This is a genomic window from Pseudomonas sp. GW821-FHT07B01 (assembly GCF_059419065.1).
This window is the reverse complement of record NZ_JBWKRA010000004.1, coordinates 268,381-326,051: the sequence shown is the minus strand read 5'-3', so window position 1 is coordinate 326,051 and position 57,671 is coordinate 268,381. Positions and strand designations below refer to the sequence as shown.

At 61.7% G+C, this 57,671-nt stretch carries 49 protein-coding genes and 1 pseudogene (1 of these 50 running past the window's edge); 20 read left to right on the top strand and 30 right to left on the bottom strand.

The annotated features are described in order from the left end of the window. Positions 1-2: 2 nt before the first annotated feature. From AC07S6_RS07310 to AC07S6_RS07300, 3 genes are all read left to right on the top strand, one after another. On the top strand, positions 3-170 hold the full coding sequence (locus tag AC07S6_RS07310) for a rubredoxin (protein ID WP_014720509.1): 168 nt from the start codon (positions 3-5) through the stop codon (positions 168-170). Positions 171-206: 36 nt separating this feature from the next. Then, positions 207-1,355 (top strand): NAD(P)/FAD-dependent oxidoreductase, encoded by a 1,149-nt coding sequence (locus AC07S6_RS07305; RefSeq protein WP_054896057.1) that lies wholly within the window; start codon positions 207-209, stop codon positions 1,353-1,355. Positions 1,356-1,545: 190 nt separating this feature from the next. Then, the gene (locus AC07S6_RS07300) at positions 1,546-1,821 is read left to right on the top strand and encodes an HU family DNA-binding protein (RefSeq protein ID WP_003195589.1); all 276 of its coding nucleotides are present in this window, start codon (positions 1,546-1,548) and stop codon (positions 1,819-1,821) included. A gap of 129 nt (positions 1,822-1,950) precedes the next feature. On the opposite strand, the gene AC07S6_RS07295 is transcribed toward AC07S6_RS07300, so the two are convergent. The 13 genes from AC07S6_RS07295 to tssA form a co-directional block, all read right to left on the bottom strand. Next, complete coding sequence (locus tag AC07S6_RS07295) at positions 1,951-2,613, bottom strand: hypothetical protein (RefSeq protein WP_495111982.1); 663 nt, start codon at positions 2,611-2,613, stop codon at positions 1,951-1,953. Between the two features lie 136 nt (positions 2,614-2,749). Further along, complete coding sequence (locus AC07S6_RS07290) at positions 2,750-3,409, bottom strand: hypothetical protein (protein ID WP_057975240.1); 660 nt, start codon at positions 3,407-3,409, stop codon at positions 2,750-2,752. Beyond that, entirely contained in the window at positions 3,409-7,755 is a 4,347-nt protein-coding gene (locus tag AC07S6_RS07285) for an RHS repeat-associated core domain-containing protein (RefSeq protein ID WP_495111981.1), read from the bottom strand. Before AC07S6_RS07285 ends, AC07S6_RS07290 begins: the two co-directional genes overlap by 1 nt. 12 nt (positions 7,756-7,767) lie before the next feature. Next, positions 7,768-8,202: a DcrB-related protein gene (locus AC07S6_RS07280; protein WP_060763892.1), complete on the bottom strand. Its 435-nt coding sequence runs from the start codon at positions 8,200-8,202 to the stop codon at positions 7,768-7,770. Between the two features lie 15 nt (positions 8,203-8,217). Further along, positions 8,218-10,161, bottom strand: coding sequence for a type VI secretion system Vgr family protein (locus AC07S6_RS07275; RefSeq protein WP_198790707.1), 1,944 nt, complete (start codon positions 10,159-10,161; stop codon positions 8,218-8,220). A 156-nt stretch (positions 10,162-10,317) separates the two neighbouring features. Continuing rightward, entirely contained in the window at positions 10,318-12,978 is a 2,661-nt protein-coding gene (tssH, locus tag AC07S6_RS07270; RefSeq protein ID WP_495111980.1) for a type VI secretion system ATPase TssH, read from the bottom strand. Then, positions 12,971-14,014, bottom strand: coding sequence for a type VI secretion system baseplate subunit TssG (gene tssG / locus AC07S6_RS07265; RefSeq protein ID WP_495111979.1), 1,044 nt, complete (start codon positions 14,012-14,014; stop codon positions 12,971-12,973). Before tssG ends, tssH begins: the two co-directional genes overlap by 8 nt. Continuing rightward, a complete protein-coding gene (tssF, locus tag AC07S6_RS07260) occupies positions 13,978-15,837 on the bottom strand; it encodes a type VI secretion system baseplate subunit TssF (RefSeq protein WP_020302842.1) in 1,860 nt (619 codons plus the stop codon). The genes tssG and tssF overlap by 37 nt, the downstream gene beginning before the upstream one ends. Beyond that, positions 15,834-16,349: a type VI secretion system baseplate subunit TssE gene (tssE, locus tag AC07S6_RS07255; RefSeq protein WP_003195563.1), complete on the bottom strand. Its 516-nt coding sequence runs from the start codon at positions 16,347-16,349 to the stop codon at positions 15,834-15,836. Before tssE ends, tssF begins: the two co-directional genes overlap by 4 nt. Before the next feature lie 72 nt (positions 16,350-16,421). Then, positions 16,422-16,910: an Hcp family type VI secretion system effector gene (locus AC07S6_RS07250; protein WP_003195562.1), complete on the bottom strand. Its 489-nt coding sequence runs from the start codon at positions 16,908-16,910 to the stop codon at positions 16,422-16,424. Positions 16,911-17,065: 155 nt separating this feature from the next. Then, positions 17,066-18,562 (bottom strand): type VI secretion system contractile sheath large subunit, encoded by a 1,497-nt coding sequence (tssC, locus tag AC07S6_RS07245; protein WP_003195559.1) that lies wholly within the window; start codon positions 18,560-18,562, stop codon positions 17,066-17,068. Positions 18,563-18,564: 2 nt separating this feature from the next. Continuing rightward, positions 18,565-19,071 (bottom strand): type VI secretion system contractile sheath small subunit, encoded by a 507-nt coding sequence (gene tssB, locus AC07S6_RS07240; protein ID WP_003195557.1) that lies wholly within the window; start codon positions 19,069-19,071, stop codon positions 18,565-18,567. A 54-nt stretch (positions 19,072-19,125) separates the two neighbouring features. Continuing rightward, positions 19,126-20,142, bottom strand: a complete 1,017-nt coding sequence (gene tssA / locus AC07S6_RS07235; RefSeq protein ID WP_495111978.1) for a type VI secretion system protein TssA — start codon at positions 20,140-20,142, stop codon at positions 19,126-19,128. Positions 20,143-20,535: 393 nt separating this feature from the next. Between tssA and tagH the strand changes: the two genes are divergently transcribed. From tagH to AC07S6_RS07170, 13 genes are all read left to right on the top strand, one after another. Continuing rightward, positions 20,536-21,864 (top strand): type VI secretion system-associated FHA domain protein TagH, encoded by a 1,329-nt coding sequence (gene tagH / locus AC07S6_RS07230; protein WP_495111977.1) that lies wholly within the window; start codon positions 20,536-20,538, stop codon positions 21,862-21,864. A 57-nt stretch (positions 21,865-21,921) separates the two neighbouring features. Continuing rightward, the gene (tssJ, locus tag AC07S6_RS07225) at positions 21,922-22,431 is read left to right on the top strand and encodes a type VI secretion system lipoprotein TssJ (protein ID WP_034129109.1); all 510 of its coding nucleotides are present in this window, start codon (positions 21,922-21,924) and stop codon (positions 22,429-22,431) included. A gap of 18 nt (positions 22,432-22,449) precedes the next feature. Then, complete coding sequence (tssK, locus tag AC07S6_RS07220) at positions 22,450-23,784, top strand: type VI secretion system baseplate subunit TssK (RefSeq protein ID WP_019818126.1); 1,335 nt, start codon at positions 22,450-22,452, stop codon at positions 23,782-23,784. Positions 23,785-23,790: 6 nt separating this feature from the next. Then, a complete protein-coding gene (locus AC07S6_RS07215; protein WP_056790884.1) occupies positions 23,791-25,080 on the top strand; it encodes a DotU family type VI secretion system protein in 1,290 nt (429 codons plus the stop codon). Continuing rightward, entirely contained in the window at positions 25,077-28,577 is a 3,501-nt protein-coding gene (gene tssM, locus AC07S6_RS07210) for a type VI secretion system membrane subunit TssM (protein ID WP_096144018.1), read from the top strand. Before AC07S6_RS07215 ends, tssM begins: the two co-directional genes overlap by 4 nt. Beyond that, positions 28,574-29,227 carry a type VI secretion system-associated protein TagF gene (gene tagF, locus AC07S6_RS07205; protein WP_014720494.1) on the top strand — a complete coding sequence of 218 codons (654 nt, stop codon included), beginning with the start codon at positions 28,574-28,576 and terminating at the stop codon, positions 29,225-29,227. The genes tssM and tagF overlap by 4 nt, the downstream gene beginning before the upstream one ends. Further along, complete coding sequence (locus tag AC07S6_RS07200; RefSeq protein ID WP_034129104.1) at positions 29,228-29,947, top strand: PP2C family protein-serine/threonine phosphatase; 720 nt, start codon at positions 29,228-29,230, stop codon at positions 29,945-29,947. Next, positions 29,944-32,928, top strand: coding sequence for a serine/threonine-protein kinase (locus AC07S6_RS07195; RefSeq protein ID WP_495111976.1), 2,985 nt, complete (start codon positions 29,944-29,946; stop codon positions 32,926-32,928). Before AC07S6_RS07200 ends, AC07S6_RS07195 begins: the two co-directional genes overlap by 4 nt. Further along, a complete protein-coding gene (locus AC07S6_RS07190; protein ID WP_060763895.1) occupies positions 32,928-33,632 on the top strand; it encodes an ABC transporter ATP-binding protein in 705 nt (234 codons plus the stop codon). The genes AC07S6_RS07195 and AC07S6_RS07190 overlap by 1 nt, the downstream gene beginning before the upstream one ends. Then, positions 33,632-34,816 carry an FtsX-like permease family protein gene (locus tag AC07S6_RS07185; RefSeq protein ID WP_495111975.1) on the top strand — a complete coding sequence of 395 codons (1,185 nt, stop codon included), beginning with the start codon at positions 33,632-33,634 and terminating at the stop codon, positions 34,814-34,816. Before AC07S6_RS07190 ends, AC07S6_RS07185 begins: the two co-directional genes overlap by 1 nt. Next, the gene (locus AC07S6_RS07180) at positions 34,809-36,521 is read left to right on the top strand and encodes a formylglycine-generating enzyme family protein (RefSeq protein WP_096144022.1); all 1,713 of its coding nucleotides are present in this window, start codon (positions 34,809-34,811) and stop codon (positions 36,519-36,521) included. The genes AC07S6_RS07185 and AC07S6_RS07180 overlap by 8 nt, the downstream gene beginning before the upstream one ends. Positions 36,522-36,605: 84 nt before the next feature. Beyond that, positions 36,606-37,529 (top strand): type VI secretion system-associated lipoprotein TagQ, encoded by a 924-nt coding sequence (gene tagQ / locus AC07S6_RS07175; RefSeq protein WP_003195532.1) that lies wholly within the window; start codon positions 36,606-36,608, stop codon positions 37,527-37,529. 124 nt (positions 37,530-37,653) lie between these two features. Then, positions 37,654-38,028 (top strand): hypothetical protein, encoded by a 375-nt coding sequence (locus tag AC07S6_RS07170; protein WP_003195530.1) that lies wholly within the window; start codon positions 37,654-37,656, stop codon positions 38,026-38,028. Positions 38,029-38,157: 129 nt separating this feature from the next. Here the strand turns inward: AC07S6_RS07170 and AC07S6_RS07165 are convergent, their stop codons facing one another. The 6 genes from AC07S6_RS07165 to exbB all read right to left on the bottom strand — a co-directional run bounded on the left by AC07S6_RS07165 (position 38,158) and on the right by exbB (position 44,955). Further along, positions 38,158-39,558, bottom strand: coding sequence for an aminoacyl-tRNA deacylase and HDOD domain-containing protein (locus tag AC07S6_RS07165; protein WP_032894530.1), 1,401 nt, complete (start codon positions 39,556-39,558; stop codon positions 38,158-38,160). A gap of 77 nt (positions 39,559-39,635) precedes the next feature. After that, entirely contained in the window at positions 39,636-41,711 is a 2,076-nt protein-coding gene (gene recG, locus AC07S6_RS07160) for an ATP-dependent DNA helicase RecG (RefSeq protein WP_054896111.1), read from the bottom strand. A gap of 8 nt (positions 41,712-41,719) precedes the next feature. Further along, a complete protein-coding gene (locus AC07S6_RS07155) occupies positions 41,720-42,640 on the bottom strand; it encodes a hydrogen peroxide-inducible genes activator (protein ID WP_003195523.1) in 921 nt (306 codons plus the stop codon). A gap of 156 nt (positions 42,641-42,796) precedes the next feature. Beyond that, positions 42,797-43,543: an energy transducer TonB family protein gene (locus AC07S6_RS07150; RefSeq protein ID WP_161903619.1), complete on the bottom strand. Its 747-nt coding sequence runs from the start codon at positions 43,541-43,543 to the stop codon at positions 42,797-42,799. Beyond that, the gene (gene exbD, locus AC07S6_RS07145; protein ID WP_003195519.1) at positions 43,540-43,965 is read right to left on the bottom strand and encodes a TonB system transport protein ExbD; all 426 of its coding nucleotides are present in this window, start codon (positions 43,963-43,965) and stop codon (positions 43,540-43,542) included. Before exbD ends, AC07S6_RS07150 begins: the two co-directional genes overlap by 4 nt. A 6-nt stretch (positions 43,966-43,971) precedes the next feature. Then, positions 43,972-44,955, bottom strand: a complete 984-nt coding sequence (gene exbB / locus AC07S6_RS07140; RefSeq protein WP_034129097.1) for a tonB-system energizer ExbB — start codon at positions 44,953-44,955, stop codon at positions 43,972-43,974. Between the two features lie 188 nt (positions 44,956-45,143). On the opposite strand from exbB, the gene AC07S6_RS07135 reads away from it, so the two are divergent. After that, positions 45,144-45,995: an SDR family oxidoreductase gene (locus AC07S6_RS07135; RefSeq protein ID WP_495111974.1), complete on the top strand. Its 852-nt coding sequence runs from the start codon at positions 45,144-45,146 to the stop codon at positions 45,993-45,995. 126 nt (positions 45,996-46,121) lie between these two features. Here AC07S6_RS07135 and AC07S6_RS07130 read toward each other — a convergent pair whose 3' ends face one another. The 6 genes from AC07S6_RS07130 to AC07S6_RS07105 all read right to left on the bottom strand — a co-directional run bounded on the left by AC07S6_RS07130 (position 46,122) and on the right by AC07S6_RS07105 (position 51,414). After that, entirely contained in the window at positions 46,122-46,862 is a 741-nt protein-coding gene (locus tag AC07S6_RS07130; RefSeq protein WP_495111973.1) for a hypothetical protein, read from the bottom strand. 55 nt (positions 46,863-46,917) lie between these two features. Then, positions 46,918-47,298, bottom strand: coding sequence for a RidA family protein (locus AC07S6_RS07125; protein WP_003176922.1), 381 nt, complete (start codon positions 47,296-47,298; stop codon positions 46,918-46,920). A gap of 24 nt (positions 47,299-47,322) precedes the next feature. Continuing rightward, positions 47,323-49,428 (bottom strand): bifunctional GTP diphosphokinase/guanosine-3',5'-bis pyrophosphate 3'-pyrophosphohydrolase, encoded by a 2,106-nt coding sequence (gene spoT / locus AC07S6_RS07120; protein ID WP_003195510.1) that lies wholly within the window; start codon positions 49,426-49,428, stop codon positions 47,323-47,325. Positions 49,429-49,488: 60 nt separating this feature from the next. Continuing rightward, positions 49,489-49,752 carry a DNA-directed RNA polymerase subunit omega gene (gene rpoZ / locus AC07S6_RS07115; protein WP_003195508.1) on the bottom strand — a complete coding sequence of 88 codons (264 nt, stop codon included), beginning with the start codon at positions 49,750-49,752 and terminating at the stop codon, positions 49,489-49,491. A 167-nt stretch (positions 49,753-49,919) separates the two neighbouring features. Beyond that, a complete protein-coding gene (gene gmk / locus AC07S6_RS07110) occupies positions 49,920-50,540 on the bottom strand; it encodes a guanylate kinase (RefSeq protein WP_019818119.1) in 621 nt (206 codons plus the stop codon). 10 nt (positions 50,541-50,550) lie between these two features. Next, positions 50,551-51,414 (bottom strand): YicC/YloC family endoribonuclease, encoded by an 864-nt coding sequence (locus tag AC07S6_RS07105; RefSeq protein WP_073843432.1) that lies wholly within the window; start codon positions 51,412-51,414, stop codon positions 50,551-50,553. A 285-nt stretch (positions 51,415-51,699) separates the two neighbouring features. Here AC07S6_RS07105 and rph point away from each other — a divergent pair, with 285 nt between their 5' ends. After that, on the top strand, positions 51,700-52,422 hold the full coding sequence (gene rph / locus AC07S6_RS07100; protein ID WP_003195497.1) for a ribonuclease PH: 723 nt from the start codon (positions 51,700-51,702) through the stop codon (positions 52,420-52,422). 22 nt (positions 52,423-52,444) lie between these two features. After that, on the top strand, positions 52,445-52,813 hold the full coding sequence (locus AC07S6_RS07095; protein ID WP_003195495.1) for a DUF4870 domain-containing protein: 369 nt from the start codon (positions 52,445-52,447) through the stop codon (positions 52,811-52,813). Between the two features lie 62 nt (positions 52,814-52,875). Here AC07S6_RS07095 and crc read toward each other — a convergent pair whose 3' ends face one another. After that, the gene (gene crc, locus AC07S6_RS07090) at positions 52,876-53,655 is read right to left on the bottom strand and encodes a catabolite repression control protein Crc (RefSeq protein ID WP_003195493.1); all 780 of its coding nucleotides are present in this window, start codon (positions 53,653-53,655) and stop codon (positions 52,876-52,878) included. Between the two features lie 82 nt (positions 53,656-53,737). Between crc and pyrE the strand changes: the two genes are divergently transcribed. Then, entirely contained in the window at positions 53,738-54,382 is a 645-nt protein-coding gene (gene pyrE / locus AC07S6_RS07085; protein WP_057975296.1) for an orotate phosphoribosyltransferase, read from the top strand. Between the two features lie 165 nt (positions 54,383-54,547). Here pyrE and argB read toward each other — a convergent pair whose 3' ends face one another. The 4 genes and pseudogenes from argB to coaBC form a co-directional block, all read right to left on the bottom strand. Then, complete coding sequence (gene argB, locus AC07S6_RS07080; RefSeq protein WP_003213275.1) at positions 54,548-55,453, bottom strand: acetylglutamate kinase; 906 nt, start codon at positions 55,451-55,453, stop codon at positions 54,548-54,550. Between the two features lie 19 nt (positions 55,454-55,472). After that, positions 55,473-56,879: pseudogene (locus tag AC07S6_RS07075) on the bottom strand (phosphomannomutase/phosphoglucomutase); the annotation flags it as partial. 254 nt (positions 56,880-57,133) lie between these two features. Then, positions 57,134-57,589 carry a dUTP diphosphatase gene (gene dut, locus AC07S6_RS07070; RefSeq protein WP_495111972.1) on the bottom strand — a complete coding sequence of 152 codons (456 nt, stop codon included), beginning with the start codon at positions 57,587-57,589 and terminating at the stop codon, positions 57,134-57,136. 5 nt (positions 57,590-57,594) lie between these two features. Further along, positions 57,595-57,671 carry the final stretch of a bifunctional phosphopantothenoylcysteine decarboxylase/phosphopantothenate--cysteine ligase CoaBC gene (gene coaBC, locus AC07S6_RS07065; protein ID WP_054919730.1) on the bottom strand. It continues 1,132 nt past the right edge of the window, so the window shows 77 of its 1,209 coding nt (coding positions 1,133-1,209); its start codon lies off the right edge, out of view; its stop codon occupies positions 57,595-57,597.

The following is a 57,671-nucleotide window of genomic DNA, read 5'->3' as shown; positions in this document are numbered from 1 at the left end:
TAATGAAGAAGTGGCAATGTATCGTCTGTGGCCTTATCTATAACGAAGCGGACGGCTGGCCGGATGACGGTATTGCACCAGGTACTCTGTGGCAGGACGTCCCGGAAGACTGGCTGTGCCCGGACTGCGGCGTGGGTAAGTCGGACTTCGAAATGATCGAAATCGCGTAATCCCGAATTTAAGAAACGTACTACAAGGAGAAAGGAATGAACGCACCTGTCGTGATCATCGGCACAGGATTGGCCGGTTACAACGTCGCCCGGGAGTTTCGCAAGCTCGACAGCGAGACCCCGTTGCTGCTGATCACTGCCGATGACGGACGCTCCTACTCCAAGCCCATGCTCTCCACCGGCTTTGGCAAGAACAAGGAAGCCGATGGCCTGAGCATGGCCGAACCTGGTGCCATGGCCGAGCAACTCAAGGCTCAGGTGCGCACCCATACGCGCATCAGCGGCATCGACCCAGGCCACAAGCGCCTGTGGATCGGCGAGGAAGCGGTGAGCTACCGCGACCTGGTCCTGGCCTGGGGCGCAGAAACCGTGCGCGTACCGGTCGAAGGCGACGCGGCTGAGCTGATTTTCCCGATCAACGACCTGGAAGACTACGCGCGCTTTCGCGCTGCCGCTGCCGGCAAACGGCGCGTGCTGCTGCTTGGCGCTGGCCTGATCGGCTGTGAGTTTGCCAATGATCTGATCCTGGGCGGCTATGAAATCGACCTGGTCGCGCCGTGTGAGCAAGTCATGCCGACCCTGCTGCACCCGGCGGCAGCCGCAGCGGTGCAAGCCGGGCTGGAAGGCATCGGCGCGCGTTTCCACCTGGGCCCGGTGCTCAATCGCCTGCAACGCACGGCTGATGGCCTTGAAGCGCACCTGTCGGACGGTGAAGTGATCCACTGTGACCTGGTGGTGTCTGCCATTGGCCTGCGCCCGCGTGTAGACCTGGCCGCAGCGGCCGGCCTGCAAATCAACCGCGGGATCATGGTGGACCGCCACCTCAAGACCTCCCACGCCAATATCTATGCCTTGGGCGACTGCGCCGAGGTCGATGGCCTGAACCTGTTGTACGTGATGCCGCTGATGAGCTGCGCCCGTGCCCTGGCGCAAACTCTGGCCGGCAATGCCACGGCGGTGAGCTATGGGCCGATGCCAATCACCGTGAAAACCCCGGTGTGCCCGCTGGTGGTCTCACCTGCGCCACGAGGCACTGAAGGCGTCTGGAGTGTCGAAGGGCAGGGTGCCGACATCAAGGCCCTGTGCCGCGATGCCAGCGGCCGCCTGCTGGGTTACGCACTGACCGGCAGCGCTGTCATGGAAAAACTGGCGCTGAACAAAGAACTTCCGCCGTTACTGGCGTAAATACCACCCGTTCTGTCGCAAACATCACGTTCATACCCCGAGAAAGGCCGCCGCGAGACTGGCGCGGCGCCCGAGGGCATGCCATCCTCACTCCCGTCTGCCGCAGAGTAGAGCCTGCGGCGCCTTGGCGCTGCTCCACCAGAGAGCAGCACGGACATAACAACAAAAAACCGTCAAAGAGGCTTCACATATGCGTAAACCAGATCTCGCAGCCGCCATCGCTGAAAAAGCCGATCTCACCAAAGAACAGGCCAACCGCGTCCTCAATGCCGTCCTCGAAGAAATCACCGGCGCCCTGCACCGCAAGGACAGCGTCACCCTGGTCGGCTTCGGCACTTTCCTGCAACGCCACCGCGGCGCCCGCACCGGCAAAAACCCGCAAACCGGTGAGCCAGTGAAAATCAAGGCGAGCAACACCGTAGCGTTCAAGCCGGGCAAGTCGCTCAAAGACAGCGTCAACCCGTAAGTTAAGCGGTACCGTCTCGAAGGGAGGCGGGGCGGTAAAGAAGATGGGCACGCCGACTGGGTCGGGTGCCCATTTTTTGTTGGGTGCTGATGCGTATGCCAGATTAAGCCAGCTCGCCTAATCGCATTTTCAGGTGAATTGAACTAGGAAATAGCCGCCCACATCCCCTTCCTTCAGCTTTTTCGCTCGATTATCGGCGAACACATAGCCGATACCTCCACTGAATATTCCTTCGTGACTAGGGCTGATTTTTGCAATGTCGGCGTCGGTGAGTTGAGCCAAGAAATAGTAGCGAGGGCTTTCATACAAAGGGTCTTGCAACCAAGCGGGGCGCCCAAGGGCCTTGCTGATACCCGCGCCACTGTCCACGTCTTCCAATTCTTCCTCCATTTGTTCGGGAGTGAACGGTTGCTGGGCAATATACGTTCGCGGAATTGGATCAACCAACGCAGCGGGTGTGAGTTCGGAAGTCGCCAGCGCGTGAAGCAGAACCTGGCTATGGCCAAGTTGAAGTTTTTCCATCTCGCTTTGTTGATGGACAGTCAACTTTCGTACAGACGATCGTGTGTACGTTTCGTCAGTTCGCTCAACGGAGACGAACACCGTAAGCGCCATCCCGGAGGGTATGAATGGGACGTCCAAGAACGTTGAGGTCATCGTAATCACCGGCAGCATAAGCTGACCGGTTTGCGGATCTTTAGGCCACAGTGCAAGGTCTGCAAGCCACGCACCTCCGCCTATTTGTCCAAGGTTATGGTCTTGCTCTGAGAGGATAATTTGATTGATACCCATAGCCGGTGATCCTTTAGAAACAACCTTTTCGTTTGGCGAATGACGTGGCAGAGCGCCTCTCGCTGTGGATTTCGATCAAGCGATGCTCGGCATCGTAGATGAAGGTTCCCGTTGACCTTGGGTGTTGTTCTGGTTATCAAGACAGATGCAGGTAAAACAGTTCCACTTCATTTGGGTCTTCAGAGGACCTCAGCACAGCTTTGTATTTGTCTTCAAGTTTCTGATTTAGACCTTCGTTATATAGCAAATAAAGAGCAGGATAATCAGTGTTGGTGCGAATCCAGTCTTCCGAATCTGCTTCGTCAAACCAACATTGGGCTAATCCAATACTGGTCAGCAACTGCTCTTTCCAGTCAGGTTTTTCATCCAGGCTGTCAAATGAATACAACCATATTGAAAAACGCTCATTGAAGTTCTCAAGCGTTTCGCCGGGATTTTTTAGTGGCCGCCAGTCCGTCAGTTCGGCGACAACATGGTTGGAAGTCCGGGTTTTAATAGTCTTCTCGATAATAGACTGGGACCAGTTTTCCGGATATTCAAACCGTTCGTCTCGGAGTGCTTTATTAAGGACGTTGTTCACGCACGTCATCAGCGCTGGGTCCACTATCTGAAGCGTCAAGTGGAGAGAAAACCATCCCTTGCTCTTGGATAGATTTATCGTGTAGCGACGAACTCGACCACGCTCGCCATTCGTTTCAAAATTTCTGCCTTTTTTTAGCGCGTACCCATGTTTCGCGAAGGGTTCTGCTAAGAATGAGGTCAGTAACTTCAATATATCTTTTACAGTTTCAGTCATTACGGCAACCTCCATAGTGGGACCCTGGCTTCGCTAACGGTTACGCCTTTTGTGCTCTTTCCAGAATTACCAAATATGCCTTTCCCATCGGCGATGATTTTGTCTTTTGCAAGCTGGGCTTTAGACCGTACAGCACCACCTGACTTGACCTCAATTGCGACGACTTTCCCGGTTTTGTTATTTTTTATCAAAATGTCTACGTAGCGGCCTCTCCCTGCACCTGGAGTTTTGACATAAACCTGTGTACCGAGCACGGTCACTTTGGGATTATTTAATAGCTTCTGATGCACCAGGTTTTCAGCGGCTTTACCGTTGACTTTATTCTGCCTCCTTTGTGCTGAGGAACAGGCCCAGCCCCAGGGGTCTATCCAACCCGTCGGGTTAGGAGCGTATTGGTAAAGATTGCCGCCTCCCGCCAACCCAATCGGATCCGGCGTCGTAAACCGCCCCACATCCGGATCATAAAACCGAAACGTGTTGTAGTGCAGCCCAATCTCCCGATCCAGATACTGCCCCTGGAACCGCAAATTCTGCTCTTCGATAAAGTACGCCTCACGCACTTCTTCGTCCGCATTCCCCCACACCTGATAGCGCGCCTGCCATACCGTTTTCCCATCAGCTTCGGTCAGTTGCTCAGGCAAACCATTCAGGTCGTTGTGGTAGTAGCGCACGCTTTGGTGCTCGCCCGTGCCGTCCACGCGAGCTAGCGGTACATAGCCGTCTTCTTCATAGATATAGAGGCTGGTCTGGCTATGCCGATGCTCCTGCAGCAGGCGCAACCCCTCCCAATCAAAGCGGGTTTCACCCAACGGATAACCGTTGCTGTCATGTTCGGTTTTAGCGATGCGCCGGCCGAGGGGGTCATAGGTCATTTTTACGACCGTTTCGCGTCCATCCTTCTGGCTACGGACTTCGATCAGGCGATGCTCTGCGTCGTAGGCAAAGAGCTGTACGCCGCGTAGGGCACTGCGCTTTTCGATCATTCGGCCGAAACCGTCGTAACGATAGCGTTTGTCCTGATAGGTCAACAGCTTGTTATGCACCACCAGCCCCGCACTGGCTGACGGACCGTCCAGCAGGTTTGCTGCGGCATCGTAGGTAAACGTTTCTCGCTGGCCCTGAGCGTTGTCCTGGCTGGCGATAATGCGCCCGGTCGCGTCGTAGTGGAGCAGTTGGCGCTGATCCCGATGGTTATCGCGGTCACGCTCCAGGCGGCCGATCAGGTTATCGGCCGGGTCATAGTCGAAGTGTTTTTGCTGGGCGGCCGGCAGTTGCGTGGGCTGGCCATTGGGACGGCGTATCCGTGAGCGCAGGCGGCCGCTGCGGTCATATTCGCTGCGCGTGGTGATCTGGCCTTGGGTCCGCAGGACTTCACGGTGCAGGCGGTCGCGTTCGAAGTCGCAGATGACGCGCCCGTCGAGGTTGATCTGGTGCAGGTGGCCGCTGCCGTAGTACAGGCGGTTGAGCCAACGGCCGTCGGGCAACTGCGTCTGGATCAGGTTGCCGAGCTCATCGTAGTGGTAGTTCAGGCTGCCGGCGGCGCTTTGTTCGATGAGCAGTTGGCCGCGCGCGTCGTAGGCGAAGGCCAGTGCCTGGGTGGTTTCGTCATTGCCGATGAAGGTGACAGCGGTGAGTTGGTCCAACGGGTCGTAGGTGTATTCGGTGCGACCATCATCGGTTTGTTTCAACAGCAAGCGGCCCACTGCATCGCGTTCGAGTCGATGCACAATTGAAGGCTCAGGTGTCTGCCCTGTGGGCACGTACTCAACGGCGGCTACGTTATCCAGAAGGTCATAGGCATAACGTCGGGCGCTGCCGTCGAGGTCTTGCTGCTCTACCAGACGGTCGCACGGGTCCCAGGTAAAGCGGTAACTCTCACCATTTTCATTGGTCAGGGTTTGGAGGTGTCCGTAGGCGTCGTAGCGGAACTCAATCTGCCTGCCATGGGCATCTATTCGTTGGCGCACTTGCCCGCGGCGTCCGTATTGGTAGCGGGTGGTGTGACCTGCGGCATCGGTATAGCCGATCAACAACCCGCTGGTGTCACGCAGGTACTGCTCGATGCGGCCGTCCGGCATTTCGCTCTGTAGCAACCGGCCTTGGCTGTCGTGTTGATAGCGCTGGCGCTCGCCCAAGGCGTCAATGACCACCTGCAAATGACCCTGGCGGTCGTACTCGAATGCTGTGGGGTACCCCGAACAGTCGATATGCTGGATTAACTGTCCGGTTTCATTCCAACGCAGGGTTTTGCTTTTGCCCGTGGCATCGATGATCTCCACCACCTGTCCAAACGTATCGTAGCGATACCGTGTGACATGCCCCAACGGATCGATTTCACTGACGCAATTGCCTCGCTGGTCATACTGATATTGCCACGCGTGGCCTGCCGCATCGGTCTCCACCAACGGCAGCGACCAATGCTCCAGCCATAACGTCGACTCGATACGCCCCAATGGATCCCGAGTGCTGCACAGGTTGCCGGACTCGTCGTAGCCGAACTGCCATTTGCCGCCTTGCGGATCGGTGGCGCTGAGCAGCTGACGCTCGTCATTCCATTCAAACTGCCAGGTTTTTCCCAGGTTGTCGGTGTACTCGGTTATCTGGTACTGCGGGTTCCAGCGGCGTGTGCTGACCCGTTGCAAACCATCAGTAATGCGCGTCACACCGCCCGCCAGGTCATAGTCGAACCGGTACTCGTCACCTTCGTCGGTCCAGTGCCGCACCACGCGCCATTCGCTACCGTCCACACAGTCCCATTGGTAGTAACAACGCAGCCCGGTGGGCAGCTGATGCTCGACCATGCGCTGGCCGCTGTCGTAGGTGAAGCGGCGTTGCACATTTGCGTCGGTATCGCGAACTTCGGCCAGGTCGCCGCGAGCATCGTAGCCGTAACTGACAAGGGTTTCTTGGCTGTGATCGGGGTATAGCCGTTTGACTTGCTCCACTCGCGCAGGCCATTGCTGGCTGTAAACAAGTTCGACACGCACATGGTCGAACGTATCTCGTAAGTGGCTCAGCCGACCCTGAATGTCATAGTCAAGGAAGATTCGGTTGTCGTTGCGATCCCCCAATTGGCTAAGGCGCAGGTGTGAGGCGTTGCCTGGCGTTGGTTCGAATAGCCGATACAGCCCATCAACGCTTTCGATCAGTAGTTGGCCATTGGTATTGCGCCGTACGCTCAAGCCTTCTCCTGCGCTGAATACGGCACCGCCCAGCGGGATCACGCCCATGTCGATCTGTCGCGCTTGCTCATCGGTATAGACCAGCCGTTCCCCACCGTCGGGGTGTACGCCGATCTCGACGCAGACCTCGTAGATCACGCTCCAGCTGGCACCGAACAGACCGTCGCGACGCTCGTCCCGGCTGCTGTAGTAGCGCTGCCACTCGATAGGGAGCAGGCCGGGCAGGGTGAAGTCCAGGTCGTCTTCCCCATCAAGAATTTTCGCGCCCGTGGAGCTGTGTACCGGGTTAGGCGAGCCTGCTACTGCGGAGGTAATGGCATTGGTCACTTGGCTGGTGCCCCACGACACCAGTCCACCAACGACCATGCACGGCAGCTTGCTGAAAAACTTGGAGCCCCCACCGCGCAGCATCAACAGCGCGGTCACCGCCAGCCCGACACCGGGGGTCTTGCCGCTGCGGATCTCGCGCACCACCACGGGGCCGCCGCCAATACGTACGTTGCTGGAGATCATCCCCGACTCGACAATCGATGCGTCGCAGGTACTTCGGTCACCGCTGCGGGCGGCCGGCTGCCCATTAATCGTGACCTTGCTGGAGCCTTCGGCAATAAACTGCGGTGGCATGGGTGGATGCTTGGTGCAGATGACGATGTCCAGCGGTTTGGGGACTGCGCCCGGCGCAGGAACCGCCACGGTGGGGCGCCACATCTGCGAGAAAAATCCCTTGGCCATGTCCAGGTAGCTGGCTTCCTCGGGATTGCCGCCTTCGGCAGGTTGCGGGCTGACCGGGCCGATTGCGCCTGCGGCACGCGCAGCGGGTATGCCGTTGGTGAAGGTGTTATGTGAGCCGGTGGCAATGGTCGCCATCACCACCGGCGGGAATAACGCATTGCCTATCCAGTCACAAACTTTTGTCAGTCCCTTGTCTGCCCCCGTCTTGCTCATGCCAATGCCGACGATGATGCCTACCACGGCGCCCAGTACAAAGCAGCCTAGCCCGCCGGTTACCACCGTAATACCGGTGGCGGCCACAATCGCAGCCGTGGCGACGGCCGTAATAGCGATGTTGGCCGCAATTTCCAGCACGCCGCCCAGGATGTCGGCCATCGCCGAGGTGTGCAGCAGGCCGTCGCCGAGGCGTGCCGCCCAGAGAGCGTCAGACATGGATTAGGGGCTTCAAGGTTTGGGATTCAGCTGCAGGGTGCTTTTGATGGTTGCCCAATGGGCGCTTTCAGCATCGCCCAGGGGTTGGGCTTTGACATAACTCAGGGCAAGCATCTGCCGAGTGCCGGGTATCACAAGTGCTAACTGGTATTGATGGATGCGCTCGGTGCCTTTGCTGAACTGGTTATGCACTTCGATGGCGTCTATATCCTGCGCCGCGCCTACACGAAGAGCCTTGGCCGGTTGATAGCGCAAGTCCTGTACCTGCTTTTCCAGCTTCGCCAGTTGCTCTTCGAAGTTGCTCTGCAGCGTCTCGCCATCACCCAGCAGGCTGCGGCTAACGATCAGCGACGTACCCAGCGCGGCGAACTTCAGAATATTGATGGAAGCATCCTGAACCTCATCGCTGGGCAGGGTGAATTCAAATTCATTGAGTCGATAGGTCATTGAAACGGAGTCTCGTTATTGGCCGGAAGACGGCTTGGGAAACATGGCGTTGACGGCGGCGTCAATGTCGCCCTTGACCCCTTGGCCCATGGGTGTGGTGCCGCCTTTGCCGCCAATATTCAAATGCAGATTCCCTCCGGTGTTGATCTCGGAGCTGCCTTCGGAATACACATTGATCTGAACACCGGTGAGATTGATCTGCCCGCTGGCATTGAGCTCCAGCACGCTTTTGCCACAAACCAGACGCAGGTTTTCGCCCACTTCAATCAGGTAACTTTTACTGATGGCGTCTGTCTTGCTGAACCCCACCATGAGCATGTCGTCGTGCTTGACTGCACGCATTCGGTCGTTGCCGATCGTCACTACCTCGTCATGACCGATGCTCTTATTCCGGTCATGCCCCACCGAGTGGCTTTCATCCACCTCCACCACGATGTCCTGGTTACGCTCGGCATGGATATACAACTGCTCCAACCCCTTCTTGTCCTCCATGCGGATTTCATTGAAGTTGGCCGGCGTGCCGCCTTTGCTGGAGCGGCTTTTCATGCCGCTCTGGGTGGCGTTCTCCGGCAAGTCGTAGGGCACCGTCTGCTCAGCGTTGTACACCCGCCCGGTGATGATCGGTCGGTCGGGGTCGCCTTCGAGGAAGCTGACGATCACCTCTTGGCCGATGCGTGGAATCTGCATCGAGCCCCAGTTCTTGCCGGCCCAAGATTGCGACACGCGAATCCAGCACGAGCTGTTTTCGTTGGATTGGTCGTGGCGGTCCCAGTAGAAATGCACCTTCACGCGGCCGTACTGGTCGGTCCAGATTTCCTCGCCCTTGGGGCCTACCACCAGCGCGGTCTGCGGGCCTTTGACGATGGGGCGGTGAGTGTTGGCCAGGGGGCGGAAACTCTGTTGGGCGTCGATGCAGGTCAGGCTGCTTTCGAACTGCGCCGAGCCTGAACCGCCACCGCTTTCCAGACTTTCTTGCACGATGAAGTAACGGCAACCGACGATCAGGTACTCGCGGTTCTGGTCCTGGCGGCTGAAGCCGGTGAGGCTGAACAGATGGCCCGAGCCCAGGCCGCGCGCATTGCCGCTGAACTCTATCTGTTCATGCAGGGTTTGCAGGGCCTCGATGCGGGTGCGCGCATAGTGTTCGCCGTCGGCGCTTTGCACGTAGGTACCGGGGTAGTCGTACAGCGGGTAGTCGCCGGCGGTGTGCGGGCGCGGCATGGCCGAGCGCACGTCGATGCTCGCGCTGGGGCGCTGGAAGTCGTAGTCGTTCAGCTCCAGCGAGCCCGGCTGCACCTCCTGCGCCAGGTGCCAATTGTGCATATGGTCGCGTTCGCGCTGCTGCTCGTCCTTGGGGTAGTAGGGGATCGACGCGTAGCCGGGCACGCTGGTGTGGGCGCCATAGGCGTCGGCCAGCACCAGCACATGGCGGTCCTGTTCATGGCGGAAGAAGTAGTAGATGCCTTCCTGTTCCATCAGTCGGCTGACGAAATCGAAGCTGGTCTCGCGGTACTGCACGCAGTACTCCCACTCGCGATACGGCCGGCTGAGGGCGTCTTCGAAGTCGGAAAAACCCAGGTCACGAAACACCTGCTTGATAATCTGCGGGATGCTCAAGTTCTGGAAGATACGACAGTCGGAGGTGCGGCTGAGCAACCACAGCCAAGGGCGCAGGGTGACTTGGTAACTGGCGAACTGGCCTTTGTCGATGTTCTGGCTGCACCGCGCAACGATCCCGTGGAAATGCCGCTCGCCGCCGTCCGCCAGTTGCAGGCCGACGCTCATCGGTTTACCCAGCAATTGGTTCAGGTCGATGTTGGCGTCCAGGGACGTCAGTTGCAGCTCATAGTTGAACAGCCGGCCCAGCTCTTCACCGCCGCCCATTTCGTTGAGCAGCAGCACATCCGGCCCGAGGGGGCTGTTGATCTTGGCCAGGCGTGAGGCTTGGTTGAATAGCATCGGTAGTCCCGTAAATACCGTCATCACTGACGGAACCGGATCAACTGTGGGAGCTGGCTTGCCTGCGATAGCGGTGGATCAGTCAACATCAATGCTGAATGTCAGACCGCTATCGCAGGCAAGCCAGCTCCCACACTGACCGTATTCCAACAATAGTTATTCGGTGTCGCTGAAGCCGTAGTGCAGTTCATTATCCCGACTACTGATCCGCACCCCCGCCAGTGCCTTGCCTTCCAACATGCGCGTGAGGAATTCGCGGCTCATGTCCGGCAGCAGGCTGTTGGTGAGGATGGTATCGATCATGCGCCCGCCGCTTTCGGTCTCGGTGCAGCGCGAGACGATCAGGTCGACCACTGCGTCGTCATACTCGAACGCGACTTTATGGGTGTTCTCCACGCGCTTCTTGATGCGGTTCAGTTGCAGGCGCGTGATCGCTTTAAGCATCTCGTCGCTCAGCGGGTAGTAAGGGATGGTCACCAGGCGGCCGAGCAAGGCCGGCGGGAAAATCTCCAGCAACGGCTGGCGCAGGGCCTTGGCGATTTCCTCGGGCTCGGGGATGTTCGCCGGGTCCTTGCAGACGTGGGAGATCAGCTCGGTACCGGCGTTGGTGGTCAGCAGGATCAGGGTGTTTTTGAAGTCGATCACCCGGCCTTCGCCGTCTTCCATCACGCCCTTGTCGAACACCTGGAAGAAAATCTCGTGCACGTCCGGGTGAGCTTTCTCCACCTCATCGAGCAGCACCACGCTGTAGGGTTTGCGCCGTACCGCTTCGGTCAGCACACCGCCTTCGCCGTAGCCGATATAGCCCGGAGGTGCGCCCTTGAGCGTGGACACGGTGTGGGCTTCCTGGAACTCGCTCATGTTGATGGTGATGACGTTCTGCTCACCGCCATACATGGCTTCGGCCAGGGCCAGGGCGGTTTCGGTCTTGCCCACACCCGAGGTGCCGGCCAGCATGAACACGCCAATCGGCTTGCTCGGGTTGTCGAGGCCGGCGCGGGAGGTCTGGATGCGCTTGGCGATCATTTGCAGGGCATGGTCCTGGCCGATGATGCGTTTCTTCAGGTGCTGGTCGAGGTTGAGCACGGTTTCCAGTTCGTTGCGGGCCATGCGGCCCACCGGGATGCCGGTCCAGTCGGCGACCACCGAGGCCACGGCCTGGTAATCCACGGTCGGCAGGATCAACGGGGTCTCGCCTTGCAGGGCGGTGAGGCGCTGTTGCAGGTCGATCAGTTGCAGGCGCAACTCATCGCTGCCGCTGTCTACTACACCGGCCTTTTCGCGCAAGGTGGCACGGGTGGCGAGCAGCTCATCCACCAGGGCTTTCTCTTCGGCCCAACGGTTTTCCAGGGTCGCCAGGCGCTCGCGCTCGCTGCTCAACAAGGCTTCGCTGTTGCTTTGGCGCGTACCAATGGCAATGCCGATGGCCTGTTCGCGGGCGATGATTTGCAGTTCGGTTTCCAGGGCCTCGATACGGCGACGGCTGTCGTCCACTTCCGCGGGGACCGCGTGCAGGCTGATGGCGACGCGGGCGCAGGCGGTGTCGAGCAGGCTCACGGATTTGTCCGGCAACTGGCGCGCCGGAATGTAGCGGTGGGAGAGCTTCACTGAGGCTTCCAGAGCTTCGTCGAGGATCTGCACCTGGTGGTGTTTTTCCATGGTGGAAGCCACGCCGCGCATCATCAGCAGGGCCTTGTCTTCCGACGGTTCGGCAACCTGCACCACTTGGAAGCGGCGGGTCAGGGCCGGGTCTTTCTCGATGTGCTTTTTGTACTCGGCCCAGGTGGTGGCAGCCACGGTACGCAAGGTGCCACGGGCCAGGGCAGGCTTGAGCAGGTTGGCTGCGTCACCGGTGCCGGCAGCGCCACCGGCACCTACCAGGGTATGGGCTTCGTCGATAAACAGGATGATCGGCTTGGGTGAAGCCTGCACGTCTTCGATGACCTGGCGCAGGCGCTGTTCGAACTCGCCTTTCATGCTGGCGCCGGCTTGCAACAGGCCCACGTCGAGGCTGCGCAGCTCCACGTCCTTGAGCGCAGGCGGCACGTCACCGGCGACGATACGCAGGGCGAAACCTTCGACCACGGCGGTCTTGCCCACCCCGGCCTCACCAGTGAGGATCGGGTTGTTCTGGCGCCGACGCATGAGGATATCCACCAGTTGGCGAATCTCTTCGTCACGGCCCACGATGGGGTCGAGCTTGCCGCTGCGGGCCTGTTCGGTCAGGTCCACAGTGAAGCGCTTGAGCGCTTCCTGCTTGCCCATCGCGCTGGGCGCCATGGCACCGCTGGCCTCGCCAGGGACGCCGGCATTGAAGCCATCGCTGGCGCTCAAGGCATTTTCCGGCGAGTCACCGACGTATTCATCAAAGCGCTCGCTCAAGGCCTCGGCCTTGATCTTGTCGAACTCGCCGGACAAGCCCAGCAGCGCATGGCGCAGGCTCGGTGTCTTCAAGATGCCCAGCACCAGATAACCGGTGCGCACCTGGCTTTCACCGAACATCAGGCTGCCATACACCCAGCCGCGTTCCACGGCTTCTTCCACATGGGAGGACAGGTCGGTGATCGACGTCGAGCCACGCGGCAGGCGATCCAGGGCTTCGGTGAGGTCGCGGGCCAGGCGCGCCGGCTCCACGTTGAACTGACGGATGATGCGGTGCAGGTCCGAGTCCTGCAGTTGCAGCAACTGGTGAAACCAGTGGGCCAGTTCCACATACGGATTGCCCCGCAACTTGCAGAACACGGTGGCGGCTTCGATGGCTTTGTAGGCCACGCTGTTGAGTTTGCCGAACAGTGCGGCGCGACTGATTTCACCCATGCTCTGGATTCCTTGAGGTGGTGGCGTGGTCGGCGTAATGCCGGGCCAGGATTAGGTCGTTGGCGTCATGCGCAGGTTGGCCGAGCCAGGTATTGAAGCCCAGGCGGAACTGGCCGTTGAGTTGCAGCGCTGGAACGTCGGGTTGTTGCAAAACCAGGTTCAAGTCCCAGTCCAATTCATGGCCCAGGTACTCGGCCACCCACGCCACCAGCTCGTTGAACGGCTGTTGGCCGGGCAGCATGCCCATGTAGTCATCCAGCGTGAGCGGGCCCAGGCGGATGCGGAATTTGTGCTGGCGGTCCCACACGTGGCTGCCCAGGCAGAAGTCCACGCCCAACTGGTTGGCGCTGACCCCCACGCGGCTGCGTTCGGGCAGTTCCAGCCATTGGCCGACGTATTCCTCGATCTCTACCGGCAGGCCGAAGTACTCGCTGAGGATCGCTTTCAAGCCATCCGGGTAGCGGGTTTGCGCCGACAGATGGCCGCTGTAATGCAACTTCGCGGTATCGGGGATGAGCCCTTGATTGAGCAGGCTCGGCATCCCGCGGCCACTCAGGGCGGCGAGGCGGGCGGACCAGTAGTCATCGTCCGGGCGGTCATGGCTGACCGTTGGCCGCGCCTCGGCCCAGGCCCGATAGAACAGGGTCAACAAGCGATGGTGGAACACATCCAGGAACTGCTTGCTGGTGCTGTCGGCGTTGTTGCGTTGGCGCTCGCGCACGTACTCGGTGATGTGCAGCGGCAGCGGCCCGTTGGGGCCGCCGAGGCCGAAGAAGAACTGCTCCAACCGCGCCGGCTTGCCGTCGCCACCGGGGTCGACCGAGGCGAGGGTGGCGGGTGCGAAGGTGCAATCGGCCTGCTGCCCCAGGCGCAGCGGATCATCGGCCAGGCGCAGGGAATGGCCCAGGCGTGGCAGCTCGGGCGTTTCGCACTCGATGCGCCGCAATGCCTGGAAGAAGTCATATTCCCAGGGCTCCTGGTGCATCGCGTCCAGGGTTTTCACAGGGTCGGACGCCGTCCGGGCTTGGCTTTCCATCGCATGATCTCGCCGCGTTCGGTGGTACGGATCACCGTCTCGGTAAAGCTGTTGATCGACACGTAGCGTGCCAGGAAGCGCTCCAGCACCGCACCGAGCAGGAACACGCCGGTGCCGCGAAACGCGTTTTCGTCGAACTCCAAAGTGATTTCCAGGCCGCGGCCAAACACAATCGGGCCAGGCATCGGCAGGCGTCGGGTCACCGCCTTGCTGCTGACTTCGCGCAGGCCTTCGATCTGCAATTGCAGGGCGGCGTCATTGCTGTCGCCGTACAGGCGCAGCAGTTCGCGCAAGGCGCCGGCGCCCTGGCCCTGTTCGCTCAAGGAGAGGTAGTTGAGCGACAACTGGCTGATCAGGCGCCAGGCCTTGGCGTCATGTGCGTGGCTGGCACGCGGGCGGCTTGGCCCGGCGACGCACCGCACGGCCAGTACCGGCGCGCTGTCGGCCAGGGTGAAGTCGGTCTTGCCGTTGCCCACGCTCATGAACAGCGGCAGGTCGCGGTTGGTGCACAGCGCCGTCACGCCCAGTTGACGCAGGTCATGGCGATACGGCGCCTGGCGGCTGTCCACCAGGCTGACGAAGGTTTCACTGCCCACATAAGTGGAGCGTGGGCCATTGCGGCGTTGGTCGCTGGACAGCACCCGTGGCTCGCGGCGCACGCTGTAATAGGCCTGGTCGCGGCCATAGCGCGACGGATCGCGCACTGCGTAGAACGGCAAGAACGGCTGCTCCGGTCCGGTGCCATGGCCGGTAATGCCGCTCAAGGAGTGAATCTCAAAATCCATCGGCCGCGTACGGTCGGCGATCACATGGTGTTCATTGACCCGGTCGGACAAGTGGATGCGGTCCACGCGCTTGGGGAACAGGTTGATGGCGGGCGTGCAGAACGGCAAGAACTGCGCCGCGCCGACACTGCCTTCCAGGCTCGGTTCGTGGCGGTCGAACAACACGATCAGTTCCAGCTCCTGGCCGTCACACCGCTTGACCGCGCGTCTCAACTCGGCGAACTCAACGAACAGGAAGCGATGGGGCAGGGCGAAGTACTCCTGCAACAGGCGATAGCCCTGGAACGCCCGCGCCACCACCGGCATGGCCGCATCGGCATCATCGAACCCCCGCGAGCGCAACGCGCCCTGGGGCAGGCGCTCGACCCAATCGCCACCGGGCTGGCGCGCAAACACCGCGCAGGCATTGCCCAGCAGTTGTTCGTAGAGGCGAAACGGTTGTTCATCCGCGCCGCTCAGGTACAGCGGCAAGGTATCCAGGTCGAGGCTGTTGAACGGCAGCTCGGCACCGGTGCGCAGGGTCAGGCGCAGGCCGGCCTTGGCTTTCGGTTCGCTGGCGGCCAGGCGTCCGAGCACGGCGGCGGGGTTGCCGAAATATTCGGCGTTGCTGACCTGCAACGGCCACAGCGTCACCGGGTGCGCGGTGCGGTACTCGCAGCAGGTCTGGGTTTCACGGCCCAGGGCGGCACGCAGCACCGTGTCACGGGGCAACGGGAAACCGCCAGCCAGGGAGCCTTCATCGGGGTCGGTCTGCAATTGCACCACGGTCATCGACGGCGTCGGCGCCAGGTAGTGCGGGTAGGCGATTTCCAACAGGTTATGGGTGAAGGTCGGGTACTCGGCGTCGAGCTTGAGTTGCACGCGGGCGGTGAGATAGGCGAAGCCTTCAAGCAAACGTTCGACGTACGGGTCGGCGCAGTCCATACCGGACAGGGTCAGCCGACTGGCGATCTTCGGGTATTCCTTGGCGAACTCGGCGGCGCTTTCGCGCACGTGGTGCAATTCCTGGTTGTACAGCTCCAGCAGGCGCGGGTTCATGGGCGTCTCCGCTGGTCGGCATTCAGCACGCGCACATGGCCGGACTCCAGGTCCACGTCGGTCTGCAACAGCAAACGCAACGGCACCGGCTGTGCCCACAGGTCGCCTTCAATCTCGAAACTCAGGGCGTTGTGATTCATCTCGCCATGGCCCATGCGCGCCTTGACCCGCAATGTGTGGCGCAAAATACGCGGCTCGAAGGTGGCGATTGCCTGGTAAATCAAGGCTTCCAGGGCTTTGATATCGACGCTCGAAGCGCTGTTGCCCGCCAGTGCCGGCAGGCCGTAATTGACCACCGAGGTGCCGGCCGGGGTGTGCAGCGTGGCATCGGTATCGAGTAACGAGGTGGTGTTAAGCAACCACGCCAGGTCACGCAGCACCGAGGCCTTCAATTGGGTCAGGGACAGCACGCGTTTGTCGGCGCTTTCCTTGGGGTTGGTCGGGTCGTCGTCGGTCAACCGGTCCAACAGGGACGGTTGCAGACGGTCGCGGGAAGCGATTTCAGTTACCACCAAAGCAGCTCCACGGACGGGTTGCGAGAGGGACACAATGGCCGTGGCACCGGGCCACGGCCACAAGGGCTATCAGCGTTTGGTGTTGGAACGGATGTTCCAGCCGAACTTGATCGCGCCGCCGTCTTTGGTGCCGTCGGCTTTCTGCGGCTGGTAGTCGACCATCACTTGGGCGAAGTTCAGGGTGACGTTTTCGGTCAGGCGATCATCGCTGCCCGAACCGCCGGTGCTCAAGGAGGTGACCAGCACTTCTTCCAGGTTGATAACCATGTACTCGACCTGGCTCTCGCCACCGGCCTTGCGCACGGTCAGCTTGACCTTGTCGATGTGCTTGCCGCTGGCGCAGTGCATCATCAGGTTGGGCGAAGCCTTGTCGACGTACTTGGTCAGCGACAGGTCCTGGATATTCACCTTGCCCGCGCCACCGCCACCGCCGACGTGCATGTTGCCGGACTGGGACATGCCCCAGCTCCAGTTCAACACATCGATTTCGTCCTTGTGGGCCTTGTCCATGGACTCGCCCTTGATGTCGCCGATCTTGATGAAAATATCAACAGCCATGTTTTCTCCCTGTGTGGCCCATGCCACTTGATTGGGTGATCGTTCCCACGCTCTGCGTGGTAACGCATCCTGTGACGCTACGCGTCACCGGGACGCAGAGCGTCCCGGGCGGCATTCCCACGCGGAGCGTGGGAACGAGCTAGCTCAATCGTTACTTATGCGCTTTTTGCCGAAGGCAGTTTCGATACCAGGCGCAACGACACCGTCAGCCCTTCAAGCTGATAGTGCGGGCGCAGGTAGAACTTGGAGTTGTAATACCCCGGGTTGCCTTCGACTTCTTCCACGATCACTTCGGCGGCCGCCAACGGGTGCTGGGCCTTGGTGGTTTCGGTGGAGTGCGCCGGGTCGCCGTCGACGTAGTTGAGGATCCAGTCCTGCAACCAGCGCTGCATTTCGTCCTTCTCTTTGAAGGAGCCGACCTTGTCGCGCACGATGCACTTCAAGTAGTGGGCGAAACGGCAGGTGGCGAACAGGTACGGCAGGCGTGCGGCCAGGTTGGCGTTGGCGGTGGCGTCCGGGTCGTCGTATTCGGCAGGTTTCTGCAGCGACTGGGCGCCGATGAACGCGGCGAAGTCGGTGTTTTTCTTGTGCAGCAGCGGCATGAAACCGTTCTTCGCCAGTTCCGCTTCACGGCGGTCACTGATGGCGATTTCGGTCGGGCACTTCATGTCCACGCCACCGTCATCGGTAGGGAACGTGTGGGCCGGCAGGTTTTCCACTTCACCACCAGACTCGATGCCGCGGATGCGCGAGCACCAGCCGTAGTGCTTGAACGAACGGTTGATGTTCACTGCCATGGCGTAGGCGGCGTTCGCCCAGGTGTACTTGGAGCTGTCGGCGCCGTCGGTGTTTTCTTCGAAGGCGAAGGCTTCTACCGGGTCGGTCTTGGCGCCGTACGGCAGGCGTGCCAGGAAGCGCGGCATGGTCAGGCCGATGTAGCGCGAGTCTTCCGATTCACGCAGCGAGCGCCAGCCGGCGTATTCCGGGGTGGTGAAGATCTTGGTCAGGTCGCGTGGGTTCGACAGTTCCTGCCACGAGCCCATGCCCATCACGGTCGGCGAGGCCGCAGCGATGAAAGGCGAGTGCATGGCGGCGCAGACTTTCGACAGCTCGCCCAGCAGTTCCACGTCGGGCGGCGACTGGTCGAAGTAGTAGTCACCCACCAGGCAGCCGTAAGGTTCGCCACCGAACTGGCCGTATTCTTCTTCGTACATCTTCTTGAAGATCGGGCTCTGGTCCCACGCGGTGCCCTTGAATTTCTTCAGGGTCTTGTGCAGGTCTGGCTTGGAGATGTTGAGCACGCGAATCTTCAGTTGCTCATCGCTCTCGGTGTTATTGACCAGGTAATGCAAGCCACGCCAGGCGCTTTCCAGTTGTTGGAAATCCTGGTGGTGGATGATCTGGTTGACCTGGGCGGTGAGCTTGGCGTCGATGGCGGCGATGATCGATTCGATCGACTTGATCGCGTCGTTGGACACCAGGTCGGTTTGCGCCAGGGCCTGTTCAGCCAGGGTGCGCACCGCGGTTTCAACGGCTTCGCGGGCACGCTCGGTCTTGGGTTTGAATTCTTGCAGCAGCAGGTTCGCGAACTCGCTGGCTTCTTCGGTGGTACCCAGGATCTGGCTGCCTTCGCGGGCGGTATTGTCCGTCATGATTACTGCTCCCCTGCAGGCTTGGGCGCGCTGGCAAGTGCCTGAAGCAATGCCGGGTCCTTGATCGCCTTCATGATGATTTCTTCAGCGCCAGTCTTGCCGTCCATGTAGGTCAGCAGGTTGGCCAATTGGGTGCGGGCTTCGAGCAGCTGATTCAGGGAGTCGACCTTGCGGGCCACGGCGGCCGGGCTGAAGTCGTCCATGCTTTCGAAGGTGATGTCCAGGCTCAGGTTGCCTTCGCCTGTCAGCTCATTGGGTACGTGGAACGCGACGCGTGGCTGCATGGCCTTGAGGCGTGAGTCGAAGTTGTCGACGTCCACCTCAAGGAACTTGCGGTCGGCCACGGGTGCCAGCGGCTCGGCAGGCTTGCCGGCGAGGTCGGCCATCACGCCCATCACGAAGGGCAGCTGGACCTTTTTCTCGGCGCCGTAAAGCTCGACGTCGTACTCGATCTGCACTCGAGGCGCACGGTTGCGCGCGATGAATTTCTGAGAACTTTGCTTCGCCACGTTGCTGCTCCTGGTCGCTTGAGCGACGGTGTTGTTACTGCACGGTCCGGCGGCTTACTCGCTGTCGGGGCCGCGCAGGTTTTCAAATTGGGACATGCCATCGGGAATCAGATTGCGCACGATGGCCGCAAAGTCGGCATGTACCAGATTCTTGGCTCGGTTCAACAGCACCGGCAGCGGGCTCGAAGGCTCGTGGCGGGTGTAGTACGCGAGGATTTTGTCGAGGCTGCGCAGCACATCGTCGCGGGTGGCGATGTCGCCAGAAGGGCGAGGAGCTGCGGGCGCGGCGGCGTCGACCGAGGGGGCATTGTCTTCACTGACGGCCTCGGGATCGCTGCTGCTGTCGGTGCCTGGCACCGCTTGATTGAGAAGTTGCAGGGCCTGTTTGAGCGGCTGCTTCAAGGCGCTGAGGTCCACGCCCTGGGCGGAACCGACTTGGTCATTGACCTGTTGCTCAATGGCCTCGCACGCCGCACGCGCCGCGCTCAAGGCGTCACGGGTGGCTTGCAGTTGTTCGGGGTCGCTGTCCAGGAACGCGGCGTTGAGTTGCTGGTTGCCCAACTGCTCATCGGCAAAACTCTGCAGGCCGCTGGCGTTGAGCGCTGCGCGCAGGCTCACGGGCCCGAAGGTGCGCGAGCGCGTCAGGATGCTTTCGCGCAGCAGACGAATATTGGTCTCGCAGGTCAGGCCGGTAAGGGCGTTGATGCGCACGGTGGGGTCGTTGTCATCGTCGGCATCCAGGCGCGGGTGCAGCTCGGCCCAGTATTGGCGCAGCAAGGCGTCGATCAGCGTGAGGACTTCGGCCAGCCCGGCCACACCCTGGAGGGCGAGGGTGCTTTGCAGCAGAAAGTGGGTGATGCGCAGGTCTTTGCTGCGCTGCAACAGATCGAGGCTTTGCTGCTGGATGCTGCGCCACTCGGGCGGCTCAGCGGGCAGGATCGAGTCGCCCATGCTGCGTTCGGGTTGGCCCTTGGCATCACGTTCCAATTGCAGAAATTGCGCGTCATATTCCATGTCCTCGCCACAGGGCGACGTCGCGGAAACGGCGGTGAGCAGCAACGGCACATCCACTGAATTCGATCTCCTTATCGGCCCGCTGGATGGCGGGCAATGCATGCATTAGTTGCGTAATGAACTTTGCATGTTTTCTTGGTCATATACTCAGCGTGCCACTACTGCGCCATCACTGATGTTCAAGAAGTTGTGCATTTTTGGTGTAGTACTTATGGCTTGTCAAGGTAAGCTATTCGCCCTCTGTGACAGATGTGCGGTGTTTAACAACCTGCGCGACTGGCGAGTCGAAAGGCGCGCCCAGAGCGGATTTTTGTCATGGAAGCCAGTTAAGATCAGCGATCATGCTGGTAAAAGCAGATTTTGGCGGTCGTTTGTACGACAGGACGGGACTCTCCAGGGCGGTGCTGCCTCCTGGGTAGACTGCGCGCGATGTATCAGCAAGGAGGCAAGATGTCGCTGTGTTTGACTATCACTAGTTATCACAAGATCACACCTGGGCAATGCCCCGAAAAGTCCATGGATCAGGGCGTGATGGCTATTGGCCGCAGTTCTGACAATGACTGGGTATTGCCCGACCCTGAGCGTCTCGTCTCTTCGCAACATTGCGTTATTCAATACAAAGATGGCCGTTATTATTTGACCGATAACAGCACCAATGGTGTGGAGTTGGTCAAGGCGGGTATTCGTATGCGTCGGGGTAACAGCGAGCCGTTGCAAGACGGTGAATTGATCCGCATCGGCGATTACGAAATCCAGGCGCGTATCGACTTCAACGTGCAAGCCATCGACAGCCAGCCATTTGCCGGTGACTCACCCAATAGCTTTGAAGCGCTGATGGGCGCCGTGGCGAGCCAACCTGCGCCCACGCCGATGATCGCGCCGCAGTTCCAGGGCGCCTCGGCCATGGAAACCCTGCCAGACCTGTTCGACTTCCTCAGCCCCACCGCCGTGCCGCCGCCCACCGTGGCGGACCATGTGCCGTCCGAGCAACACGATTTTCGCCCCCCGGCCCCAGTGGCCGTACCGGCGCCCGAAAAGCCATCAGTGCAGGGCTCGGTCATTCCCGAAGACTGGGATCTGTTCGGCGACGCGCCCGCGCCCGTGGTCAATGCTGCGCCCGCCCCAGACCCGATCATCCCGCCGCCACCTGTGGTCGAGCCTGTTGCGCTCCCCGTGGCCAATGCCGAGCCACCACCGGACCTCCTGCAAGCCTTCCTGCGCGGTGCGGGCCTGGACCAGTTGCGCCTGGACAAAGCCGACGCCTGCGCGCAGATGGAAAGCATCGGCCGCAGCTACCGGTTGATGGTCGAGGGCTTGATCGACGTATTGCGTGCCCGTGCCAGCCTCAAGGGCGAGTTTCGCATGCAGCAGACGATGATCCGCCCCGCCGAAAACAACCCGTTGAAATTCGCCCCGAATGCCGATGAAGCGTTACTGCTGTTGCTGCGTCATGGCAACCAGGCGTTCATGGCGCCGGACCTCGCCGTACGTGACAGTTTCGACGACCTGCGCGCCCACCAGTTGGCCGTGATGGCTGGCGTGGAAGCGGCGATCAAACACCTGCTCACGCGCTTTGAACCGGCGCAATTGGAGGAGCGCATGGGCAAACCCGGCGGCCTCTCGAGTCTGTTCAACGGTTCGCGCCAGGCCCAGTACTGGCAGCAGTTCACCGAGCTCTACAGCAACATTTCCCGCGAGGCCCAGGACGATTTCCAGGACTTGTTCGGTCGTGAATTCAGCCGGGCCTACGAAGAACACAGTGCACGACAGCGACGCTGAAAACGCCTCGCACCAATGGATAAAACGGATAGCTAAATACGTCATTGAGGACGCAGGATGATTCCCAGGTTTTTACTCGCAGCCGCCACCGTGCTGCTGCTGACGGCGTGTGCCAACGACACTGCCAAACCCCAGGCGGCTGCCGAGGCCGAAGCTGACACGGCCGCCGTTGAGCTGCATTTTCACGCGATTGCCGGGCTTAACCCCGGTGCCAACGGCCAGGCCGCGCCGGTGCGGGTGCGCATTTTCGAATTGAAAAACGCCGCGACCTTTTCACGCTCCGATTACTTCGCCCTGGCTGACCGTGCGCAATCCACCCTCGGCCTCGACCTGCTGGACCAGGACGAAGTGATGGTGCAGCCCGGCCAACAACTGAGCCTGCAGCGCGATCTCGACCCGTCCACGCGCCAGATCGGCTTGCTGGTGGGCTACCGCGAGTTGGACCGTGCGCAATGGCGCACGGTCATCAACGTGCCGCCGCGCCAATACAGCGAATACCAGATCAGCCTCGACGTGCATGCCGTGCGCGCCGACGTCGTGGCTTCCCCATCCAGCCCAGCCCAATAACAAGCAATCGGAGCCCCCATGTCCTGGAACAATCGCGTGGTCTGGTCGGAAGGCATGTTCATCGGAACGCAGCACTTCCAGCAGCATGACCGTTACCTGGAAAACCTGATCGATGCCCGCAGCCGCCCGTTGTCGGCGGGTGCCTGGGGGTTCTCCGAGCTGCTGATCGACCAGGGCCTGCTGGCCCAGGGCAAGCTGGCGATCGTGTCGGCCCGCGGCCTGTTGCCCGATGGCACGCCGTTCAATATTCCCCAGGACGACCTGGCGCCGAGCCCGTTGAATATCGACGACAACCTGCGCGACGGCCTGGTCTACCTGGCCCTGCCGCTCAAGCGTGCCGGCGCCCGTGACACGGTGGACGAGGGCGAGGCCCTGGAAGCCGCGCGCTACGTGAGCCAGGTGCGTGAAGTGCGCGACGACAACGCCCCGTTCGAAAACCGTGCACCGGTGGCCGTGGGGTCGCGGGCGTTGCGCCTGCTGACGGCGCAGGACGGCATCAGCGACTACGCGGCCATCGGCCTGGTACGCATCAAGGAAAAGCGTGCCGACCGTGCGTTGGTGCTCGATGACACTTACATCCCGCCCGTGCTGGACGTGGCCGCGAGCAAACCGCTGACGGCCTTTCGCAGCGAACTGCTGGGCCTGTTGCACCAGCGTGGCGAAGCCTTGGCCGGCCGCGTGGTGGCCTCGGGTGCCGGGGGGGCCTCGGAGATCGCCGACTTCATGCTGCTGCAACTGGTCAACCGCGCCCAGCCGCTGATCCAGCACTTCAGCCAGTTGAGCCCGTTGCACCCGGAGCGCTTCTTCAGCGAACTGGTCAGCCTGGCCGGTGAATTTTCCACCTTCTCAACCTCCAGCCGTCGCCCCCACGAATACCCGCAGTACCAGCACGACGACCTGGCCTTGAGCTTCATGCCGGTGATGGCGGCCCTGCGTGAAGCGCTGTCGATGCTCATCGACAGCAAGGCCACGCCGATCCCCATTGTGGAGAAAGCCTACGGCATCCATGTGGCGATGTTGGCCGACAAGACCCTGCTCGACAACGCCAGTTTCATCCTCGTGGTACGCGCCGATGTGCCCGGCGAAACCCTGCGTGCGCGTTTCGGCCAGCAGAGCAAGGTCGGCTCGGTGGAGCACATCCGCGACATGGTCAACCTGCAACTGCCGGGCATCGGCCTGCTGCCGTTGCCGGTGGCGCCACGCCAGTTGCCTTACCACGCTGGCAGCACCTACTACGAGCTGGACCGTGGCAGCGAGCACTGGCAGCAGCTGAATAATTCCGGCGGTTTCGCCTTCCATATCGCCGGGCAGTTCCCGGGCTTGAACCTGGCCTTCTGGGCGATCCGAGGATAATTGGCGATGCATCCCAATGATGATGACCGCACCCAGTTCATGCCGCGCCCGGGTGGCCGAGAACCTGCACCCGCGCGTGCCGAACCTGCGCCGCTGTCGATGCCGGCTGCGCCGATCCTCACCGGCAAGAGCCAGGGCCTCAACCCGCTGGAAAGTGCCGCCGGCCCGTTGCTGGCGTTGTTGACGCGGTTGCGCAACACCATTGCCCATCCCGCGCCGGCCAGCCTGCGTGCGCAGTTGCTGGCGTACCTGCGCCAGTTCGAAGAACGCGCCGAAGCCGCCGGTGTGGCACGCAATGAAGTGCTGTTGGCCCGTTACGCGCTGTGCACTGCCTTGGATGAAGCGGTGCTGAGCACGCCGTGGGGCAGCACCAGTGACTGGGGTAAGCAGAGCCTGCTGATCACCGTGCACAACGAAGCCTGGGGTGGCGAAAAGGTTTTCCAGTTGCTTGACCACTGTCTGCAAAGCCCACGGGAACGCCTGTACCTGCTGGAGCTGTTGTACCTGTGCATGTGCCTGGGTTTTGAAGGGCGTTACCGGGTGATGACCGACGGGCGCAGCCAGTTGGAAGCCTTGCGTGAACGCACCGCCGCAGCGATACGCAGCGCCCGTGGCGAGCACGAGCGTGAGCTGTCGCCGCACTGGCGCGGTGTGACCGTGGCCCGTGATCGCCTGGCGCAATTCATGCCGCCATGGATTGCCGTGGCGATTGGCTTGGCGCTGCTGTTGGCGTTGCTGTTCGGCCTGCGCCTGAAGCTGGCCTCGGACGCCGAGCCGGTGTTCAAGAATATTCATGCCCTGGGCGAGATCCCGGTGCAGGCCATCGACCGTCCGGTGGCGCAGCCCAAAGTGATTGAGCGCCCACGCCTGGCCGGGTTCCTGGCCGATGACATCAAGGCCGGCCGCGTGGCGGTGGAAGACAAGGTTGACCGCTCTGTGGTGACCATTCGTGGCGATGAGCTGTTCGCCTCGGCCAGCTCCAGCATCGTCGATGACTACCAGCCGCTGATGCTGCGCATCGCTGACGCCATTCGCAAGGTCAAGGGCCAGGTGCGTGTCACCGGGCACAGCGACAACCGCCCGATTGCCACGTTGCGCTTCCCGTCCAACTGGGCGTTGTCCGAAGCCCGGGCCAAGTCGGTGCTGGAGATTCTCGCGGCCAAGACCGGCCAGGCCGAACGCTTCAGCGCCGAAGGCCGCAGCGACACCGAGCCATTGGCCACCAACAGTACTGCCGAAGGCCGTGCCCGCAATCGTCGGGTTGAAATCACCGTATTGGCGGAGGGCGTCGAGTGAAGGCGTTTTTCAGTTTCATGATTCGCTGGGTGATCCCCGTGCTGGGCCTGATTGCCCTGAGCCTGATCATCTGGTTTGTTGGCCCGCTGCTGGACGTGCTGGTGCCCGAAGGGCGCCGTTGGGCGCTGATCGTGCTGGTGTTTGCGCTGTGGGTGGCCTACCGCGTGTTCCGCATCATCCAGGCCCGTCGCCAGGCCGCCGAAGTGATGCGCAGCCTGGCCGCAGAAACCCCGGTCGACCCCAACAGCGTTGCGACCGCCGAAGAGCTGTCCACGCTGCGCCAGCGCATGGACGAAGCCCTGGCACTGCTGAAAAAGGCCAAGCTGGGCGGCGATGAGCGCCGCAACCTTTACGAGTTGCCGTGGTACGTGATCATCGGCCCGCCGGGCTCGGGCAAGACGACCGCGCTGGTCAATTCCGGGCTGCATTTCCCGCTGGCGGCGCAATTGGGCGCCGGTGCGGTGCGGGGCGTGGGTGGTACGCGCAACTGCGACTGGTGGTTTACCGACCAGGCCGTATTGCTCGACACCGCTGGCCGCTATACCACCCAGGACAGCAACTCCACGGTGGACAAAGCCGCCTGGCTGGGCTTTCTCGACTTGCTGAAAAAGCAGCGTTCCCGCCGGCCGATCGACGGGGCGTTTATCGCCATCAGCCTCTCGGATCTGCTGCTGGGCACCGACGCCGAGCGCGCAGCCCATGCCGCCGCGATTCGCCTGCGCATCCAGGAGCTGTATACGCAGCTGGGCGTGCGTTTCCCCATCTACCTGATGCTCACCAAGCTCGACCTGGTGCCGGGCTTCATGGAGTTCTTCGACAACCTGAGCAAGGAAGAGCGCGCCCAGGTGTGGGGCATGACCTTTGCCCTGGACGACGGCAAAAACAGCGACAGCCCGCTGGCGCACCTGCAAAGCGAGTTCGCGGGCTTGGAGCAGCGTCTCAACGAACGCCTGGTCGAGCGCTTGCAGCAGGAACGCGACCCGGCACGACGCGACCTGATCTACGGCTTCCCGCAGCAGTTCGGCGCGCTGAAAGATTGCCTGCAAAGCTTCCTCGAAGGCGTGTTCAAACCCAACGCCTTTGAAGAGCGCGTGTTGCTGCGTGGCGTGTACTTCACCAGCGGCACCCAGGAAGGCAGCCCGATTGACCGCCTGATCGGTGCCATGGCCCAGAGTATGAACCTGGACCGCCAGCACCTGGCGCGCCAGAGCGGCACCGGGCGCAGTTACTTCATCGAAAAACTCTTCACCGCCGTGGCCTTTGCCGAGCGCGGCCTGGTGGGGGTGAACCCGAAAGTCGAGCGGCGCCGCAAGTGGATCGCCCGTGGCGTACTGGCGGCCACCGTCGCGCTGGTGGTGGTGGTCAGCAGCCTGTGGTGGGTGAGCTATCGCGCCAACCAGGCATATATCGCCCAGGTCGATCAGAAGGTCGCGCCCCTGGGCCAGACCGTACAGAACCTGAGCCCGGCACAGCGGGAAGTGCTCGCCGTGCTGCCGTTGCTCAATGCGGTGAAGAACCTGGCGGGGGATTCGCCGAGCTGGTCCGAAGGGCTGGGGCTGTACCAGGGCGATATGCTCGAAGCCGAGTCCGCCAGCGTGTACCGCAAACTGTTGATCGCCGTGTTCGCGCCACGCCTGGTGACGCGTATCGAAGAGCAACTGCACGGCGGCGGTAACTCGGACTTTCTCTACGAGGGCCTCAAGGCTTACCTGATGCTCGCCGACACCGAGCATTACGACCCGGACTTCATCAAGGCCTGGATCGCCCTGGACTGGGACCGCAACCTGCCCCGCGACCTGCCGGCCGACCAGCGTCAGGCCCTGGCCGGGCACTTGCAGGCGCTGTTCGAACGCCACCCGCCGAGCGCACGCCTGGACCCACGGCTGATCGACGATTTGCGTCGACAGTTGCAGCAATTGCCGGTAGCCCAGCGCGTGTACGACCGCGTCAAGCGCCAGAAACTGCCCGAAGGTATCCCGGACTTTCGCCTCAACGAAGCCGCCGGTCGCGATGCCGCGCTAGTGTTCAGCCGCAAGAGCGGCAAGCCGTTGGGTGAGCCGTTGAGTGGTTTCTTTACCGCCAAAGGCTATCGCCAGGCGTTCTTGCTCAGCAGCTTGAACCAGACCGGCACCCTGGCCGAAGAGCAATGGGTGCTGGGCCATGAACAGGCCGACCAGCAGAACGTGGTGAGCCTGGCCGCCGACGTGCGCCGCTTGTACTTCCAGGATTACCAGCGCCAGTGGGACGCGTTGCTCGCCGACATCGACTTTGTGCCGATCACCAGCGTGGCCCAGGCCGCCGATGTGCTGCGGGTGATTTCCGGTCCCACCTCGCCGCTGAAAAAACTGTTGGTGGCGGTTGCCAGGGAAACCGACCTGCAAGCCGAAGAACGCCAACTGGCCGCCAAAGGCGTGCCGGTGGAAGGCGGCGTGGACAAGCTCAAGGAACGCCTCGGCAGTTTGCTGGGCGATGCGCAACCGACGGCGAATGCACCGGCACCGGCGGATGATCCGGTGACCGCGCACTTTGCCGAACTCAACAGCATCGTCAGCAAAAACGAAGGTGAACCGGCGGCCATCGACGGCCTGCTGTCGGACATGAATGCACTGTATGTGCAGGTCAGCGCCATGGTCGGTGCCAGCGGCGATGCCTTGCTCGGTGAGGCCAAGAACCAGGCGGCGGCTGCGGCCACGCGGGTTAGCCTGAACGCCGAGCGTCAGCCGCCGCTGGTGCAGGGCATGGTCAAGTCGGTGGTCAATTCCACCACCAACAGCATGATGGGCGGGGTGCGTAACCAGCTGAACGCGGCCTGGGTCAGTGAGGTGGTCAACGTGTATCGCCAGTCGTTGGCCGGGCGTTACCCGATGTCGCCGGGCAGTGCGCGGGACGCCACCCTGGATGACTTCGGCCAGTTCTTCGGCGTGGGCGGGGTGATGGACAACTACTTCCGCAAATACCTGCAGCCCTATGTGGACACATCGGCACAGACCTGGCGCTGGCAACCTGGGGCGGCGCAGAAGCTGGGGATTGCTCCTGGCGTGCTGCAAACCTTCCAGCGTGCGGCGTCGATTCGGGACGCGTTCTTCCGCTCCGGTGGCACCCAACCCATCGTGCGTTTCGAACTCAAGCCGGTGTCGATGGACCCTACCATCACTCAGTTCCTGCTTGACCTGGACGGCCAGCAATTGAGCTACGACCACGGCCCGAGCCGGCCGGTGGCGATGCAATGGCCGAACCCGGGCAGCATTGGCGTGGTGCGTATTTCCATCATGCCGCCGTCGGCCAGTGGTCGCTCCGGCATCACTCTGGACGGCCCGTGGGCCTGGTTCCGTCTGCTGGAGCAATCAGACCTCACTGCAGGCAACTCGCCGGATCGTTTCAACCTGCGCCTGCGAGTCGATGGCGCGAGCATCGCCTACGAGTTGCGCGCCAACAGTGCCTTCAACCCGTTCAAGAGCCGCGTGCTCAGTGGCTTCAGCCTGCCGGAGCGGCTATGACGGCCCTGGGTTTCTACGGCAAGTTGGCCAGCCGCGGGGACTTCGTCAGCCGCGCCTTGCCGCAGAGCTTTATCGGCCCGTGGGACAGCTGGCTGGCGGCGGGTTTGCTCGCCAGCCAGAACAGCCTCGGCGCTGACTGGCTGAATGCGTACCTGGTCAGCCCGTTGTGGCGCTTTGTGCTGGCCCCGGGCGTGTGCGGGCCGGACGCGGCGGCGGGCGTGGTGATGCCGAGCATTGACCGGGTCGGGCGGTATTTTCCGCTGGCGGTGGTGACCTTGCTGGATCACGACACCAACCCGGCGTCGCTGGTGGGCGGTTCGGACGCCTGGTTCGAGCAGGCTGAAACCTTGTTGCTCAGCACCCTGGACAGCGGCGCGACCTTCGAAAGCTTCAACGCCGGGCTCGACGAGTTGGGCGTGCCGGCCAGCGAGCCGCGAGCGGTGGACAGCCGTTTTGCCGGCCTGCAAAGGGTGGCAGCCACCGTGCCGCACCAGCGTATGACCGCGCTGGCCGAACAGGCGTGCGAGGGCGCAAGCCTGTGGTGGGGGCGAGGTTCGCAGCGTATCTCCCCCGGTTTATTACGGTGCCAGGGCCTGCCTGCCGCCAGCGATTTTGCGCAGTTTTTGCTCGGACAAGAAGGTGTGGTGTAGATGGGCGTGACGTACGAATCCGCGAGCAAAAGCCATGTGGGCATGGTTCGCCAAGTCAACGAAGATGCCTTTCTGGACCTGCCGGAAAACCGCCTGTGGGTGGTGGCCGATGGCATGGGCGGGCACGCGGCGGGGGACTATGTCAGCAGCTTGATCGTCGACAGCCTGCGCCATGTGCCGCTGGGCCGCTCCCTGGACGAATACTCGGCGGCGCTGCGCAATGACCTGCTGCGCATCAACGCGGCCGTGCGCGAAGAAACCGCCAACCGTGGCGTGACCATGATGGGCAGCACCGTGGTGGTGTTCGCCGCGCGCGGCTTGCGCGGGGTGTGCCTGTGGGCCGGCGACAGTCGCCTGTACCGCTTGCGCGACGGCGTGCTGGAAAGCATTTCCCGCGACCACAGCTACGTGCAAGACCTGCAAGACAGCGGCCTGCTCAGCGAAGCCGACGCCCGCACCCACCCGCGCTCCAATATCGTCACCCGCGCCATTGGCGTTGAGGCCCAGTTGGACGTCGCCTCGGTGGACCTGTTGATCGCTCCCGGCGACAGCTATTTGCTGTGCAGCGATGGCCTCAACAAGACCGTCGAAGACCATGAAATCCGCGACGTGCTCAGCCATGACGCGCCGGATGAAATCGTGCGCAGCCTGGTGCACTTGGGGCTCAATCGCGGCGCACCAGACAACATCACCACCCTCGTCGTGAAGGTCTCGTCATGAACATCGTCATCCCGGGTTATGACATCGAAGGCGAGATTGGCGAAGGCGCCATGGCCAGCGTGTACTTGGCGACCCAGCGCTCGCTGGAGCGCAAGGTGGCGTTGAAGGTGATGGCGGCAGCGCTGGCGGCCGACCCGAGTTTCTGCGAACGCTTCCTGCGCGAGGGCAAGACGCTGGCGCGTTTGTCACACCCGCACACGGTGACCATCCATGACATCGGCAACGTCGGTGAGCTGTATTACATGGCCATGGAATACCTGCCCAATGGCACGCTCAAGGAGCGCATTGCTGCTGGGCTGACCCCGGAGCAGGGCGTGACGCTCATCCGCCAGATTGCCTCGGCCCTGGGCTATGCCCATGCCCAAGGGCTGGTGCACCGCGACGTCAAGCCGGCGAACATTCTGTTCCGGGCCGATGGCACGGCGGTGTTGTCGGACTTCGGGATTGCCAAGTCGCTGGACGATCGCACCCAATTCACCCAGGCCGGGTTTGCCGTGGGCACGCCGAGCTACATGAGCCCGGAGCAGGCGCGGGGCCAGGAGATCGATGGCCGCGCCGACCTCTACGCGCTGGGCGTGGTGCTGTATGAAATCCTCGTCGGCAAGCTGCCTTATAACGGCACCGATGCGCTTTCCACGGCGCTGGCGCACCTGACCGAACCCTTGCCGGAATTGCCTGTGCACCATGGGCGCTATCAGGGCGTGCTGCGCAAGTTGTTGGCCAAGGACCCGGCGGAACGTTATCCGGATGCGGCAGCGTTGTTGTTGGCGCTGGATCAACTGCCGGCTGATGAGTTGGATGCCACGCTGGTGCGGCCGCTGCCGATTCCATTGAGCTTTGATCTGGCGGGCATGACCCCTGTCACCATCGACATTCCGACGGATAAACCGCAGCCGCAGCCGCAGCCAATAGTGCGTCAACCGGTGGTGACGCCGACGCAGCACAATGCCCCGTCCGAGCAGCGCCGTGGGCCGGTATTGGCCTTGGCCGCCGTGGCGGTCGCCGTCGCGTTGGCCATTGGTGGCGCCAGCTACTGGTGGTTGAGCGGCGGCGATGAACCGGCCAAGCCGCCAGCCGCCGTGGTGCCCAAGGTGACGCCGCCCGTGGCTGTCGCTGAAGTGGATGGCGGTCAGCGCCCGTTGCTGATGGCAGGCAAGAAAACCTTGTTCCAGCGTGTACTCAGCAAACCCGGCGCCCAGCTTTCAGCGGACGCTGGGAGCCCGCCGGGTAAAGCGCTGCCGGCGTTTTCCGTGCTCTACGTGTACCAGCGCAAAGAGGTCGATGGCAGCCAGTGGGTACGCGTCGGCGCGGCCACTGATGGTCGCAGCGACGGTTGGCTGCCAGCCTCCCAGGTCAGCGACTGGAAACAAAGCCTGGTGCTCAAGTTCACCGAGCGCTCCGGCCGGGCTCCCGTGATGTTCCTGCGCCAGCCCGGTGAGGTGGAAAAACTGCTGGCCGACCCTGCCGCAGCGAGAAGCGCCTTGGCCAAGGCGCAGAACAACCGTGAAGACAACCAGCAAGTCCTGGCCCTGGAACCCACCGCCAGCGCGGTGCCGCAGAATCAGTTCTACCTGTTGCCGATCTTCGATTCCAAGGAGAGCTTCGACGACAACGGCCAGCCGGTGCAGTTGCTCAACGTGGCCTCCATCGACCCAGGCAGCCGCGCCGCTGCCAAACCGGCCAGCCCGACGCTCAGCGCCAATGCCGACGCGTTCCGCACGGCGGTGGTGCTGGTGGTGGACACCACCGTGTCGATGCAGCCCTACATCGACCAGATTCGCGACGTGGTGCACGAGCTGCAAACCCGCATTGCCGAGCGTGGCGAGTTGGACAGCGTCAGCTTCGGCATGGTCGGCTTTCGCAGCAGCATCCAGAAAACCCCGGGCCTGGAGTATGTCGCCAAGACCCTGATCAGCCTCGACCAAGGCCGCGACCCGCAGCGCTTTCTGGATATGGCGCGCCAGGTCAAAGCGTCGACGGTGTCCAGCCACTCGTTCAACGAAGATGCGTTTGCCGGGGTGATGCAGGCAGTGGACGGCATGGATTGGTCCGGCTACGGCGGGCGCATCATCCTGCTGGTTTCTGATGCCGGCGCGCTGCGCAAGAACGACCCGTTCGCCGCCACCCAGATGAACGAAGCGGAAGTGCGCCAGGCGGCGCTGGGCAAGCAGATCAAGATCTACGCGCTGCACCTGCGCACCGATGGCGGCAAGAAAACCCATGCCGGCGCCGAGAGCCAGTATCGCGTCCTCACCGCCGACGCCAACCCGCAGATCGGCGACCTGTACACGCCAGTGCCAGGGGGCGATGTGCGCAAACTGGGTGAGCGCGTCGATGAGATCGGCACGGTGTTCGCCAACCTGGTGCATCAGGTGCGCAGCAACACGCCGCAGCCCGTGCCGTTGCTCAGTGCCGCGCCGAGCCTGGCGGACAAGTCCGCCGCCGTCGGCTATGCCATGCACATGGACTTTCTCGGGCGCAAGACCGCGAGCCAGGCACCGCAATTGGTCAGCGCCTGGACCGCTGATCGTGACCTGACCAACCCGGCGCTGCCAGCGTTCCAGGTGTGCGTGATGTTGACCAAGCTGCAACTCAACGACCTGCAACAATCGTTGAAGTTGATCGTGGATGCGGCGCGCAAGACCCAAAGCTCGCCCAAGGATTTCTTCCAGGAAATCGCCAGCGCCTCGGCCTATATGAGCCGCGACCCGCAGGCCCTGCGCAAGGGCGGCAACCTGGCTGACGGCGGCCTGCTCGGTGAATACCTGGAGGGCCTGCCGTACCGCAGCAAGTCGCTGAACATGACCCAGGACCTGTGGTTGTCATTGAGCGTGGCCGAGCAGGAAGACTTTATCGACGAGCTGGATTCGAAAATCCGCCTGTATGAAACCTTCCATAACGACGTGGCCAACTGGGTCCGTTTCGGCGATGCCGAACCGGGCGATGCGTTGTATCGCGTGCCGCTGTCGACGCTGCCGTAATGTTGAACCTGAGCGCGGTGCACAAGAGCCGGGGCGTCGGTAGCCAGCGCTACAGCCTGGTGATCCCTGCGTTGCAGCTGGGCGCGGGTGAACAACTGGCAATTGTCGGCCCCAGCGGTTGCGGCAAGAGCACCTTGCTCGACGTGCTGGCGCTGGTGTTGGCACCGGATCAGGTGGGGCAGTTTGCATTCAACCAACACGACATCGGCGCGCTGTGGCGTGCTGATCGGCAATCGGCGCTGGCCGCGTTGCGCAGCCAGCATCTGGGCTATGTGCCGCAGACCGGGGGGTTGCTGGGGTTTCTGGATGTGCGCGGCAATATCGCGCTGTCGCGCCAACTGCTGGGCTTGCAGGACGACGGCCGCGTGGCGCGCCTGGCTGAGCAGTTGCAGATCAGCGATCAGCTGGCCAAGCGCCCGGCGGCGTTGTCGGTGGGCCAACGCCAGCGGGTCAGCTGTGCACGGGCACTGGCCCATGGGCCGCAACTGGTGCTGGCTGATGAGCCGACGGCGTCCCTGGACCCGCTCAACGCCGAACGCGTGATGCAGGCGCTGCTGGCCCAGGCCCGCGAACACCGTACGGCCTGTGTGATCGCCACCCATGATGAACCGCTGGCCCGCGCCAGTGGCTTGCAGGTGCGGCGTATCAGTTGCCAGCGCGATCCAGACGGCGGCGTCACCGCAACCCTCGGGGAGGCGTGCTGATGCGCATCGGCCTGGTTGCTTCGCTCGCGTGGCAGGACTACCGCAACGATGGGTGGCTGTCGGCCTGTTCGGTGTTGGCATTGGTGGCGGTTATCGCGCCATTGCTGGTGTTATTCGGGCTGAAATTTGGACTGGTTAGCAGTTTGACCGAACGCTTGGAGACCGACCCCGCCAGCCGTGAAATCATCCCGTTGGGCGGTGGTCGATTCAGCGCGGCGTTTATCGCGCAGCTGGGTGAGCGCAGCGATGTCGCGTTTGCTGTGCCGCGCACACGGCAGATTGCGGCCACGGCGCAGGTGGGCACCCTGACCCTGGAAATGTTGCCGACTGCCGCAGGCGACCCGTTGTTGGCAGGCTTGCCGATGCCCCACGGCCTGGACCAGATCGTGCTCAGCCATACCGCCGCCGAAAAGCTCGCGGCAAGGCCCGGTGATTGGTTGGAAACCAGCTTTGCGCGGCAAGTGGCGGGGCGCGTCGAGGCCCAGCGCACGCGGTTGCAGGTGCTGGCGGTGTTGCCGCTGGAGGCTTTCGTTCGCGAGGGCCTGTTTGCCGATCTGGCGTTGTTGGAGGCAGCGGAAGATTACCGCGATGGCCGTGCGGTGCCGGCGTTGGGTTGGGCCGGTGAAGCGGCGAGCGTGAGCGAACAGCGTATCTACCCGGCGTTTCGCCTGTACGCGCGCAGCCTCCGTGATGTGGAACCGTTGCGGGTGTATTTCGCCGGGCAGAACCTGTTGGTTTCAACCCAGGCGCACACCATCGCTCAAGTGCAATCGTTGAGCCGCAACCTGTCGATTGTGTTCTGGATCATCGCCGGGTTGGCGCTGGCCGGGGCGTTTGCGGCGATTTTCGCGGGCACCCTGGCGGCGGTGGCGCGTAAGCACCGTGAACTCTCGGTGTTGCGCCTGCTGGGGTTTTCCACCGCCGCGTTGTTGCTGTTTGTGCTGCTGCAAGCGCTATACAGCGCGGGTTTTGCCGCTGTGCTCAGCGTTGGGCTGTATGGCCTGGCTGAGGCGGCGCTGAACAAGCTTTTTGTGCAGGTGCCGGGCGAGTACGCCAGCCACCTGTTGGCGCGCCATTATGGCCTGGCCCTGGTGGCGGTGCTCGGTGTCAGTGCCGTGGCGGCCGCCTGTGGTGGTTGGCGGGTGGCACGTATCCAGGCTTCTGAAGGAATCAGAGATGTATAAATTACTGGGCGCCTGCGTGGCGCTGAGCCTGGCCTCGCTGGCCTGGGCTGATGAAGCAAGTGACAAGCTCGACAACCCCAAGCCGTTGCCGGACGACGTGAGCCTGCCGCTGCCCTGCGAAGGCAACATGGTGTTCCGCTACGCCTACATACTGGCCCAGGGCACCCTGGATGACCGTGAAATCAGCCTGGGCTACCCCTTTGCCGAAGGCGAGGCGGGTTATCAGCAGTCGTTTATTTCCGGCTACCGCCGCGACTTCATCAACGGCCAGTTCACCCTCAAGGACTTGCCCAAGGACTGGAGCAAGGTCATCGCGCCGCAGATGCCGAAGACCGACGCCAAGACCCCGCTCAAACCCATGCTGTACTTCATTGGCAAATACGAAGTGACTGCTCGCCAATACGCCCAGGTGATGGCCCAGGCGCAGTCCCTGGCCAGCGGTGAACCGGCTCCCGCATGTGAGGCGCCCAGCGGCATGGCCGGGCGTTTGCCCAAGGTGAAACTGTCGCGCTTTGAAGCCGAGCGTTTTTCGGCGGTGTACAGCGCCTGGCTGATGAAATACCACCGCGAACTGCTGCCGGTGAGCGGGCGCGGTGCGTCGGCCGAAGACGGTGGCCTGGGTTTTGTGCGCCTGCCCACCGAAGTGGAGTGGGAGTACGCCGCACGCGGCGGCCAGGCGGTGAGCCGCCAGGACCTCGAAGGCCGCCTGTATCCACGGCGCGCCGAGGGCAGTGAAAGCGATGGCCCGCTGGCCGATTACGCGGTGTTCAACCAAGTGGCCGGCGGTACCGGCCAGGCGGCGCGGTTGATGCCCATCGGTACCAAATTGCCTAACCCCATCGGCATGTTCGACGTGATCGGCAACGCCGCGGAAATGGTCCAGGAATCCTTCCAACTGGTACACGCTGGCCGCCGCCAGGGCACCTACGGCGGCTTTGTGGTCAAGGGCGGCAACTACCTGGAAGGCGAGGGCACGTTGTTCACCGGCATGCGCCGCGAATACCCGCTGTTTGCCGCTGATGGCACCGAGCAAAGCAATGAGACCACTGGTTTTCGCGTGGCGATCGGCGCGTTGTCAGCGCCGCGCTCGCGCTACAAGGAATTGTTTGCCCAATGGCAGAAGGAGGGCCGCCTCGCTGCGCTGACCGACGCTATCGACGATGCCCAGGACCCGACCAAACGTCTGGACAGCATCATCGCCGCCAGTGTCGATCCCAAGCTTCAAGCCGAGCTGGGCCTGGTCAACGAAGAGCTCAAGCGCAACGTGTCGCTGATCGCCCAGCAACGCGAAGAAGCCGCGGGCAATTTGATCCAGTCGGCGGCGTTGGTGGCCGAGACCATCAGCAACTACAACATCCGCCTGGCCAACCTGCACAAGAGTCGCCAGCAGGCGGTGGACAGCAAGGACGAGGCCAGCACGCAGCTGTTCGACATGGCCATCACCAATGGACGCAGCGCGTTGGACGGCGCGGTGGCGATTTACATCGACAACCTGGCCACCGGCACGCGCTACACCGATGCGGTGATCCAGGCGCAGTTTCAACGGATCAAGGAAGAGTTGGATCGCAAGCCAGTGCTCGGCAAGAGCCTGGTGACGCGCGCGACACTGTTCGTTCGCCATGTCGGCAACTACCGCAAGCAACAGCGGGCCGACCCGGCAACGATCTTGAAGGAATTGCTCGCAGCGAGCGGTCAGCGGTCTTGATCGTTGGCTGTCTAGCGAGCTTGGAAGGGACTCAGGCGGCGGTGGGCCGTGCTGGGCAAGTCAAACTTAACAGAGATCACATCTATGCTTTTTTCCCGTAAGGCGGTTTCCAAGCGTCACCTGCTGCTGATCGCAGCTGGTTTCAGCACCGTGTTGACTGGTTGCGCTACGTCGCCTGCGTCCAAGGTGGCGTCGAGCACCAAGGTCGAGTACTACCCCAACTGCTACGAGCCGGTGCAGCACCTGCGCGCCACCGATTCGGACATGACCAAGTCGGTCGTCACCGGTGCCGCGATCGGCGCGGCCGGCGGTGCCCTGCTGGGCGCGCTGACCGGCGACAAGGACAGCCGTGGCCGCAATGCCGCGATCGGTGCCGCAGGCGGCGCCCTGGCTGGCGGTGCGGCGGGTTACTACACCGAGCGCCAGAAACAGATCACCGATGACAACCAGCGCATCGCGTCCTACTCCACCGACTTCAACAAAAGCGCCTCGGACATCGACCGCAGCACCGCCTATGCCAAGGCGTCGCAGCAGTGCTACCAGAGCGCATTCACCAAGCTGGTGGCTGATCGCAAGGCCAAGACCGTCAACGACACCGAAGGCCGCAAGCGCCTGGCGGAAATCGTCGCGGGCCTGAAGGAGTCCAATGACCTGATCGTGACGGTCAACGGCAAAGCCAGCGAAGACCTGAACAACTACACCCAGGCCTACGAGAAAGACCTGCAACAGGTCGGCGTACAGCGCAGCGATGTGGTGACCGTGGCCACCGCCGATACCACCCCAGTGGTCGCTCCGGCCAAGGGCAAGAAAGCCGTCAAGCCAGCCAAGAAGCCGGTGCTGCCGACAGTGCCAAAAGAAGCGGTAACCACCGAACGTAGCATCCAGACCGTGCAGGCCAAACAAGCTGAAAGCAAGCAGGTCGCCAGTGCGGGCAAGACCCAGATCGAAGCAACCTGCCGCAATCCAAACCTGGCCGATTGGGCGCCAGTGCCTTGCCCTAACGTTTAAGTACTTGTTGCTATAAGCGTTAAACGCCAACCGATCTGCGCCTAAAGCGCGAGATCGGTGGCGTTCCTTTTGCAAATCGTTACACTGCTGCGGCCACTCCAATAAATACACCGAGGCCGTGTGCATGAAATTTCGTCTTCTCCTGTGGGTGCTGGGCCTGATGATGGGCAAAGCCAGCCGCACCAACCCCGCCTTCCAGCAGCAACTGGGTGACAAAGACCTGGCCTTCCAGCTGCAGACCCTCGACGGCAAGGTTGCCCGTCACTTCATCGTCAAAGACCAGCGCATCACCAGCCGCTCAGGTGTCCACCCGGCGCCGGCCTTCGCGATTGCCTTCAAGGATGCCGCCTACGGCTTCGCCACGATGCAGGCGAAGAACAAGCAACTGGCGTTCATGACGGGGATTCAGGACAAGTCGATCCAGATCAAGGGCAACCCGGCACTGGTGATCTGGTTCCAGGGCCTGACCAAGTATTTGAAGCCGAAGAAAAAGAAGTAGGCGGTCAGGTAGACCGAGTTGACTTCATCGCAGGCAAGCCAGCTACCACAGTTGACCGTATTTCAACGTTGGAACGCGGTCACTGTGGGAGCTGGCTTGCCTGCGATAGTGGTGTAACAGGCGGTGGGCTTACCCCTGGCTGAACTGCGAAGCCAATTCGCGCAACAGCACTTCGGCATCCAGCACTTTACCGACCACATCCTCCGCCTTCTCGCGGCTCAGGCCCAGGCGCTCAAGCAATGCGTCCGGAATGGATTCATCCGGCCCGGAGCCAATCCCCCGGCTGCGCAACAGGCGCACCGCCAGGCACACCAGGTTCGGATACTCGGCGTATTGCCCGTCGTACGTCGGGTCGTGCTGGAAGCGCAGGGCGGTGCACAGTTCGTCCGGCATGTCCCAGTAGCGCATCAGCCACGCGCCGATCTGTTCGCGGCTGATGCCCAGCAAATGTTGCTCGACGTAGCTGTGGCACAGGTGCGGGTTGACCTCCAGGTGGCGGCAGATCAGCGAGAAGTGCGGCGGAAACACGTGGGCCAGCAGCAGGTAGCCGAAGTTGTGCAGCAAACCTGCCAGGTAGGTCAGGCCGGCTTCCGGGCGCTGGGCGCGGGGCATGGCGCGGGTCAGGCCTTCAATCACGGCGGCGGTGTAGATCGACTGGTGCCAGTACGGCGTGGACAGGTGCGGGCGGTCCTTGGGCAGGCTCAGGGTTTTGCCCAGGGCCAGGCCCAGCGCCAGGTTGATCACAAGATCAAAGCCCAGCACGCGCACGATGGCGTCTTCGACTGAGCGGATCTTGCCCGGCGAGGCGTAGTAGGGCGACGCGGCCCAGCTTACGACCTGGGCGGCAAGGGCCGGGTCGGTTTCCACCACGCCAGTAATGTCGTCGATGGTGGCGTTGGGATCCACGCGCAGCTTGATGATCTTCTGCGCCGTGTCGGCCAGCGGCGGAATTTCGATGGTCGCTTCCAGGCGTTGCTGGATACGGCGAGCGGTGAAGGCTTGCATCGCCTGGGTGATTTCCTCGCGGTCATCATTGGGGCGGTCGAGGTTCGGACGGATGTTGCTCAAGGGCTCACCGAACTGCGCGGCGCTGGCCTTGGTGAGCAGGCTCTTGAAGGCGTCGGTGGGGATTTCCAGCAACAGCCCGGCTTCGCCCGAATGCACCAGCAGGCTCGGCTCATTGAGCAAGCGGCCTTCGTACAGGCACGGTGAACTGGTCAGTGGCGGCAAGCCCGGCAGCAGGCTCAGGTCATGCTTGCCCAGCATGCGCTCGACCCGCTCGGGGGCGACAGCCGTGAGGCGGCGACCGGTGAGTTCGGCGAGGCGGTTGAGGTCCAGCAACTGGCTTTGGGGGAACAGCACCATGAGCGCGCCAACCGCATCTTCAAGCAACACCGCCTGGACCTTTCGGGCAGGGTTCAGGCCAGGCTGTTCGATGACTTCCGTGTAGGGGATGGCGAGCTTTGCGAGCAGCGCCCGAATGACCGGCGGGGCGGTCAGTGGGGCTGTGGCGAGGGCAACTTCTGACATGGCCTGATCCAATTTCTTACATTCATTGGAGTATAACCAGCTTGATACGGGTGTTGGTCGGATAAGTGCGTCAGGCGTCACACTTGGCCGTATTGCTGGCCGTGGCGCAGCCAGCGGTTGAGCAAGGGGCTGACGTGATCGGGCCAACGCTCGAGCAATGCTTGCGCAGCATCGCGGACCGCGGGCAGCAGGTCGGCATCGCGCATCAGGTCGGCAACCTTGAATTGCAGCAGGCCGGTCTGGCGCGTGCCGAGCATTTCACCGGGGCCGCGCAGTTCGAGGTCTTTTTCGGCGATAACAAAACCGTCGTTGGTTTCGCGCATGATGCCCAGTCGCTGGCGACCGATCTGCGACAGCGGCGGGTGATAGAGCAGCACGCAGTGGCTGGCGGCACTGCCCCGGCCAACCCGCCCGCGCAACTGGTGCAGTTGCGCCAGACCCAGGCGCTCGGGGTTTTCGATGATCATCAGGCTGGCGTTGGGGACGTCCACGCCCACTTCAATCACGGTGGTCGCCACCAGCAATTGCAGGTTGCCGGCCTTGAACTCGGCCATTACCGCGGCTTTTTCCGCCGGTTTCATACGGCCATGGATCAACCCCACCTTGAGCTCACCCAAGGCACTGGTGAGGTCTTCATAAGTGGTTTCGGCGGCCTGGCAGGTCAGTTCTTCGGACTCTTCGATCAGGGTACACACCCAGTACGCCTGGCGGCCTTCGGCGCAAGCACCGCGCACGCGCTCGATCACTTCGACGCGCCGGGTGTCGGTGACCAGCACGGTGTTGACCGGGGTACGCCCCGGCGGCAGTTCGTCGAGGATCGAGGTGTCGAGGTCGGCGTAGGCGCTCATGGCCAGCGTGCGTGGGATCGGCGTGGCGGTCATGATCAACTGGTGCGGGTTCATGCGCCCGCCCACGCCTTTCTGGCGCAGAGCCAGGCGCTGTTGCACGCCAAAGCGGTGCTGTTCGTCGATGATCACCAGTGCGAGGTTCTTGAACTGCACTTCGTCCTGGAACAGCGCATGGGTGCCCACCACCATCGGTGCGCCGGCGGCGATCTGCTCCAGGGCGGCCACGCGGTTCTTGCCTTTGAGCTTGCCAGCCAGCCACGCCACCTCCAGGCCCAGCGGTTCGAGCCAGCGCTTGAAGGTGATGAAGTGTTGTTCGGCGAGGATTTCCGTCGGTGCCATCAGCGCCACTTGATAGCCAGCTTCCAGGGCTTGCAGGGCGGCCAGGGCAGCGACCACGGTTTTGCCGGCGCCTACGTCACCCTGGATCAACCGCAGCATCGGTTCTTGCTGGCTGAGGTCGTAGGCGATTTCATTGCCCACGCGCTGTTGCGCGCCGGTGGGCGCAAAGCCGAGGTTGGCTAGGTATTGCGCAGGCAGCCGCGTGGCTCTGGGCATCGCCGGGGCGCGCAGGGTACGCATGCTTTCGCGCAGGCGTTGCTGGGACAGCTGGTGCGTGAGCAGTTCTTCAAAGGCCAGGCGATGCTGGGCCCAGTGATGACCGAGGGCGAGTTCGTCCACATCGGCATCGGCGGGCGGGTGATGCAAATAGCGAATCGCATCGGCCAGGGGCGCCAGCTGATAGTCGCGGGCCAGCTCCAGGGGCAGCCAATCGGGCAGGCTTTGCGGGCCGAGCATGGTCAGGGTCTGCATGCACAACTGGCGCAGGCGTTGCTGGGTCAGGCCCTCGGTCAGCGGATAGATCGGCGTGAGCGTGGTGTCCACCGGTGGCGGCTCATCGCCGGTAATGGCGCGGTATTCCGGGTGGTAGATTTCCAGGCCTGATGCACCTGGGCGTGCCTCGCCATAGCAGCGCACGCGGGTGCCACGCTTGAGGCCTTCCTTCTGCGCGTTGCTGAAGTGGTAGAAGCGCAGGCTCAAGCCGCCGGTGCCGTCCTGCAGGCGCACCACCAGGCTGCGGCGCTTGCCCATCACCACGTCGGCGCCACTGACGGTGCCTTCGATCACCGCGTCTTGCCCAGGGCGCAAATGGCCGATGGGCACCACGCGGGTGCGGTCCTGGTAGCGCAGGGGCAGGTGGAACAGCACGTCCTGAAGGTTCTCCAGGCCGACCTTGGCCAGCTTCTCGGCCATGGCCTCACCGACACCCTTGAGTGCCGTCACCGACACCTGCGACAGCTCAGTCATACCGTGGCTTAGCTCGCAACGGGCGGCTTGGCCACCGAACATAGACGGATCGAGTCCGCGAGGATCTCAATCGCTTTGGGGCGCGGGAAGCTGGCGCGCCAGGCAATCGCCACGGTACGGAACGGCACCGGCGGCGTGAGTGGGCGAACTTCGATCACGCCCTGGGCGTAGTGATGGCTGTCTACCGCAGACAGCGGCAGGATCGAAATGCCCAGGCCGGAAGCGACCATATGGCGAATGGTTTCCAGGGAGCTGGATTCCACCGTGGTGTGCTTGGCGCCGTCGTTGCCCTTGGTCAGGGTCGGGCAGGCTTCCAGCACCTGGTCGCGGAAGCAGTGGCCTTCACCGAGCAGCAGCAGGCTCTTGTCGTTGAGCAGGCCGGCGTCGATGGTGTCCTTCTTGGTCCACGGGTGGGAGGCTGGCATCAGCACGTAGAACGGCTCGTCGTAGAGCGGCAGGGTCAGCACGTCTGCTTCGTTGAAGGGCAGGGCGATGATGATCGCGTCCAGCTCGCCGTTGCGCAGTTTGTCGCGCAGCACGTGGGTGAAGTTTTCTTCGATATACAGCGGCATCTGCGGCGCGACGCGATGCAGTTGCGGGATCAGGTGCGGGAACAGGTAGGGGCCGACCGTATAGATCGCGCCGACCTTGAGCGGCGCGGTCAGCTGGTTCTTGCCGGCCTGTGCCAATTCGCGAATGCTTTGCGCCTGTTCCAGGACCTTCTGCGCCTGGGCAACGATGCCTTCGCCCACCGGGGTGAGGCGCACGGCGCTCTTGCTGCGCTCGAAAATCAGCACACCGAGTTCGTCTTCAAGCTTTTTCACACCTACCGACAGCGTCGGCTGGCTGACGTGGCAACGCTCGGCGGCATGGCCGAAGTGCTGTTCTTGGGCGAGGGTCACGATGTAGCGTAATTCTGTGAGAGTCATAGCGGGCGTCCATGAGGTTGCGGGCCAAGCATACCGGCTGCAATCGATAGACGCACGTTATCAGAACTTTGCTGGGGATTGAGTGGGGAATATCGGAATTTTACTGAGGTATTAAAGCAAATGTGGGAGGGAGCAAGTCCCTCCCACAGTGCTCTCTCAGCGGCGACGCTTGTCGATGTTGTAGACGAACGGCGCGACCAGTTCGACGCTGCCGTTTTTTAGCAGATCGGCGGGTGGCTTGGGTAGCGGCTGAGCCTTGCGGATCATCTCAAGGGTTGCACGGTCCAGGTCGGCGTTGCCGGAGCGGCCTTCCAGTTCGTAGGACAGCACATTACCTTCGCCATCGACCACGAAGCGCAAGCGGTTCATACCTTCCTTGCCACTGCGTTGGGCGCCGGGCGGGTACTTCTTGTACTTCTGCAGATGCGCCAACAAAGTGCTTTGCCAGGATGCCTGGGCGGCCAGCTGCTGTGCCGACGGGCCCGGTGCAGGCTGGGCGGACTTCTGCGCAGGTGCGTTGCTCGGCGGCGTTTCGCTCGGTGGCTCCTCGGAAGGTTTCTCCTTGGGCGGCTCGGGCTTCTTCTCCACCGGCTTTGGCGGTTGTGGCTTAGGCTTGGGCTTGACCGGCTTGGGCACCTGGATCGTTGGCTTGGGCGCCTCGGCCAGCTTCGGCAGGGGCAGCTCTTCGACCGGTGGCGGCGGCGGCGCAACGACCTTGGGCGGTGCTGGAGGAGGCGGCGGTGCTGGCAGCGGCGCCAGGTCGATGACCATGGCGGCGGGTGGCAGCTGGATCGCCTGCGGCGCGGACCATTGGAGCGCGATGATGATCGCGACGGCATGCACGCCCAGCACGACGGCGAGGCTGGTGCCATAACGCGTCAGTTTGTGGCGCGTCGTGATCATTTCTTGGCTGCCGTCTCAAGTCCGACCAGGCCTACCTTGAGGTAGCCGGCTGCCCGCAGGGCATCCATCACGCTCATCAGGTCGCCATAGTCCACGCCTTTGTCGGCCTGGAAGAAGATCGTCGTGTCTTTCTTGCCTTGGGTCTTGGCATCCAGCACCGGCCCCAGGGTTTCAGCCTTGACCTCTTCTTCGCCCAGGAACAGGCGTTGGTCCGCCTTGACGCTGAGGAATATCGGTTTTTCTGGCCGCGGCGCCGGCTTGGCGCTGGACGCGGGCAGATCCACTTTGATGTCCACGGTCGCCAGCGGTGCCGCCACCATGAAGATGATCAGCAGCACCAGCATCACGTCGATAAACGGCGTGACGTTGATTTCGTGGTTCTCGACGAGTTCGTCGTCGCCTTGATTCAAATGCAGGCCCATGGCCGATTACCCCACTTTCACCATGTGCGGTTGCGAGCTGCGCTCGGTAGGCAGGTGATCGAGGTCACGGCTGACCAGCAACAGGACTTCAGCCGATGCATCCGATACCTGAGCCTTGTAGCCGGCAATCGAACGGGCGAAGACGTTGTAGATCACCACCGCAGGAATCGCGGCAACCAGGCCCAGGGCGGTAGCCAGCAGGGCTTCGGCGATGCCGGGGGCAACGACGGCGAGGTTGGTGGTCTGGGTTTTGGCGATGCCGATGAAGCTGTTCATGATGCCCCACACGGTACCGAACAGGCCGACGAAGGGCGCAGTGGAACCGATGGTGGCGAGTACGCCGGTGCCGCTGCTCATGTTACGGCCGCAGGCGGCAACCAGGCGCTCCAGGCGGAAGCTGACGCGCTCCTTGATGCCTTCTTTTTCGCGAGTGTTGGCCGACAGGCGCATTTCTTCCAGTGCGTCGTGCACCAGCAGGTTAGCCAGGGTGCCCTTCTTGGTCGCGGTTTCGCTCGCTTCCTTGAGGGTGGTGGCTTTTTTCAGGTGGACGATTTCAGCGCGCAGACGACGCTTGGCGCCCAACAGCTCGAAGCCTTTGGCAATCCAGATGGTCCAGGTGATGATCGAGGCAATGGCCAGGCCGATCATGACGGCTTTCACCACCACGTCAGCATTCTGGTACATGCCCCATGGTGACAAGTCGTGGGCCATGCCCAGGGTGTTGTCTTCCTCAAGCACCACGCCGGTTTCGTCGGCAGGTGCGGCGGCGCCGGCGGCCTGGGCCGGGTCGGTGGCCACTGGCGCGACGGCAGGCGTTGCCGCAGTAGCGGCATTTTGCTCGGCAGCTGCCGGAGCGGCGGGGGCAGTGGCGTCAGCGAATGCGGCGGTCGGTGCCAGCAATACGCTGAACAGCATCGCAGCAATCGCACGCCAGGCGCGGGAGGGGCTGTGAAGCTTGGTTGGCGAAGCGGGGGTTGTATGACGTGTCATGCTGGCCGGACCTGAGAGAAAAAATGGGTGATCGTCCTTCCAGACCATTTCGGGTCGAGGACAAATGGGCGGTTATTATTGCAAGTAATTCTTGTTAACTAAAGTGGCACTGTTACTTTATTTCGCTTTTTACTGGCCGTTGATCCACTCGCGCGGCTAATCTGCGCCTTTGAGAATGGAGTTTTATGATGTCTGCGCCTTCTGTTGTGATTGCCGGTTGCGGCGATGTGGGTAGTCGGCTGGCTAGCCAATTGCTGGCCTCGGAATGGGAGGTCCACGGCCTGCGCCGCGATATTTCGCGCCTGCCCGATGGGGTGATCGGCATCGCCGGCGACCTGTTCAAAAAGGACTGCCCTGACACCTGGCCCATCGGCGGGGTGGATTACCTAGTGTATTGCGCCGCTGCCACTGACCACGACGAAGCCGGCTATCGCGCCGCTTACGTGCAAGGGTTGCAGCATGTGTTGGAGTGGCTGGGCGATTACGGCCAGGAGCCGAAACATCTGCTGTTTGTCTCCAGCAGCAGTGTTTACGGACAGCAGAACGGCGAGTGGGTCGACGAAACGTCCGAGACGCAAGCGAAGGGCTATTCCGGGCAGGTGATGCTGGAAGCTGAGCAAGTGGCGCTCAATAGCGGCATCCCGGCCACCGTTGTGCGGCTGACCGGAATTTACGGTCCGGGTCGGGAATGGCTGCTGACTCAGGTTCGCCAAGGCTATCGTGTAGCGGTTGACCCGCCTTTATATGGCAACCGAATTCATGCTGATGATGCCGCGGGCCTGCTCGCGTTTTTGTTGCGGCATGTGGAAAAAGGCGGTTCGCTGGACAAGGTCTATATCGGCGTTGACGATGCGCCGGCACCACTGGCCGAGGTGGTGGCGTGGTTGCGCGAGTACCTGGGTGTGACCGAATGGGCCGAGGACGCCAGTGTGCGGCGTGCGGGGAGCAAGCAGTGCAGTAATGCACGTATGAAGGCGCTTGGCTGGACGCCGACATACCCGACTTACCGGGAAGGCTATGCGGCGATTCTGAAAGGCTGAAGCGCGGCAAAAAATGTGGCAGCTGGCTTGCCTGCGATAGCGGTATATCAATCACATCTTTGTTGGATGTAATACCGTCATCGCAGGCAAGCCAGCTCCCACATTTGGATTTGGGTGAGGCTTTTATTACTTTTCAAGCAACCATTGGCGAGGGCCTGGCGTAAACGAAGGCACTTCATCGGCCTGCGCGGTATTGATCGCCTGGAAGATCTCCAGTTGCTTACCCTTGCGCGTGAAGATCCATGGGTTGCCCTGGCCGTTCAGTTGCAGCCAGATGCTGTCATAGCCGCCGCTCATGGAGGCGCAATCGCCTGCCAGGCAGAGTGAATAGCGATCAACCCCCGGCAGGCCGGCGACCTTGCCGTCCGCCTGGAACTGCACCGTGGCACCGCTGCCGGTGCCGTCGCTGATCTTCCAGTCGCCGCCCATATAGGCCGCGTACAGCGCGCGTTCGAAGTTGGCGCCCAGTGGCGCGGCTTCTGGGGCCGGCTCTTTGGCGCGGGCAAACAGCTGCTCGGGCTCGTTGTCGTTGGCCACTTGCAGCATTTGTTTGCCTTTGCGTTTGAGTTCGGTGGCAGAGCTGCCATAGAAATCCACGTTCCACGCGCCGGGCTTTTCACCCGACAACTTGCCTTCCGCCACTTCAAAACCGTTGTAGTAGCGGGCCTGCAAGGCCTTGGTGTTGACCTCCCACTCAAGGTTGGGGCCATAAGACTGCAGGGCTTCACGCAAAGGGCCGCCCTTGGCTGCCGCGTCGATGGCGGCCTGGTTGATCCAGGTACCGCTTACATCCAGGTCGGCGGGGTTACTGGCACAGCCACCGAGCAACAGGGCGAGCAACGAAGAGGCTACAAGCGCTTTGCGCATTACGAAATCCTTCTGAAACGAAGTCGGCGCAGCCTGTGGGGCTGCGCCGGGTGTTTTACTCGATGACCAGAATGGCGTCCATCTCGACCTGTGCGCCCTTTGGCAGGGCGGCAACGCCGATGGCGGCGCGAGCTGGGTAAGGTTGTTCGAAGTACTTGCCCATGATCTCGTTGACCTTGGCGAAGTGGCTGAGGTCGGTGAGGAAGATGTTCAGCTTGACGATGTCCTTGAACGAACCACCGGCAGCTTCAGCCACGGACTTGAGGTTTTCAAAGACCTGTACGGTCTGGGCTTCGAAGCCTTCAACCAGTTCCATGGTCTTTGGGTCCAGCGGGATCTGGCCGGACATGTAGACGGTGTTGCCCGCCTTGATCGCCTGGGAATAAGTGCCGATGGCGGCTGGAGCTTTATCGCTGGTGATAACTGTCTTGGTCATGAATGACTCCTTGTAATGGATCGGTTATGCACGCATGCGGGTGATGCGGATCACACCGGTCAAGGCGCGCAACTTTTTGATCACGCGGGCCAGGTGCACGCGGTCGTGCACGCTGACCACCAGTTGGACCACGCTGATGCGACCATCGCGTTCGTCCATGCTGATTTTCTCGATATTGCCGTCGGCGGCGTTGACGCTGCTGGCCAGCAGGGCGATGAGGCCGCGCTGGTGTTCCAGCTCCACCCGCAGCTCGACGTTGAATTCGCCGGTGACATCCTTGGCCCACGAGAGCTGGATGCATTTTTCCGGGTTGTGGCGGATTTCAGTGATGTTGCGGCAGTTGTCCAGGTGCACCACCATGCCTTTGCCGGCGGACAAGTGGCCGACAATCGGGTCGCCCGGGATCGGCGTGCAACATTTGGCGTAGCTGAGCACCAGGCCCTCGGTACCGCGAATCGCCAGTGGGCCTTCAGGGCTCGGCAACTGTTCGCCTTCGCCCAGCAGGCGGCGCGCAACCACGTAAGCCATGCGGTTGCCCAGGCCGATATCTTCCAGCAGGTCTTCGATGGTTTCCTGGCGGTACTCGTGGAGCATCGCTTGCACGCGCTCTTGCGGGATCTTGTCCAGGGCGCTGTCGAAGCCGTTGAGTACCTTGTTCAGCAGGCGTTCGCCCAGGCTGATGGATTCGGAGCGGCGCTGCAATTTCAGCGCGTGGCGAATATGCGTACGTGCCTTGCCGGTGACCACAAAGTTGAGCCAGGCCGGGTTCGGGCGAGCGCCCGGTGCGCTGACGATCTCCACCGTGGAACCGCTTTGCAGCGGTTCGGACAGCGGTGCCAGGCGCCGGTTGATGCGACAGGCGATGCAGCTGTTGCCGACATCGGTGTGCACTGCGTAGGCAAAGTCGACCGCCGTGGAGCCTTTGGGCAGCTCCATGATCCGTCCTTTGGGCGTGAACACGTAGACCTCGTCCGGGAACAGGTCGATCTTCACGCTTTCGATAAATTCCAGGGAGTTGCCGGCACGTTGCTGCATTTCCAGCACGCCCTTGACCCATTGGCGCGCGCGAGCATGGGTGCCTTTGGGCTGCTCGTCGCCGCTGGACTTGTACAGCCAGTGGGCGGCAATGCCGTTGTTGGCCATTTCTTCCATTTCGCGGGTGCGGATCTGGATCTCGATCGGCACGCCGTGCATGCCAAACAGGGTGGTATGCAGCGACTGGTAGCCGTTGGCCTTGGGAATTGCGATGTAGTCCTTGAAGCGGCCCGGCAGCGGCTTGTACAAATTATGTACAGCGCCCAGCACGCGGTAGCAGGTATCGACCTTGTCGACGATAATCCGGAACGCGTACACGTCCATGATCTCGTTGAAGGCCCGGCGCTTGCCGCGCATCTTCTTGTAGATGCCGTAAATGTGCTTTTGCCGACCGCTGACCTCGCCCTCGATCTCGTCGATCGCCAGGCAATGGCTCAGGGACTCTTCGATCTTGTTGACGATTTCCTTGCGGTTGCCCCGTGCGCGCTTGACCGCCTGGTAGATGCGCGCCGAACGCATGGGGTGCATGGCTTTAAAGCCCAGGTCTTCGAATTCGATACGAATGGCGTGCATGCCCAGCCGGTTGGCGATGGGCGCATAGATTTCCAGGGTTTCCTTGGCGATGCGCCGGCGCTTTTCGCCGGACAGCACTTCCAGCGTGCGCATGTTGTGCAGCCGGTCGGCCAGCTTGACCAGGATCACCCGAATGTCTCGGGCCATGGCCATGGCCATCTTCTGGAAGTTTTCCGCCTGGGCTTCGGCCTTGGTCTCGAAGTTCATCTGGGTCAGCTTGCTGACCCCATCGACCAGTTCGGCCACGGTTTCGCCAAATTGCGCACTGAGCGCTTCCTTGGCAATGCCGGTGTCTTCGATCACGTCATGCAGCATCGCGGCCATCAGGCTCTGATGGTCCATGTGCATGTCGGCAAGAATATTGGCCACCGCAAGAGGATGGGTGACATACGCCTCGCCACTGCGGCGGCGTTGGCCGTCGTGGGCTTGTTCGGCGTAGAAATACGCTCGGCGAACCAGGTTGACCTGGTCTGCGCCGAGGTAGGCCGATAAGCGATCGGCGAGGGCGTCTATGCTCGGCAAAGTGTGAACTCCTGCCGATGGCTGTGACCCCGCGCCGTGCTACGTCGACCAGGCATAGGCTTAGACGTCCTCGTTGGACTCGCCTTCGAACGCTGCAAACAGCGGTTCGTCTTCAACGATTTCGGCGTTGGCGATGAACTCGTAGCTCATCAGGCCTTCAGCGATTTCACGCAGGGCTACAACGGTAGGCTTGTCGTTTTCCCACTGGACCAGGGGCTCTTTGCCGCCAGTGGCCAGTTGACGGGCACGCTTGGTAGAGAGCATGACCAGCTCAAAGCGGTTATCCACGTGTTCTAGGCAGTCTTCAACGGTTACGCGGGCCATGGTATTCCTCGGAGCGAATGCAAGATGCGCGCTGCCCGGTTGGGCGAGCGGACTGAGCAGTTTAAAAAATCACCAGCGTTTAGGGAAGCGCTGATTTTTCGCAGGCCTTCGCAAAATCGCTACAAGTGCCAATGTAAGGCCCTTGCAGCTGTTTTGGGAAGCGCCAATCAACCGAGCAATTCGGCGAGTAATTTGCCGAAACGCTGCTGTTGGCGCTTTTGCTGCAGTTGGTTGGCGCGGAAAATCGCCTTCAAATCATCCAATGCGTGGGTAAAGTCGTCATTGATGATCAGGTAGTCGTAGTCGACGTAGTGGCTCATTTCGCTGACGGCCTCACGCATGCGACCTTCGATAATTTCATCGCTGTCCTGGCCGCGGTTAGTCAGGCGTTGGTGCAGGGCTTGGAGCGATGGCGGCAGGATGAAGATGGAGCGCGCCTTGGGCATCAGTTGGCGCACTTGTTCGGCGCCCTGCCAGTCGATCTCCAGAATCAGGTCGTGGCCTTCGTCCAGGGTCTGTTGCAGGTGGCTCTGCGAGGTGCCGTAGAGGTTGCCGAACACTTCGGCGCGCTCCAGGAAGTCACCGTGTTCGATCATCTTGACGAACTCGGTACGCTCGACGAAGTGATAGTGCACGCCGTCCACTTCGCCCGGGCGCATGGCGCGGGTGGTGTGCGAGACCGAAATGCGGATCTGCTCGTCAGCGTCGGTCAAGGCCTTGACCAGGCTGCTCTTGCCCGCGCCCGAAGGGGCGGAAATGATGTAAAGGGTGCCGGTGCTGTGGGTCATGGAGGGTGCCTTACTCAATATTCTGTACTTGTTCGCGCATTTGCTCGATCAACACTTTGAGGTTGACCGCCGCCGTGGTGCTGCGCGGGTCGAACGCCTTGGAGCCCAGTGTATTGGCTTCGCGGTTGAGTTCCTGCATCAGGAAGTCCAGGCGCCGACCGGCGGCACCGCCCGACTTGAGTACGCGGCGCACTTCAAGGATATGGGTACTCAGGCGGTCGAGTTCTTCGGCCACGTCGCTCTTCTGTGCGAGCAGGACCATTTCCTGTTCCAGGCGCGTCGGGTCGAGGTCGGCCTTCATGTCGGTGAAGCGGTCGAGGACCTTCTGGCGCTGGGTGGCGAGCATCTGCGGTACCAGTTCGCGCAGGGTCACTACGTCGGCTTCGATCGACGTCAGCCGCTCGCTGATCAGGCGCGCCAGTTCGGCGCCTTCGCGCTCACGGCCGGCCTTGAGTTCCTTCAGGCCCTGGTTGAACAGGGCGAGGGCTTCGGCATTCAGGGCCTGTGGGTCAGCCGCGTCGGCCACCAGCACGCCGGGCCAGGCCAATACTTCCAGAGGGTTCAATGCGGCCGGCTGCTTGATCAGGCCGGCGATGGTTTCGGCCGCGGCCACCAGTTGGGCGGCGCGGTCGCGGTCGACCTGCAGCGGCTTGCCGGTGGTTTCTTCGGTAAAGCGCAGGGTGCATTCCAGCTTGCCACGGGAAATGCCCTGGCGCAGCGCTTCACGCACGGCGCCTTCGAGGTCGCGGAACGACTCTGGCAGGCGCAGGTGCGGCTCCAGGTAACGGCTGTTGACCGAGCGCAGTTCCCAGCTGAGGGTGCCTTGGGTCCCGGCTTTTTCGACACGGGCGAAGGCGGTCATGCTGTGCACCATGGAGGTACCTCGCGTTGGATAAATAGAAATTGGCCAGGCCGACCTGTAGGAGCGAGCTTGCTCGCGAAGAACGCAAGGCGCCGCGCTGAATCAGGAAGCCCCGTAATTGTTGGCGTTTTTCGCGAGCAAGCTCGCTCCTACAGTCTGGAGGCGCAGGATTGTAGCGCAGTGGGAGGTAGGCGCCCAAACCCGGGCATTGGTAACCGGATTTTTTAGAAGTGCCCCGAACCGGCTTGCGGCTCTATAATGGTCGGCAGTTTTTCGTCCTCAGTACAGGTATCCCCTATGAAACGTCCAAGTGGTCGCGCTGCCGATCAGCTCCGCTCGATCCGCATCACCCGCAACTACACCAAACACGCCGAGGGATCCGTACTGGTCGAGTTTGGCGATACCAAGGTCATCTGCACTGTCAGCGTCGAAAACGGCGTGCCGCGCTTCCTCAAGGGCCAGGGCCAGGGTTGGTTGACCGCTGAATACGGCATGCTGCCGCGCGCCACTGGCGAGCGTAACCAGCGTGAAGCCAGCCGTGGCAAGCAAGGCGGGCGTACCCTGGAAATCCAGCGCCTGATCGGCCGCTCCCTGCGTGCCGCCCTGGATATGTCCAAGCTGGGTGACGTCACCCTCTACGTCGACTGCGACGTGATCCAGGCTGACGGCGGTACCCGCACGGCGTCCATCACCGGCGCCATGGTGGCCCTGGTCGACGCTTTGAAAGTCATCAAGAAGCGTGGCGGCCTGAAAGCGGGTGACCCGCTCAAGCAGATGATCGCCGCTGTGTCTGTTGGCATGTACCAGGGCGAGCCTGTGCTGGACCTGGACTACCTGGAAGACTCGGCCGCCGAGACCGACCTCAACGTGGTCATGACCAGCACCGGTGGTTTCATCGAAGTGCAGGGCACTGCCGAAGGCGCGCCATTCCAGCCGGCTGAGCTGAACGCCATGCTGGCCTTGGCCCAGAAAGGCATGACCGAAATCTTTGAATTGCAGAACGCCGCGCTGGCTGACTGAGCCGGCCCCAAGGAGAAGCGCCATGAATGACAGCCAGTTGCCGGTCCCGGCCCCGTCCAAGGAAGTACGCCAGTGGGCAATGTTGTGTCATTTTGCGGCATTCCTGGGGTTGGTATTCCCCTTCGGCAGCTTGCTGGGGCCGTTGATCCTGTGGCAATTCAAGAAGGACATGGACCCGCTCATCGATGACCAGGGCAAGGAGGCGCTGAATTTCCAGATCACTGTGGCGATCGCCTGGCTGGTGTGCCTGTTGCTGGGCTTCGTGGTCGTTGGCTTCTTGCTGATGACCGTGCTGGTGATCGGGGCGTTGATACTGACAATCATCGCCGGTATCAAGGCCAACAAAGGCATTGCCTATCGCTATCCGTGGACCTGGCGCCTGGTCAAGTAACCGAGCGGTCACAAAAAAACCGACATCACTGTCGGTTTTTTTGTACCTGGAAAAAAAAGACCTCAGATGGTCAATGTCCAGTCGTAGTCCACGATCAGCGGCGCGTGCTGCGAGAAGCGCGGCTGGCGCGGCAGGCGTGCACTGCGCACGAACCGGCGCAGGCCTGGGGTCAGTAGCTGGTAGTCGAAACGCCAGCCCAGGTTGAGCATCTCAGCCTGTTCGTTATCTGGCCACCAGCTGTACTGGTCGCCTTCGCGGCTGACTTCGCGCAGGGCATCGACATAGCCCATGTTGCCGACAATCTCGTCCATCCAGGCGCGTTCCGGCGCCAGGAAGCCTGGGGATTGCTGGCTGTCGCGCCAGTTCTTGATATCCAGCTTCTGTTGCGCCACGTACAGCGAGCCACAATAAATGTACTCGCGACGTTTGCGTCGCTGTTTATCCAGGTAACGGGCGAAATCGTCCATTAGCTTGAATTTCTGGTTCAAGTCTTCATCGCCGTTCTGCCCGGAAGGAAGCAGCAAGGTCGCGATGCTGACCTTGTCGAAATCGGCTTGCAGGTAACGCCCGTAGCGGTCGGCTGTCTCGAAGCCGAGGCCGCTGATGACCGCCTTGGGTTGCAACCGCGAGTACAAAGCCACGCCACCTTGGGTGGGCACTTCGGCATCGCAGGCATAAAGGAAGTAGCCATCCAGTTGGAAGGCTGGGTCGTCCAGTTCAAAGGCGGAGGCACGGGTGTCCTGCAGGCAGATGACGTCGGCATTCTGTGCTTGCAGCCAACTGAGCAAACCACGCTCGACTGCAGCCTGAATACCATTAACGTTCACACTGATGATCCGCATAAATGGCCCCAAAAATCGCGTGCGTGTATGATACACGCCGTCCACCCAATTAGCTAAATCCGTGGTATCTGAGGCTTTTTTCATGCAGGCGTATCAGCGCGATTTCATTCGTTTTGCCATCGATCGCGGCGTTTTACGCTTCGGTGAGTTCACCCTCAAGTCCGGGCGCACCAGCCCGTACTTCTTCAATGCGGGCCTGTTCAACTCAGGTTCGGCCCTGGCTCAGCTGGGCCGTTTCTATGCGGCAGCCATCGTTGAGAGCGGTATTTCCTTCGACGTACTCTTTGGCCCGGCCTACAAGGGTATTCCCCTGGCAGCGGCTACGGCGGTAGCCCTGGCGGAGCATCACGGGCAGGACTTGCCGTGGTGCTTCAACCGTAAGGAAGCCAAGGCCCATGGTGAAGGTGGCAGCCTGGTCGGCGCGCCATTGACCGGCGATGTGCTGATCATCGATGACGTGATCACCGCGGGTACTGCTATCCGTGAAGTGATGCAGATCATCGCTTCCCAGGACGGCGCCAAGGCTGCCGGTGTGCTGATCGCCTTGAACCGCCAGGAGCGTGGCAACGGTGAGTTGTCGGCGATCCAGGAAGTGGAGCGTGACTTCGGCATTCCGGTGGTGAGCATCGTGTCGTTGAACCAGGTGTTGCAGTTCCTGGAAGATGACTCGCAGCTCAAGCAGCATTTGCCGGCGGTGCGTGCCTACCGCGAGCAGTTCGGCGTCTGACACTGAATCCTGTGGGAGCGGGCTTGCCCGCGATAGCGGTGTGTCAGGCGGTGCATTTTTGCATGTACTGCCGTCATCGCAGGCAAGCCAGCTCCCACATTTGAACTGTGTACAAACAAAGGCCCCGCTCAATTCAATTGAGCGGGGCCTTTTGCTTTGCAGCGATCAAGGACGCTTGCGGTTACTGATCAGCGTACCCACACCAGTATCGGTGAAGATTTCCAACAGGATTGCATTTGGCACGCGGCCATCCAGGATCAGCGAGCTGCCGACGCCGCCCTGCACGGCTTCCAGTGCGCAACGGATCTTCGGCAACATGCCGCCGTAGATAGTGCCGTCGGCGATCAGGTCGTCTACCTGCTGGGTAGTCAAGCCGGTCAGTACCTTGCCTTCCTTGTCCATCAAGCCGGCGATGTTGGTCAGCAGCATCAGCTTTTCAGCCTTCAGTGCTTCCGCCACCTTACCGGCTACCAGATCGGCGTTGATGTTATAGGACTCGCCATTAGCACCCACGCCGATCGGCGCAATTACCGGGATGAAGTCGCCCTTGACCAGCAGGTTGAGCAAATCGGTGTTGATGCCGATGACTTCGCCCACCTGGCCGATGTCGATGATTTCCGGCTGGGTCATCTCCGGCGTCTTGCGGGTCACGGTCAGTTTCTTGGCGCGGATCAGTTCCGCATCCTTGCCGGTCAGGCCGATGGCGCTGCCGCCGTGGCGGTTGATCAGGTTGACGATGTCTTTGTTGACCTGGCCGCCGAGGACCATCTCCACCACGTCCATGGTTTGCGCGTCAGTGACGCGCATGCCATCGATGAAGTGACTCTCGATGGACAACCGCTTGAGCAGGTCGCCGATTTGCGGGCCGCCGCCGTGGACGACCACGGGGTTGATCCCTACGGCCTTCATCAGCACGATGTCGCGCGCAAAGCCGGTTTTCAGCTCATCGCTTTCCATGGCATTGCCGCCGTACTTGATCACCAGCGTCTTGCCGACGTAGCGTCGAATGTAAGGCAACGCTTCGGACAGGACCTTGGCGGTGTTGGCAGCGGCTTCGCGTTCGAGGGTCATTCAGGGCTCCGGGCAAAAATCAGAACGGTAATTGGAGATCAGGGGCAACACGTTTCAGCTGGGCGTGGAACACGTCCTTGATGCGCTGCAACTCAGCCTCGGTATCCGCCTCGAAACGCAGGACCAGCACCGGTGTGGTGTTGGACGCGCGAACCAGGCCCCAGCCTTTGGCGTAATCGACTCGCACACCATCAATGGTGGTCAGGTTGGCGCCTTCACCCCATTGCGCATCGTGCAATGCGTCAATGATGCTGAATTTGCTCTCCTCGGTCACATGGATATTGATCTCTGGCGTAGAAATATCATTCGGGAAGGTCTGAAACAGCTCTTCGGCCGTGGATTTCTCCTTGCTGAGGATCTCCAGCAGGCGAGCGGCACTGTAGATACCATCGTCAAACCCGAACCAACGTTCTTTGAAGAACACGTGACCGCTCATTTCACCGGCCAACAGCGCGCCGGTTTCCTTCATTTTCTTTTTGATCAACGAGTGACCGGTCTTCCACATTAGCGGGCGACCACCGTATTCCTTGATCAATGGCGTCAGGCGACGAGTGCATTTCACATCGAAGATGATCTCGGCGTTGGCATTGCGCGCAACCACGTCTCGAGCAAACAGCATCAACAGGCGGTCCGGGAACACGATCTCGCCGGTTTCGGTCACCACGCCCACACGGTCGCCGTCGCCATCGAAGGCCAAGCCGACGTCGGCGCCCACTTCCTTGACCTTGGCAATCAGGTCTACCAGGTTTTCCGGCTTGCCTGGGTCCGGGTGATGGTTGGGGAAGTTGCCGTCCACTTCGCAGAACAGGGGGATCACTTCGCAGTTCAGGGCTTCGAGCAATTGCGGGGCAATCACACCCGCTGCGCCGTTGCCGCAGTCCACCACGACTTTCAAGCGGCGGGCGAGCTTGACGTCGCGAGTGATTTCATCGGAGTAGCGCTGGAGGATATCGACCTTGGTGATGCTGCCGGTGCCGCTGGTCAAGTCGTTGGTCTTCAGGCGGGTGTGCAGGGCCTGGATCTGTTCATTGGCGAGGGTGTCGCCAGCGATGACGATCTTGAAGCCGTTGTAATCCGACGGATTGTGGCTGCCGGTGAGCATGACCCCGGATTTGCCCGCCAGTACGTTGGCGGCGTAGTACAGCGCGGGGGTTGGCACCAGGCCGACGTCGCTGACATGGCAGCCGCTGTCAGCCAGGCCCTGGATCAGTTGCTCGACCAACTCCGGGCCAGACAAGCGGCCGTCACGGCCTACCGAGACGTTGGGTTCGCCTTGGGCCAGACTCTGGGAGCCGATAGCGCGGCCGATCCAGTAGGCGGTTTCGGCGGTCAGGGTCTTGGGGACCACACCACGGATGTCATAGGCGCGAAAAATGCTGTCGGGAAAGGTCGGGGCTACGCGGGCTGCGGTACTCATCACGGGGGAAACTCCATCTGAAGGGGGGCAAGGCGGGCCTGATGTGGCTGGCCGGCAGGCTCAAACTGAAGGGTATGACGGCGTTTTCGGCAGAGAGTTCGTGGTGTAAAAATGCCATCGGCGCTTCGGCCTCGGCATTATTTTTACGTAATCCTTTGATTTCACTATAGAAATCTCGATGATCATTTCCGCGCATTCTTTATCCTGAAAGGCCGGGCGGCGGTGCGTGGCCGGACGATTGCGCCCGGCCACGTTCAGCTTAGTCAGTGACTGCCGGAATGCCCAAAACCGCCTGCACCACGTTGGGTTTCGTCGAATTCCTGTACCAATTCGAAATGCGCCTGCACCACCGGCACCAATACCAACTGGGCAATGCGCTCGCCGACGGCGATGTTGAAAGCAGTCTGGCCACGGTTCCAGCACGACACCATCAACTCGCCCTGGTAGTCGGAATCGATCAGGCCGACCAGGTTGCCTAGCACGATGCCATGTTTATGGCCCAGGCCGGAGCGCGGCAGGATCAGCGCCGCCAAGCCAGGATCGCCGACATAGATCGACAGGCCAGTGGGAATCAGGATGGTTTGGCCCGGCTCAAGGACGGTGTCTTCCTTGAGCATGGCGCGCAGGTCCAGGCCGGCGGAGCCCGGTGTGGCGTAGGCCGGCAGGGGAAAGTCGTTGCCGAGGCGTGGGTCGAGAATCTTGGCTTGCAAAGCGTGCATGGACATTAAACCTGGTTCAGCCGTTGGGCGATAAAAGAGATCAGTTGGCGGGCAATCTTGCCCTTGCTGGTCTGGGCGAAAA

Excerpts from the sequence above, each read along its gene's own strand:
- AC07S6_RS07310 (WP_014720509.1), top strand. The coding sequence starts at position 3 with ATGAAGAAGTGGCAATGTATCGTCTGTGGCCTTATCTATAACGAAGCG.
- AC07S6_RS07305 (WP_054896057.1), top strand. The coding sequence starts at position 207 with ATGAACGCACCTGTCGTGATCATCGGCACAGGATTGGCCGGTTACAAC.
- AC07S6_RS07300 (WP_003195589.1), top strand. The coding sequence starts at position 1,546 with ATGCGTAAACCAGATCTCGCAGCCGCCATCGCTGAAAAAGCCGATCTC.
- AC07S6_RS07295 (WP_495111982.1), bottom strand. The coding sequence starts at position 2,613 with ATGGGTATCAATCAAATTATCCTCTCAGAGCAAGACCATAACCTTGGA.
- AC07S6_RS07290 (WP_057975240.1), bottom strand. The coding sequence starts at position 3,409 with ATGACTGAAACTGTAAAAGATATATTGAAGTTACTGACCTCATTCTTA.
- AC07S6_RS07285 (WP_495111981.1), bottom strand. The coding sequence starts at position 7,755 with ATGTCTGACGCTCTCTGGGCGGCACGCCTCGGCGACGGCCTGCTGCAC.
- AC07S6_RS07280 (WP_060763892.1), bottom strand. The coding sequence starts at position 8,202 with ATGACCTATCGACTCAATGAATTTGAATTCACCCTGCCCAGCGATGAG.
- AC07S6_RS07275 (WP_198790707.1), bottom strand. The coding sequence starts at position 10,161 with ATGCTATTCAACCAAGCCTCACGCCTGGCCAAGATCAACAGCCCCCTC.
- tssH (WP_495111980.1), bottom strand. The coding sequence starts at position 12,978 with ATGGGTGAAATCAGTCGCGCCGCACTGTTCGGCAAACTCAACAGCGTG.
- tssG (WP_495111979.1), bottom strand. The coding sequence starts at position 14,014 with ATGGAAAGCCAAGCCCGGACGGCGTCCGACCCTGTGAAAACCCTGGAC.
- tssF (WP_020302842.1), bottom strand. The coding sequence starts at position 15,837 with ATGAACCCGCGCCTGCTGGAGCTGTACAACCAGGAATTGCACCACGTG.
- AC07S6_RS07250 (WP_003195562.1), bottom strand. The coding sequence starts at position 16,910 with ATGGCTGTTGATATTTTCATCAAGATCGGCGACATCAAGGGCGAGTCC.
- tssC (WP_003195559.1), bottom strand. The coding sequence starts at position 18,562 with ATGACGGACAATACCGCCCGCGAAGGCAGCCAGATCCTGGGTACCACC.
- tagH (WP_495111977.1), top strand. The coding sequence starts at position 20,536 with ATGTCGCTGTGTTTGACTATCACTAGTTATCACAAGATCACACCTGGG.
- tssJ (WP_034129109.1), top strand. The coding sequence starts at position 21,922 with ATGATTCCCAGGTTTTTACTCGCAGCCGCCACCGTGCTGCTGCTGACG.
- tssK (WP_019818126.1), top strand. The coding sequence starts at position 22,450 with ATGTCCTGGAACAATCGCGTGGTCTGGTCGGAAGGCATGTTCATCGGA.
- AC07S6_RS07215 (WP_056790884.1), top strand. The coding sequence starts at position 23,791 with ATGCATCCCAATGATGATGACCGCACCCAGTTCATGCCGCGCCCGGGT.
- tagF (WP_014720494.1), top strand. The coding sequence starts at position 28,574 with ATGACGGCCCTGGGTTTCTACGGCAAGTTGGCCAGCCGCGGGGACTTC.
- AC07S6_RS07200 (WP_034129104.1), top strand. The coding sequence starts at position 29,228 with ATGGGCGTGACGTACGAATCCGCGAGCAAAAGCCATGTGGGCATGGTT.
- AC07S6_RS07195 (WP_495111976.1), top strand. The coding sequence starts at position 29,944 with ATGAACATCGTCATCCCGGGTTATGACATCGAAGGCGAGATTGGCGAA.
- AC07S6_RS07190 (WP_060763895.1), top strand. The coding sequence starts at position 32,928 with ATGTTGAACCTGAGCGCGGTGCACAAGAGCCGGGGCGTCGGTAGCCAG.
- AC07S6_RS07185 (WP_495111975.1), top strand. The coding sequence starts at position 33,632 with ATGCGCATCGGCCTGGTTGCTTCGCTCGCGTGGCAGGACTACCGCAAC.
- AC07S6_RS07180 (WP_096144022.1), top strand. The coding sequence starts at position 34,809 with ATGTATAAATTACTGGGCGCCTGCGTGGCGCTGAGCCTGGCCTCGCTG.
- tagQ (WP_003195532.1), top strand. The coding sequence starts at position 36,606 with ATGCTTTTTTCCCGTAAGGCGGTTTCCAAGCGTCACCTGCTGCTGATC.
- AC07S6_RS07170 (WP_003195530.1), top strand. The coding sequence starts at position 37,654 with ATGAAATTTCGTCTTCTCCTGTGGGTGCTGGGCCTGATGATGGGCAAA.
- AC07S6_RS07165 (WP_032894530.1), bottom strand. The coding sequence starts at position 39,558 with ATGTCAGAAGTTGCCCTCGCCACAGCCCCACTGACCGCCCCGCCGGTC.
- recG (WP_054896111.1), bottom strand. The coding sequence starts at position 41,711 with ATGACTGAGCTGTCGCAGGTGTCGGTGACGGCACTCAAGGGTGTCGGT.
- AC07S6_RS07155 (WP_003195523.1), bottom strand. The coding sequence starts at position 42,640 with ATGACTCTCACAGAATTACGCTACATCGTGACCCTCGCCCAAGAACAG.
- AC07S6_RS07150 (WP_161903619.1), bottom strand. The coding sequence starts at position 43,543 with ATGATCACGACGCGCCACAAACTGACGCGTTATGGCACCAGCCTCGCC.
- exbD (WP_003195519.1), bottom strand. The coding sequence starts at position 43,965 with ATGGGCCTGCATTTGAATCAAGGCGACGACGAACTCGTCGAGAACCAC.
- exbB (WP_034129097.1), bottom strand. The coding sequence starts at position 44,955 with ATGACACGTCATACAACCCCCGCTTCGCCAACCAAGCTTCACAGCCCC.
- AC07S6_RS07135 (WP_495111974.1), top strand. The coding sequence starts at position 45,144 with ATGTCTGCGCCTTCTGTTGTGATTGCCGGTTGCGGCGATGTGGGTAGT.
- AC07S6_RS07130 (WP_495111973.1), bottom strand. The coding sequence starts at position 46,862 with ATGCGCAAAGCGCTTGTAGCCTCTTCGTTGCTCGCCCTGTTGCTCGGT.
- AC07S6_RS07125 (WP_003176922.1), bottom strand. The coding sequence starts at position 47,298 with ATGACCAAGACAGTTATCACCAGCGATAAAGCTCCAGCCGCCATCGGC.
- rpoZ (WP_003195508.1), bottom strand. The coding sequence starts at position 49,752 with ATGGCCCGCGTAACCGTTGAAGACTGCCTAGAACACGTGGATAACCGC.
- gmk (WP_019818119.1), bottom strand. The coding sequence starts at position 50,540 with ATGACCCACAGCACCGGCACCCTTTACATCATTTCCGCCCCTTCGGGC.
- AC07S6_RS07105 (WP_073843432.1), bottom strand. The coding sequence starts at position 51,414 with ATGGTGCACAGCATGACCGCCTTCGCCCGTGTCGAAAAAGCCGGGACC.
- rph (WP_003195497.1), top strand. The coding sequence starts at position 51,700 with ATGAAACGTCCAAGTGGTCGCGCTGCCGATCAGCTCCGCTCGATCCGC.
- AC07S6_RS07095 (WP_003195495.1), top strand. The coding sequence starts at position 52,445 with ATGAATGACAGCCAGTTGCCGGTCCCGGCCCCGTCCAAGGAAGTACGC.
- crc (WP_003195493.1), bottom strand. The coding sequence starts at position 53,655 with ATGCGGATCATCAGTGTGAACGTTAATGGTATTCAGGCTGCAGTCGAG.
- pyrE (WP_057975296.1), top strand. The coding sequence starts at position 53,738 with ATGCAGGCGTATCAGCGCGATTTCATTCGTTTTGCCATCGATCGCGGC.
- argB (WP_003213275.1), bottom strand. The coding sequence starts at position 55,453 with ATGACCCTCGAACGCGAAGCCGCTGCCAACACCGCCAAGGTCCTGTCC.
- dut (WP_495111972.1), bottom strand. The coding sequence starts at position 57,589 with ATGCACGCTTTGCAAGCCAAGATTCTCGACCCACGCCTCGGCAACGAC.